This is a genomic window from Alkalicoccobacillus murimartini (genome assembly GCF_030813245.1).
Lineage (GTDB): Bacteria > Bacillota > Bacilli > Bacillales > Bacillaceae_D > Alkalicoccobacillus > Alkalicoccobacillus murimartini.
On record NZ_JAUSUA010000001.1, the window covers coordinates 57,672 to 115,342 of the forward strand.

The 57,671-nt window shown below is 39.3% G+C and carries 59 protein-coding genes (2 of these 59 cut by a window edge); 41 read left to right on the forward strand and 18 right to left on the reverse strand.

Going from position 1 to position 57,671, the window contains the following annotated elements; translation table 11 throughout:
• Both J2S05_RS00340 and J2S05_RS00345 read left to right on the forward strand, forming a co-directional pair.
• Positions 1 to 507, forward strand: partial view of a fumarylacetoacetate hydrolase family protein gene (locus tag J2S05_RS00340; protein ID WP_306981022.1) — the 3' portion only. It extends 114 nt beyond the left edge of the window; 507 of the gene's 621 nt are visible here — the last part of the coding sequence; its start codon lies beyond the left edge, outside the window; it ends in the stop codon at positions 505 to 507.
• Positions 508 to 527: 20 nt separating this feature from the next.
• Positions 528 to 1,256: a glycerophosphodiester phosphodiesterase family protein gene (locus J2S05_RS00345; RefSeq protein ID WP_306978846.1), complete on the forward strand. Its 729-nt coding sequence runs from the start codon at positions 528 to 530 to the stop codon at positions 1,254 to 1,256.
• On the opposite strand, the gene glgP is transcribed toward J2S05_RS00345, so the two are convergent.
• Genes glgP through J2S05_RS00360 form a run of 3 tightly spaced genes read right to left on the reverse strand, consistent with a single transcriptional unit; the run spans position 1,245 to position 6,242 of the window.
• Complete coding sequence (glgP, locus tag J2S05_RS00350; protein WP_306978848.1) at positions 1,245 to 3,626, reverse strand: glycogen/starch/alpha-glucan family phosphorylase; 2,382 nt, start codon at positions 3,624 to 3,626, stop codon at positions 1,245 to 1,247. The genes J2S05_RS00345 and glgP overlap by 12 nt on opposite strands.
• On the reverse strand, positions 3,553 to 5,073 hold the full coding sequence (locus tag J2S05_RS00355) for a glycogen synthase (RefSeq protein ID WP_306978849.1): 1,521 nt from the start codon (positions 5,071 to 5,073) through the stop codon (positions 3,553 to 3,555). Before J2S05_RS00355 ends, glgP begins: the two co-directional genes overlap by 74 nt.
• Positions 5,074 to 5,087: 14 nt before the next feature.
• On the reverse strand, positions 5,088 to 6,242 hold the full coding sequence (locus J2S05_RS00360; protein WP_306978850.1) for a sugar phosphate nucleotidyltransferase: 1,155 nt from the start codon (positions 6,240 to 6,242) through the stop codon (positions 5,088 to 5,090).
• A 239-nt stretch (positions 6,243 to 6,481) separates the two neighbouring features.
• Here J2S05_RS00360 and J2S05_RS00365 point away from each other — a divergent pair, with 239 nt between their 5' ends.
• The 11 genes from J2S05_RS00365 (at position 6,482) to J2S05_RS00415 (ending at position 20,722) form a co-directional block, all read left to right on the forward strand.
• A complete protein-coding gene (locus J2S05_RS00365) occupies positions 6,482 to 6,958 on the forward strand; it encodes a chemotaxis protein CheX (RefSeq protein WP_306978852.1) in 477 nt (158 codons plus the stop codon).
• A 139-nt stretch (positions 6,959 to 7,097) separates the two neighbouring features.
• Entirely contained in the window at positions 7,098 to 8,603 is a 1,506-nt protein-coding gene (locus J2S05_RS00370) for a bifunctional GNAT family N-acetyltransferase/carbon-nitrogen hydrolase family protein (RefSeq protein WP_306981024.1), read from the forward strand.
• A 41-nt stretch (positions 8,604 to 8,644) separates the two neighbouring features.
• Positions 8,645 to 9,154, forward strand: a complete 510-nt coding sequence (locus J2S05_RS00375; RefSeq protein WP_306978854.1) for a hypothetical protein — start codon at positions 8,645 to 8,647, stop codon at positions 9,152 to 9,154.
• Between the two features lie 113 nt (positions 9,155 to 9,267).
• Positions 9,268 to 10,902, forward strand: coding sequence for a glycerol-3-phosphate dehydrogenase/oxidase (locus J2S05_RS00380; RefSeq protein ID WP_306978855.1), 1,635 nt, complete (start codon positions 9,268 to 9,270; stop codon positions 10,900 to 10,902).
• A gap of 68 nt (positions 10,903 to 10,970) precedes the next feature.
• Positions 10,971 to 12,707, forward strand: a complete 1,737-nt coding sequence (locus J2S05_RS00385; RefSeq protein WP_306978857.1) for a phospho-sugar mutase — start codon at positions 10,971 to 10,973, stop codon at positions 12,705 to 12,707.
• An 18-nt stretch (positions 12,708 to 12,725) separates the two neighbouring features.
• The gene (galE, locus tag J2S05_RS00390) at positions 12,726 to 13,712 is read left to right on the forward strand and encodes a UDP-glucose 4-epimerase GalE (RefSeq protein WP_306978858.1); all 987 of its coding nucleotides are present in this window, start codon (positions 12,726 to 12,728) and stop codon (positions 13,710 to 13,712) included.
• Positions 13,713 to 13,830: 118 nt separating this feature from the next.
• Positions 13,831 to 15,243 (forward strand): SpoVR family protein, encoded by a 1,413-nt coding sequence (locus tag J2S05_RS00395; protein WP_370873587.1) that lies wholly within the window; start codon positions 13,831 to 13,833, stop codon positions 15,241 to 15,243.
• 256 nt (positions 15,244 to 15,499) lie between these two features.
• Positions 15,500 to 15,928, forward strand: a complete 429-nt coding sequence (locus tag J2S05_RS00400) for a hypothetical protein (RefSeq protein WP_306978862.1) — start codon at positions 15,500 to 15,502, stop codon at positions 15,926 to 15,928.
• Positions 15,929 to 16,160: 232 nt separating this feature from the next.
• Positions 16,161 to 17,909 carry an ABC transporter ATP-binding protein gene (locus J2S05_RS00405; protein WP_306978863.1) on the forward strand — a complete coding sequence of 583 codons (1,749 nt, stop codon included), beginning with the start codon at positions 16,161 to 16,163 and terminating at the stop codon, positions 17,907 to 17,909.
• Positions 17,910 to 17,922: 13 nt separating this feature from the next.
• Positions 17,923 to 19,734, forward strand: coding sequence for an ABC transporter ATP-binding protein (locus tag J2S05_RS00410; protein ID WP_306978865.1), 1,812 nt, complete (start codon positions 17,923 to 17,925; stop codon positions 19,732 to 19,734).
• A gap of 169 nt (positions 19,735 to 19,903) precedes the next feature.
• Positions 19,904 to 20,722 (forward strand): hypothetical protein, encoded by an 819-nt coding sequence (locus tag J2S05_RS00415; protein ID WP_306978868.1) that lies wholly within the window; start codon positions 19,904 to 19,906, stop codon positions 20,720 to 20,722.
• Between the two features lie 234 nt (positions 20,723 to 20,956).
• Here J2S05_RS00415 and J2S05_RS00420 read toward each other — a convergent pair whose 3' ends face one another.
• Entirely contained in the window at positions 20,957 to 21,643 is a 687-nt protein-coding gene (locus J2S05_RS00420) for a PspA/IM30 family protein (protein WP_306978870.1), read from the reverse strand.
• 208 nt (positions 21,644 to 21,851) lie between these two features.
• Here J2S05_RS00420 and J2S05_RS00425 point away from each other — a divergent pair, with 208 nt between their 5' ends.
• Positions 21,852 to 23,054 carry an aminotransferase-like domain-containing protein gene (locus J2S05_RS00425; protein ID WP_306978872.1) on the forward strand — a complete coding sequence of 401 codons (1,203 nt, stop codon included), beginning with the start codon at positions 21,852 to 21,854 and terminating at the stop codon, positions 23,052 to 23,054.
• A gap of 42 nt (positions 23,055 to 23,096) precedes the next feature.
• On the opposite strand, the gene htpX is transcribed toward J2S05_RS00425, so the two are convergent.
• Positions 23,097 to 23,984, reverse strand: a complete 888-nt coding sequence (htpX, locus tag J2S05_RS00430; RefSeq protein ID WP_306978873.1) for a zinc metalloprotease HtpX — start codon at positions 23,982 to 23,984, stop codon at positions 23,097 to 23,099.
• Between the two features lie 17 nt (positions 23,985 to 24,001).
• Positions 24,002 to 24,559, reverse strand: coding sequence for a LemA family protein (locus J2S05_RS00435; protein WP_306978874.1), 558 nt, complete (start codon positions 24,557 to 24,559; stop codon positions 24,002 to 24,004).
• Between the two features lie 206 nt (positions 24,560 to 24,765).
• Between J2S05_RS00435 and J2S05_RS00440 the strand changes: the two genes are divergently transcribed.
• Positions 24,766 to 24,963, forward strand: a complete 198-nt coding sequence (locus J2S05_RS00440; protein ID WP_306978875.1) for an alpha/beta-type small acid-soluble spore protein — start codon at positions 24,766 to 24,768, stop codon at positions 24,961 to 24,963.
• Positions 24,964 to 25,048: 85 nt separating this feature from the next.
• On the opposite strand, the gene J2S05_RS00445 is transcribed toward J2S05_RS00440, so the two are convergent.
• The 3 genes from J2S05_RS00445 to J2S05_RS00455 form a co-directional block, all read right to left on the reverse strand.
• The gene (locus J2S05_RS00445) at positions 25,049 to 26,146 is read right to left on the reverse strand and encodes an ABC transporter ATP-binding protein (protein ID WP_306978877.1); all 1,098 of its coding nucleotides are present in this window, start codon (positions 26,144 to 26,146) and stop codon (positions 25,049 to 25,051) included.
• Positions 26,147 to 26,259: 113 nt separating this feature from the next.
• Positions 26,260 to 27,150 (reverse strand): helix-turn-helix domain-containing protein, encoded by an 891-nt coding sequence (locus J2S05_RS00450; protein ID WP_306978879.1) that lies wholly within the window; start codon positions 27,148 to 27,150, stop codon positions 26,260 to 26,262.
• Between the two features lie 68 nt (positions 27,151 to 27,218).
• The gene (locus J2S05_RS00455; protein ID WP_306978880.1) at positions 27,219 to 27,401 is read right to left on the reverse strand and encodes a hypothetical protein; all 183 of its coding nucleotides are present in this window, start codon (positions 27,399 to 27,401) and stop codon (positions 27,219 to 27,221) included.
• 154 nt (positions 27,402 to 27,555) lie between these two features.
• Between J2S05_RS00455 and J2S05_RS00460 the strand changes: the two genes are divergently transcribed.
• The 4 genes from J2S05_RS00460 (at position 27,556) to J2S05_RS00475 (ending at position 30,638) form a co-directional block, all read left to right on the forward strand.
• Positions 27,556 to 28,701 carry a DUF445 domain-containing protein gene (locus tag J2S05_RS00460; protein WP_306978882.1) on the forward strand — a complete coding sequence of 382 codons (1,146 nt, stop codon included), beginning with the start codon at positions 27,556 to 27,558 and terminating at the stop codon, positions 28,699 to 28,701.
• A gap of 89 nt (positions 28,702 to 28,790) precedes the next feature.
• Positions 28,791 to 29,150 (forward strand): YlbF family regulator, encoded by a 360-nt coding sequence (locus tag J2S05_RS00465; RefSeq protein WP_306978885.1) that lies wholly within the window; start codon positions 28,791 to 28,793, stop codon positions 29,148 to 29,150.
• Positions 29,151 to 29,338: 188 nt separating this feature from the next.
• Positions 29,339 to 30,199, forward strand: coding sequence for an HAD family hydrolase (locus tag J2S05_RS00470; RefSeq protein ID WP_306978888.1), 861 nt, complete (start codon positions 29,339 to 29,341; stop codon positions 30,197 to 30,199).
• A 76-nt stretch (positions 30,200 to 30,275) separates the two neighbouring features.
• Complete coding sequence (locus J2S05_RS00475) at positions 30,276 to 30,638, forward strand: hypothetical protein (RefSeq protein WP_306978891.1); 363 nt, start codon at positions 30,276 to 30,278, stop codon at positions 30,636 to 30,638.
• 570 nt (positions 30,639 to 31,208) lie between these two features.
• Here J2S05_RS00475 and J2S05_RS00480 read toward each other — a convergent pair.
• A complete protein-coding gene (locus tag J2S05_RS00480) occupies positions 31,209 to 32,165 on the reverse strand; it encodes a nuclease-related domain-containing protein (protein ID WP_306978893.1) in 957 nt (318 codons plus the stop codon).
• A 198-nt stretch (positions 32,166 to 32,363) separates the two neighbouring features.
• Here J2S05_RS00480 and J2S05_RS00485 point away from each other — a divergent pair, with 198 nt between their 5' ends.
• From J2S05_RS00485 to J2S05_RS00500, 4 genes are all read left to right on the forward strand, one after another.
• On the forward strand, positions 32,364 to 33,047 hold the full coding sequence (locus J2S05_RS00485; RefSeq protein ID WP_306978894.1) for a response regulator transcription factor: 684 nt from the start codon (positions 32,364 to 32,366) through the stop codon (positions 33,045 to 33,047).
• A complete protein-coding gene (locus J2S05_RS00490; protein ID WP_306978896.1) occupies positions 33,044 to 34,432 on the forward strand; it encodes a sensor histidine kinase in 1,389 nt (462 codons plus the stop codon). The genes J2S05_RS00485 and J2S05_RS00490 overlap by 4 nt, the downstream gene beginning before the upstream one ends.
• A gap of 123 nt (positions 34,433 to 34,555) precedes the next feature.
• Complete coding sequence (gene yhaM, locus J2S05_RS00495) at positions 34,556 to 35,515, forward strand: 3'-5' exoribonuclease YhaM (RefSeq protein ID WP_306978898.1); 960 nt, start codon at positions 34,556 to 34,558, stop codon at positions 35,513 to 35,515.
• Between the two features lie 67 nt (positions 35,516 to 35,582).
• A complete protein-coding gene (locus J2S05_RS00500) occupies positions 35,583 to 35,855 on the forward strand; it encodes a sporulation YhaL family protein (RefSeq protein ID WP_306978899.1) in 273 nt (90 codons plus the stop codon).
• A 34-nt stretch (positions 35,856 to 35,889) separates the two neighbouring features.
• On the opposite strand, the gene J2S05_RS00505 is transcribed toward J2S05_RS00500, so the two are convergent.
• On the reverse strand, positions 35,890 to 36,828 hold the full coding sequence (locus J2S05_RS00505) for a peptidylprolyl isomerase (RefSeq protein WP_306978901.1): 939 nt from the start codon (positions 36,826 to 36,828) through the stop codon (positions 35,890 to 35,892).
• Between the two features lie 260 nt (positions 36,829 to 37,088).
• On the opposite strand from J2S05_RS00505, the gene J2S05_RS00510 reads away from it, so the two are divergent.
• Positions 37,089 to 37,175: a YjcZ family sporulation protein gene (locus tag J2S05_RS00510; RefSeq protein ID WP_306981026.1), complete on the forward strand. Its 87-nt coding sequence runs from the start codon at positions 37,089 to 37,091 to the stop codon at positions 37,173 to 37,175.
• Between the two features lie 37 nt (positions 37,176 to 37,212).
• On the opposite strand, the gene J2S05_RS00515 is transcribed toward J2S05_RS00510, so the two are convergent.
• On the reverse strand, positions 37,213 to 37,401 hold the full coding sequence (locus J2S05_RS00515; RefSeq protein ID WP_306978903.1) for a hypothetical protein: 189 nt from the start codon (positions 37,399 to 37,401) through the stop codon (positions 37,213 to 37,215).
• A gap of 168 nt (positions 37,402 to 37,569) precedes the next feature.
• Between J2S05_RS00515 and J2S05_RS00520 the strand changes: the two genes are divergently transcribed.
• The gene (locus tag J2S05_RS00520; RefSeq protein WP_306978904.1) at positions 37,570 to 38,157 is read left to right on the forward strand and encodes a YpmS family protein; all 588 of its coding nucleotides are present in this window, start codon (positions 37,570 to 37,572) and stop codon (positions 38,155 to 38,157) included.
• Positions 38,158 to 38,261: 104 nt separating this feature from the next.
• Here the strand turns inward: J2S05_RS00520 and J2S05_RS00525 are convergent, their stop codons facing one another.
• Together J2S05_RS00525 and J2S05_RS00530 are read right to left on the reverse strand one after the other, a co-directional pair.
• Positions 38,262 to 38,858, reverse strand: a complete 597-nt coding sequence (locus tag J2S05_RS00525; protein ID WP_306978905.1) for an HTH-type transcriptional regulator Hpr — start codon at positions 38,856 to 38,858, stop codon at positions 38,262 to 38,264.
• A 138-nt stretch (positions 38,859 to 38,996) separates the two neighbouring features.
• Positions 38,997 to 39,353, reverse strand: coding sequence for a YtxH domain-containing protein (locus J2S05_RS00530; RefSeq protein ID WP_306978907.1), 357 nt, complete (start codon positions 39,351 to 39,353; stop codon positions 38,997 to 38,999).
• A 72-nt stretch (positions 39,354 to 39,425) separates the two neighbouring features.
• On the opposite strand from J2S05_RS00530, the gene J2S05_RS00535 reads away from it, so the two are divergent.
• The gene (locus tag J2S05_RS00535) at positions 39,426 to 39,587 is read left to right on the forward strand and encodes a hypothetical protein (protein WP_306978910.1); all 162 of its coding nucleotides are present in this window, start codon (positions 39,426 to 39,428) and stop codon (positions 39,585 to 39,587) included.
• Here J2S05_RS00535 and serC read toward each other — a convergent pair.
• Entirely contained in the window at positions 39,584 to 40,669 is a 1,086-nt protein-coding gene (serC, locus tag J2S05_RS00540; protein WP_306978911.1) for a phosphoserine transaminase, read from the reverse strand. The genes J2S05_RS00535 and serC overlap by 4 nt on opposite strands.
• Before the next feature lie 105 nt (positions 40,670 to 40,774).
• Positions 40,775 to 41,209 (reverse strand): HIT family protein, encoded by a 435-nt coding sequence (locus tag J2S05_RS00545; RefSeq protein WP_306978913.1) that lies wholly within the window; start codon positions 41,207 to 41,209, stop codon positions 40,775 to 40,777.
• Between the two features lie 157 nt (positions 41,210 to 41,366).
• On the opposite strand from J2S05_RS00545, the gene J2S05_RS00550 reads away from it, so the two are divergent.
• The 4 genes from J2S05_RS00550 to J2S05_RS00565 all read left to right on the forward strand — a co-directional run bounded on the left by J2S05_RS00550 (position 41,367) and on the right by J2S05_RS00565 (position 44,666).
• Positions 41,367 to 41,813 (forward strand): PCYCGC motif-containing (lipo)protein, encoded by a 447-nt coding sequence (locus J2S05_RS00550; protein WP_306978915.1) that lies wholly within the window; start codon positions 41,367 to 41,369, stop codon positions 41,811 to 41,813.
• A 138-nt stretch (positions 41,814 to 41,951) separates the two neighbouring features.
• On the forward strand, positions 41,952 to 42,695 hold the full coding sequence (locus J2S05_RS00555) for an ABC transporter ATP-binding protein (protein ID WP_306978916.1): 744 nt from the start codon (positions 41,952 to 41,954) through the stop codon (positions 42,693 to 42,695).
• Positions 42,692 to 43,906: an ABC transporter permease gene (locus J2S05_RS00560; RefSeq protein WP_306978918.1), complete on the forward strand. Its 1,215-nt coding sequence runs from the start codon at positions 42,692 to 42,694 to the stop codon at positions 43,904 to 43,906. Before J2S05_RS00555 ends, J2S05_RS00560 begins: the two co-directional genes overlap by 4 nt.
• Before the next feature lie 13 nt (positions 43,907 to 43,919).
• A complete protein-coding gene (locus J2S05_RS00565) occupies positions 43,920 to 44,666 on the forward strand; it encodes an EcsC family protein (RefSeq protein WP_306978920.1) in 747 nt (248 codons plus the stop codon).
• A 377-nt stretch (positions 44,667 to 45,043) separates the two neighbouring features.
• Here the strand turns inward: J2S05_RS00565 and J2S05_RS00570 are convergent, their stop codons facing one another.
• Positions 45,044 to 45,760, reverse strand: a complete 717-nt coding sequence (locus J2S05_RS00570) for a cytochrome c biogenesis CcdA family protein (protein ID WP_306978922.1) — start codon at positions 45,758 to 45,760, stop codon at positions 45,044 to 45,046.
• A gap of 231 nt (positions 45,761 to 45,991) precedes the next feature.
• Here J2S05_RS00570 and J2S05_RS00575 point away from each other — a divergent pair, with 231 nt between their 5' ends.
• The 10 genes from J2S05_RS00575 (at position 45,992) to hemY (ending at position 56,319) form a co-directional block, all read left to right on the forward strand.
• Positions 45,992 to 46,384, forward strand: coding sequence for a LiaF transmembrane domain-containing protein (locus J2S05_RS00575; RefSeq protein WP_306978923.1), 393 nt, complete (start codon positions 45,992 to 45,994; stop codon positions 46,382 to 46,384).
• Between the two features lie 17 nt (positions 46,385 to 46,401).
• Positions 46,402 to 47,022, forward strand: a complete 621-nt coding sequence (locus J2S05_RS00580; RefSeq protein WP_306978925.1) for a PspA/IM30 family protein — start codon at positions 46,402 to 46,404, stop codon at positions 47,020 to 47,022.
• Positions 47,023 to 47,114: 92 nt separating this feature from the next.
• Positions 47,115 to 47,918 (forward strand): DUF4097 family beta strand repeat-containing protein, encoded by an 804-nt coding sequence (locus J2S05_RS00585; RefSeq protein ID WP_306978927.1) that lies wholly within the window; start codon positions 47,115 to 47,117, stop codon positions 47,916 to 47,918.
• A 29-nt stretch (positions 47,919 to 47,947) separates the two neighbouring features.
• Complete coding sequence (gene liaF / locus J2S05_RS00590) at positions 47,948 to 48,685, forward strand: cell wall-active antibiotics response protein LiaF (protein ID WP_306978929.1); 738 nt, start codon at positions 47,948 to 47,950, stop codon at positions 48,683 to 48,685.
• A complete protein-coding gene (locus tag J2S05_RS00595) occupies positions 48,682 to 49,740 on the forward strand; it encodes a sensor histidine kinase (RefSeq protein ID WP_306978931.1) in 1,059 nt (352 codons plus the stop codon). The genes liaF and J2S05_RS00595 overlap by 4 nt, the downstream gene beginning before the upstream one ends.
• The gene (locus J2S05_RS00600; RefSeq protein WP_306978933.1) at positions 49,733 to 50,365 is read left to right on the forward strand and encodes a response regulator; all 633 of its coding nucleotides are present in this window, start codon (positions 49,733 to 49,735) and stop codon (positions 50,363 to 50,365) included. Before J2S05_RS00595 ends, J2S05_RS00600 begins: the two co-directional genes overlap by 8 nt.
• 61 nt (positions 50,366 to 50,426) lie before the next feature.
• The gene (locus J2S05_RS00605; RefSeq protein WP_306978935.1) at positions 50,427 to 52,574 is read left to right on the forward strand and encodes a transglycosylase domain-containing protein; all 2,148 of its coding nucleotides are present in this window, start codon (positions 50,427 to 50,429) and stop codon (positions 52,572 to 52,574) included.
• A 333-nt stretch (positions 52,575 to 52,907) separates the two neighbouring features.
• Positions 52,908 to 53,963: a uroporphyrinogen decarboxylase gene (hemE, locus tag J2S05_RS00610; RefSeq protein ID WP_306978936.1), complete on the forward strand. Its 1,056-nt coding sequence runs from the start codon at positions 52,908 to 52,910 to the stop codon at positions 53,961 to 53,963.
• Positions 53,964 to 53,986: 23 nt separating this feature from the next.
• Positions 53,987 to 54,922, forward strand: a complete 936-nt coding sequence (hemH, locus tag J2S05_RS00615; protein WP_306978938.1) for a ferrochelatase — start codon at positions 53,987 to 53,989, stop codon at positions 54,920 to 54,922.
• A 2-nt stretch (positions 54,923 to 54,924) separates the two neighbouring features.
• Positions 54,925 to 56,319 carry a protoporphyrinogen oxidase gene (hemY, locus tag J2S05_RS00620; protein WP_306978940.1) on the forward strand — a complete coding sequence of 465 codons (1,395 nt, stop codon included), beginning with the start codon at positions 54,925 to 54,927 and terminating at the stop codon, positions 56,317 to 56,319.
• A gap of 51 nt (positions 56,320 to 56,370) precedes the next feature.
• Here hemY and J2S05_RS00625 read toward each other — a convergent pair whose 3' ends face one another.
• On the reverse strand, positions 56,371 to 56,514 hold the full coding sequence (locus J2S05_RS00625; protein WP_306978942.1) for a YrzI family small protein: 144 nt from the start codon (positions 56,512 to 56,514) through the stop codon (positions 56,371 to 56,373).
• 657 nt (positions 56,515 to 57,171) lie between these two features.
• Here J2S05_RS00625 and J2S05_RS00630 point away from each other — a divergent pair.
• Positions 57,172 to 57,671, forward strand: partial view of a Spo0B domain-containing protein gene (locus tag J2S05_RS00630; protein ID WP_306978943.1) — the 5' portion only. 43 nt of this gene lie beyond the right edge of the window; the window shows 500 of its 543 coding nt (coding positions 1-500); the start codon lies at positions 57,172 to 57,174; the stop codon falls past the right edge of the window.

Genomic DNA, 57,671 nt, shown 5'->3' on the forward strand with positions numbered 1-57,671 from the left:
TTAACTTTGGCAGACGGACAAACCCTCACTTATCCTAGTGGTCAAGGGGAAATCCATCATGAGCTTGAAATCGTCCTGAAGGTGGGAAAAAAGACTGATTCACAATCCGTGAATGATCGTGTGGTTGAGATGGCTCTAGGCATTGACTTAACATTGCGTGACTTGCAATCAGAGCTCAAAAAGAAAGGTCATCCTTGGGAAAGAGCTAAAGGATTTCGTCACTCTGCCATTTTGACTCCTTTTTGGAGCTTCCCTGGTATGGAAGCAATCGAACAGACTAGCTTCTCATTACAAAAAAATGGAGAAACCATTCAAGAAGGTACTAGTTCTGAAATGCTGTTTAACTTTCAGCGAGTAATAGATGAATGTGAACAGGCATTTGGATTATCTGAAGGCGATATTATCTATACGGGAACTCCTGAGGGTGTTGGACCTATTGCGCAGGATGATTTCTTTTCACTGTATTGGGGGAAAGAAGAAAAGGGACGTTTTTATGTTTCCTTTTAAACCGTAATTAAGGAGGTATCATGTCACATACTCAGATCTTTGCACATAGAGGATTTTCGGGGAAATATCCTGAGAATACGATGACAGCCTTTAAGCAAGCAGAAAAAGCAGGGGCAGATGGTATTGAGCTAGATGTTCAGCTTACTAAGGATGCTATCCCTGTCATTATTCATGACCGAACTGTGAATCGAGTGACAACGGGTAAGGGAAGAGTTAGTTCTTATACTTTACAAGAGATTCAACAGTTAAAGATGAAAGACAATGAACATGAGAAAATCCCAACATTTGAAGAGTTCTTGGCCTGGACAAAAAATCACTCTCAGCTTTTAAATGTTGAGTTGAAGACAGAGTTAACGGACCGTTCTCATATAAAAGAATTGATCTTGCCACTATTAAATAAATATGGAGTGGAAGAGCGTACCATATTATCTTCGTTTGATCATAAGGCTCTCTATTTGGCGAAACAAGAAAAACCGCATGTTGAAGCGGCTGCTCTCGTTCACCAAGCGATGGTTAACCCAGAAGATTATCTTCGTATGTTAGAAGTAGAGGGCATTCACTTTAAGTCTTCAAGTTTACTAATGCACGAAGCACAAGCATTGCAGGAAAATGGCTTCGCAATTCGTCCATATACTGTGAATACTGTAGATATGATGAGGCAGTTTTTTTCATGGGGATGTGAAGGGATCTTCACTGATTTTCCTGATTTGGCCTTAGACGTCCGCGATCGAAGGATATCAGGGTACTAAGCCCCATATGTCCGTCGCATATTCGGATATTGTTCGATCACTAGAGAAGTAACCGGAATGCGCAATATTAATAAGACATTTTTTTTGCCAGGTTTGTGAATCAAGAAATTGATTCTGAACCTGGTTTTGTACGTTAACGTAACTACCAAAATCCTTTAGTAGGAAGTATTCATCCCCTTTAAACAACAACGAATAATAGATATCCTGAAAGGCAACGGTGTCACCTGTAATGGATCCATCTACTAACCTTTGTAAAACCTTCTGCAATCGTAGGTCTTGATTATAAATTTCCCTTGGTGAATACTGCCCGTTTCTTTCATATGCTAATACTTCTTCTGCCCGAATTCCAAATTCAAAAAAGTGTTCTGTAGTGATTAATTCAGTCATCTCTATGTTTGCTCCATCCATTGTTCCGATGGTAAGAGCGCCATTCATCATCATTTTCATGTTTCCAGTTCCTGATGCTTCTTTTGAGGCGGTTGAAATTTGTTCACTAATATCAGCAGCTGGTATAATCCATTCAGCTTGTGACACATTGTAATTAGGTAGAAATAGAACATTGAGTTTGCCCTTTGCGAGTGGATCTTGATTGATTTGCTCAGCTACTGAGGAAATCAAAGAGATGATTCGTTTCGCATACAGGTAACCAGGTGCTGCTTTTGCTCCAAAGATAAACGTTCGAGGGACCTTGATTGCTTCTGGCTTTTCATGGCATACATCCCAAAGGTACAAGATATGCAGAAGGTTTAGTAGCTGTCGCTTGTATCCGTGAAGTCGTTTAATCTGAACATCAAATAAGGATTCAACGAAAATATCATGACCAGTTTCAGCTTTGATTTTGTCTACAAGTCTTATTTTATTAGCATGTTTGATAGCTGAGAGTTGTAAGAGAACGTCAGGATCATTTGTAAATTTGAGCAAATCCTTTAATGCTTGAGGGTCAGTTTTCCATTGGTCGCCAATTAACTCTGAGATAAAACGTGCAAGAAGTGGATTGGCATTCATCAACCATTGCCTATGGCTAATACCGTTTGTTTTGTTTGTAAATCGATTAGGAAAATGAGTAGAAAACGATTTCATTAATTGATTTTTTAAGATAGAAGAGTGAAGCTTTGCCACACCGTTTACTGTATGACTTCCAACAACAGCAAGGCGGGCCATATGAATATTCTCCTGATAGATAATCGAAAGGTCCGCGAACGACTCCCAATCCTCTAACCCCTTATATTCTACTTCTAGACAAAAGCGACGATTTATTTCTTCGATAATTAAAAAGATTCGAGGTAGTTGTTCTTTTACTAAAAATACAGGCCATTTTTCTAACGCTTCATCTAGTAACGTATGATTGGTATATGAGATTACTGAGGTTGTTAGGTTCCACGCCTCTTCCCAACCTAACTTATAATTATCAACTAATACTCTCATTAATTCAGGGATAATTAATGCAGGGTGAGTGTCATTAATTTGAATAGAGAGTTTATCTGGTAAATCAAAGATCTGATGGTCATCAGACTTAAAAAAAGAAGTCAAAATTCGTTGTAGGCCTGCGGAAACTAGAAAATACTGTTGTCTAAGCCGTAGCACTTTCCCTTCATAATGGGAATCATCGGGATAAAGAAATTCTGTAATTTCTTCAGCTTTTCGTTTTACTTTTGCATAGGCTTCAAATTCAACGGGTTGTTGCCCAGGTATTGACTCCGCTTGCCAAACCGTTAAGTAATTAACGCGCTGATTATGATAACCCAAAATTGGAATCTGGTAAGGAATGGCTTTAATCCGTTCAGGACCAATTACATCAAATGTGAGACGGTTGTCTTTGTAGCCAGAAACCAACCGACCACCAAATTGGATTGTGACGGCTTCTTCTGAATAGATCTCTTCCCATGGGTACCCATCTTCGCCAATCCACTTATCTGGCAATTCGACTTGTTTACTGTTTGAGATTTTTTGTTCAAATAGCCCATATTGATAGCGAAGTCCCATACCATGACCTGCAAAGTCGAGGGCAGCGAGGGAGTCCAAGAAACAAGAAGCTAATCGTCCTAACCCCCCATTACCAAGAGCTGCATCTAACTCGCTTTGGAAGATTAGGTCAGGATTATAGTGGTGGGCTCTCAAAATTTCTTTGCAAGACTCAAGTAGATCAAGATTCAGAAGGTTCGTTTCAATAAAACGCCCTGGAAGAAATTCCATAGAAAAATAGTAGACTTGCTTTTGGCTCGTATCAGGTTTTGCATCACGTGTGTGCGGCAACAGCTGATCTTTTATAAGAGAGGTGAGTAAGACGAGGACCTCATCATGCTGAAGAGGCCCTGCATGAAGTAATTTCTTTGACAATGTTTCTTTGAACACCTTCTGATTGATCAGCACGTTGATTCCACACTCCTTTTCGTTCGCGAAGCCCATCATAAATGATGTGATAGAGTTTAGCAGAGTTTTTCCAACTAAGTTCAGTGGCTGCACCATTAGTCAGCAATTTGTTCCATTGGGTCTTGTTGTGGAAAATAGAAATCGCTCGTATGATCGTTAATCTGAGGTCACCTGATGACATCGTGTGAAACGTGAACCCATTACCTGTTCCTGTATGTGGATGGAAGGGTTGAATGGTATCCTTTAATCCTCCTGTTGCTCTAACCACGGGAACACAACCATAACGAAGAGAAATCAACTGACTTAATCCACACGGTTCAAATAAAGATGGCATAAGCAGCATGTCTGCTCCAGCATATATTCGTCTCGCTTTGGCTTCGTCAAATCCATGAAAAAAAGATAATTTTTTTGGGAAACGATGTTCCAGAGAGAATAATGCTTGTTCTAACTCATGTGAGCCACTCCCTAGCACAATGACTTGAATACGCTCATGATCAAGGAGTTTATTTAATGTTTCTATTAGTAAGGCAATACCTTTCTCAGGTACGAGTCTTGATACCACGGCAAATAATGGTGTCGAGATCGACATGGATAGGCCTGCTTCTACTTGAAGGCTTCGTTTGTTAATATCCGATGCTAGGGACCTGCTACTGTATGGGGCAATTAGCTCCTTATCTTGAGCAGGGTTGTAATCAATTAAATCAATTCCGTTCACGATCCCAGTTAAGTCTGCAGAGCGTTGCCTAAGTAAGCTATCGAGCTTATAACCAAACTCAGGCTGTTGAATTTCATTTGAATAAGACGGGCTAACTGTAGTAATGCGATCTGCTTCAGCAATACCTGCTTTTAGATAGTTTACGTGATCGTCCATCTCTATAATCGGGTAAGCCTGATCATCAAAGTGCAGCAGTTCTTTAAACACAGAAGGAGGGAACTGTCCTTGATACGCTAGATTATGAATAGTTACAACTGTTTTGATTTGACTGTCCCATGATTTTGCACGTATATAGGCAGGAATAAGACTGGTCTGCCAGTCGTGACAGTGAATAATCGAAGGCTTTTGTTTCATGTGTTGAACCCACTCTAAAATGGCATGGCAAAAAAAAGCATATCGTTCACCGTCATCATGATCACCATAAAGAGAAGGTCGATTAAAATAATAATCGTTTTCTAGAAATAAATAACGAACCTTCTGATGCGTTAATTCATATACTTGGCAGGTTTGCTGACGCCATTTTACCCAGACAGAAAGAGAGTGAATCCAGTTCAGCTGCTGAATCCATTCTTCTGAAAGGTTTCTATGCTTAGGCAGAATCACGGTAACGGCTCCCTCTGGCATATCTAAAGCCTGTGGTAAAGAACCGATTACATCTGCCAATCCTCCTGTTTTAAAAAAAGGGGTACATTCTGTGGCAACGTGGATGATATCTGTTTGTTTGTCAGGCATGTAACATGCTCCTTTTAAACAAAATTTCTTTTGTTAGATTCAAGTGTGAGTTGGTTTGTCGCGGCTGTTCGTTTGCTTTTGAAGCGTATACTGGAGAGCTCATGTTGAATATCAGCTTGTGTGATCAGCATAATGTCATCGTCTGAGCCGAACGAGAAGTTATCTGGAACATATGTGTTCTCCGCAACAATTACTTTGTGTAAGGTTACATTCTTTCCTATATACGAACCGGGTAGAATAACTGATTGTTTGATAACAGATCCTTCCGAGATGGTTGCAGATGGAGAGACGACAGATTGACATACCTTTTGATGCAGTGGGACAGAGCTTGATTGAACGGAAAAAGCTAATCCGTGTGGAGGGTCAGATGCAAACAGTGGCCACTTCTGATTTTCTTCAAAAGGTGTATACGTATTAGCTAGGTCCATTTGCGTTTGCCAATAAGATTGTATAGTCCCAACATCACGCCAATAATGCTCGTATGGAAAGGCGAATAATTTTTCTTGGTGTTTAAGCATAGTGGGCAAAATATCTTTGCCGAAATCATGCGCAGAGCTGGAATCATCAGCATCAGCAAGCAAGTGTTTCTTTAATGTCTGCCATTTAAATAAGTAAATGCCCATTGAGGCGTTATTGCTTGTAGGATTAACAGGTTTCTCTTGAAACTCAAGAATGGCATCATGTGGATTAACATGAAGGATCCCGTAACGACTAGCCTCCTTAAAGGGAACTTGTATGGATGCAACAGTTACGTCAGCATCTTTTTCGAGATGAAATGCCATCATTTTTTCATAGTCCATCTGATAGATATGGTCACCTGAAAGAACTAGCACATGACTTGGTTGAAATGATTCTGCGTATTCTAAGTTCTTGTAAACAGCATCTGCCGTTCCTGAGTATAAAGAATCAGTCGAAGGAAGCAGGTCGATGTTCATTCCCCAAGAATCATTGTTTTGCAAATGGCTGTGGAGGGTTTCGGGCTTATACTGCGTCAAAACTCCGACATGTTGAATGCCTGAACGAGAGCAATTACTTAGTGTAAAATCAATAATTCGAAACTTTCCACCAAACGAAACAGCTGGTTTGGCCTCTTCTTTTGTTAGGGCTCCTAATCTGGTACCTGCACCTCCTGCTAAAACCAAAGCTAAACAATTCATCACAGAGTTCACGTAATTCCCCCTTCTTTCTAGGACGATGTTAGAAGTTAGTCGATATGTATTGATACGTATGAGAGTGTAAGCGTTTTCTATTCCTTCTTCAGAAAGGTTTTTAAAAAAAATCCGATATCAAACGGAGTTTCTCTTTATTATTCATCAAGTACAGTCGATATATAGGTAACTAGAGAAATAGAATAATGTCGAATGATGACGAATGAATTTAGAAATTAAGAGCAGGGGGATAATATAATATGGACGCTAGATATGTAAATGCAATTGTGAGAGCAACAAAAGGTATATTAACGAATCACCTGGGAGCAGAAGTGAATTTTCTTCTACCAAAGTTAGGAGAAGGCAGTGTAACAAGTAATGATATCTCGGTTATCCTAGGCGTGAAGGGTGAGCTAGCTGGGCAAATTATTTGTAGCTTTGATAAAAATACAGCTAAAAATATTGTAAGCACAATGATGGGTGGCATGCCTATTGAAGAATTAGATGAGATGGGTTGGAGCGCTGTTCGGGAATTCGGTAATTGGATTGCAGGTTCCACCGCAACGGAATTATCATTGGAGAACTGTATCATCGATGTCACACCACCTGTTACAAATGAAGGTCTTTCTATTTTTCACTCTTCAGAGAAGTACTTGACGTTATCGCTAGAAAGTTCACTTGGCCTTGTTCAGATTCATTTATCTTTTCAAGCTGTTGAAGAGAAGATCCGTTCTTAATTGAACGGATTTTTTTCATTTAGATGAAAATACTATTCAAACGATCTAAAAAGAGGTACACTACCTATCGTAATCGGTGAATGAATGAAAGGAGTGAACGAGATTGAAAGAGATTGATGTTTCCAAGTTTGAAAAGAAGATGATTATTCGAAACATTGAAGCAAGAGACTTCGATGATATTATAGAAATGTCTAAAGTTTGTTTTAAAAATATGGAGCCTTGGCAGCTTGATCAGCTACGTAGCCATATTGAGATCTTTCCTGAGGGACAATTTTGTGTAGAGTATGACGGAGAGATTATTGGGTCTTGTTCAAGCTTAATTATTAACTTTGATGAATATGACGATCAACATACATGGGATGAAATTACGGATAAAGGATATATCACGAATCATGACTCTGAAGGGTATAACCTGTATGGGATTGAAGTAATGGTTCACCCAAGCTTTAGAAGAATGAAAATTGGACGCAGATTGTATGAAGCACGTAAGGATTTAGCAAGAGAGCTAAACTTGAAGAGTATTATTATTGGAGGACGCATTCCGAACTATTCAAAACATGCGAGTGAATTAACACCAAGACAGTATGTAGAAGAAGTGACGATGCATAATCTTTATGATCCTGTGTTGACGTTCCAAGTTGTTAATGGCTTTACATTAAAGCGAGTGAACTCTAACTACCTAGATGATGATAAGGCATCCATGCGATATGCAACGTTAATGGAATGGAACAATATTGATTATCGTCCAACGATACCAAAGCGTAAGTTTAAGACGTCCTTCCCAGTTAGAATTACGACCATTCAATATGAGATGAAGAAAATATCCTCCTTTGAAGACTTTGCGGTGCAATGTGAATACTACACGGATGTAGCGGCAGGGTTTAATTCAGACTTTGCCATCTTCCCTGAAATTTTCACACTTCAGCTCTTATCTTTTCTACCAGAGAAAAGTCCAAGTAGAGCCATTAGAAGGCTGACAGAGTTCACTGAGGATTATATTGAGCTGTTCACGACTCTTGCTGTACGATATAACATCAATATTGTGGGTGGATCTCATTTTGTTGAAGAAGAAGGAAAAATCTTTAATATTGCGTATTTGTTCCGTCGTGATGGAACCATTGAGAAGCAATATAAAATACATGTAACACCAAACGAGCGTCTTTTCTGGGGAATCTCAGGTGGAGATGAAGTAAAGGTATTTGATACAGACTGTGGCAAAATTGCGATTCAAGTTTGTTATGATATTGAGTTTCCTGAACTTGCACGTATTGCTGTGGATAAAGGAGCCAATATTATTTTCACTCCTTTCTGTACAGATGACCGTCAAGGCTATCTACGAGTTAGATATTGTTCTCAGGCAAGAGCGATTGAGAATCAGGTGTACACCGTTATCTCAGGAACAGTAGGTAATCTTCCTGACGTTGAGAACATGGACATCCAGTACGCACAATCAGGAATCTTTAGTCCTTCCGACTTCACGTTCCCTCGAGATGGCATTGTTGGGGAATGTAATCCTAATATTGAAACGGTGGTAGTAGGGGATGTTGATTTAGAGATCCTACGTAGACATAGACGCTCTGGTAGCGTGAACCAGCTGCGTGACCGTCGTCATGATGTTTATCACATTTCGTATAAACAACCTTAATAACTCATTAGAAGAAGTACCTTTCATAGGTGCTTCTTTTTTTGTTGTTTGTATCCCATGTTGAGTGGCCAAACTATAACAAAAAGGAAGTAGAGGAGAATACGATGCTTGAGAAAAAGCAAAATCATGAATATATCCAAGTATGCGTTCTTTTTGGTTTACTGATTTTCATTACGTTCCTAGGATGGATTGGTCCTTTCTTAGAATCGAGTCAGGAAGACTGGCAGATTCATGAGGTGCATGTAGCAGAAGGATACCGCCCCTATCTAACAGAGAATGTACAGGTATTTATAGAAAATTCAGAAGGAATCCCTGTACTGGATGGAAATGTATCACTTGAAGCTCGTCATGTGCAGTCGGGTACGTCTATTAAAAAGTGGATGCATCATTTGGATGAGGGGTTATATGAGGCAGAATGTTTGTTCACAGAATCAGGAACATGGCAGGTCAATGTGAAGGTGAGAAGCAACCGTCATAGCCAAACGTTTCGTTATACGTTAACCGTTCAACAAGGTGCTTCAACTATAGATCCTAAAGATCTAAGAAAATAGAATGAAAAGCAAGATTGATGTATACTAAAATAAAAGAAAAGAGAGTGAAACAATTAGCTTGTGCAGAACGTATAGTATAGCTGTGAAGGATGTAGGAGGGGGAATGGAACCCAATGAGTAGAACGTTTTCAGGGGAGAGCAGAAACGATCAAATTGAGGCATTAAAGCAGCCGGGTCTTGAGGTTTTGATCATTGGGGGAGGCGTGACAGGTGCAGGTATTGCCTTAGACGCTCAAGTACGAGGATTCAAAACAGGCATCATTGATCAACATGATTTCTCAAGCGGTTCTTCAAGTCGCACAAACAAGCTTATTCAAGGGGGAGTAAGTGATCTTAAGCATATGGATGTGAAGACATTTGCGGAGTTAGGTAGAGAGAGATCTATTATTCTAGATAATGCACCACATCTCGTTGCACCACTGACTATGCTTTTGCCCGTATATAAAAAAGGGGCTTTTGGTCGAATTCAGGCTTCATTAAGTCTTCGCGTGTATGATCGTTTGGTTGAACTCAACAAAAAAGATAGAAGACATATGTTAAATAAGCGTCAGGCTCAAAAACAGGAACCTCTCTTAAAAACGGATAACCTTAAGAGTGCTGGGCTTTACAATGAGTTTCAAACGAATGATGCCAGATTAACGATAGAAGTATTAAAGGTAGCTTCAGCAAGGGGAGCTAGAACGGCAAGCTATCTTAAGGCTGAGTCTTTTCTTTATGAACAAGGGAAAGTTGCTGGTGTAATGGCAGTAGATCAAATAACCGGTGAAGCACATAAGATTTATGCTAAGTATATTGTGAACGCATCAGGTGCTTTGATTGACGATTTGCGTGAGCAAGATCGTTCTTTGGAAGGACAGCGCCAGCCATATTTGGAGAAGATACATATAGTACTCGATCGACAATCTCTACCTATACAGCAAGGGATTTACTTTGAAAATGAAGATGGGCACATGCTATATGCCATTCCATTTGGTGAGAAGATTTATGTTGGTCCTAAAGAAGTTGATTCAACAAATCCTTCAAATCAATATACGCATGAAGCTGATTACCTACTGAATGCCTTAAATCAGATTTTTCCTTCTGTACAGCTGTTAAGAGAACATATTGAGTCGGTTTGGCTTGATCATGAACCTCCTCAAACCTATAAACGTTATAGTAAAACGGATGAGGTGATTATTTCTACCTCTGGTTTAAGGTCTGTTCATTCTAATCAGATGGCAGGATATCGTCTTTTGGCTGAACGAGTGGTGGATTCAATTGAAAAGGAAAACGGACAATCTATCGGTAGTCAAACCGATTCAATTACCTTATCTGGGGGTCAAGTTGGAGGAGTCGATCGATTTGATACGTTTTTAAAAACAAAGGCTGCTGAAGGAGAGTCGTTAGGAATTGCTTATGATGAGGCCTATGCTCTTTCTATTTTATATGGATCAAATATAACGAATATTTGGTCTAGGGTACGAACAAGCAGACGTCGTGCTTCTGAGTCTGGTTTACCACCTATTTTGTTTGCTCAGCTAACCTATGCGATTGATGAAGAAATGGTCATATCCCCACTTGATTTCTTAGTTCGCAGAACACATGCGTTATATTTTAATCGAAAACTAATGGAAAAATGGATGGATCCAGTTTTTCGATACATGCAAGAACGGTTTCAGTGGGACGAGCAGGAAAGCTTACTCTGGCAAAATCAAATGGATCATGAACTCAAAACGACTAGCTTAGTTTATCCAGAAAACGAACACTAGCAGGAGCAGGAAAAACATAGTAAACTAGAGTATATTGTGAAATTGTTGATGAATTAGGAGGAGATCTTTTGGATTGGAAACAAAGCTATGAGAAATGGTCTAACTTTAGTGCATTAGAGCTAGATGTGAAAGAGGAGCTTCAGGCCCTTAGTGGGGATGAAACGTCACTTGAAGACTGTTTCTATAAAAATCTTGAATTTGGAACAGGGGGTATGCGCGGAGAAATTGGCCCGGGACCTAACCGAATGAATACATATACCGTTCGTCGTGCAGCAAAAGGGCTGGCGGATTACTTAACCCAAGAAGGAGAAGAGGCAAAAAAACGTGGTGTTGTCATTGCGTATGATTCACGTCATAAGTCTCCACAATTTGCGCGTGAAGCAGCATTAACATTAGGACAACACGGAGTTACTGCCTATGTCTTTAATGACCTTCGTCCGACACCTGAGCTTTCTTTTGCCGTACGTCACCTGAATGCATACGCAGGCATTGTGATTACAGCTAGTCATAACCCTCCTGAATACAATGGTTTTAAAGTGTATGGTCCAGACGGCGGACAACTACCACCAGGACCAGCAGATGAATTGGTTAGCTACGTGGATGCGATCCAAAATGAATTATTGATTGAAGTTGGCGATGAAATAGAACTAAAAAGCGAACTTATGTATCAAGTCGTGCCACAAGATGTAGATGACGCTTATAATGAACAGCTTCAAACCATTCTTGTGCAGCCAGATCTTGTGCGTGATCAAGGTCCTACAGTTAAAATTGTCTTTACTCCTTTGCACGGGACAGCGAACATTCCAGTGCGTCGTGTGTTAGAAGACTCCGGATTTACGAATATAACTGTGGTTCCTGAGCAGGAACTTCCAGATCCGAACTTCTCAACGGTTACATCTCCGAATCCAGAAGAGCATGCAGCCTTTGAATTAGCCATCAAATACGGCGAAGAAGAAGAGGCAGATATTCTTTTAGCAACAGATCCTGATGCTGATCGTGTAGGTCTTGCTGTTAAAAACGATAAGGGCCAATATGAAGTATTAACAGGAAACCAAACTGGAGCCTTATTGCTCGATTATTTATTGAGCCAACACAAGGCGAATGGAACATTGCCTGCAAATGGAATGGTCTTAAAAACAATTGTAACCTCTGAAATTGGGGCGAAGATTGCAGAGCATTATGGTTTATCTTCACTTGATACGTTAACAGGCTTTAAATTTATCGGTGAGAAAATTAAAGAGTACGAAGAATCCGGTGAGCATACCTTCTTATTTGGCTATGAAGAGAGCTATGGCTATTTAATTGGTGATTTTGTTCGTGATAAAGATGCTGTGCAAGCTTGTCTTCTTGCAGCTGAACTGGCTCTTTATTACAAGACTCGACAAATGACTGTATATGAAGGACTTCAAGAAGTATTTAGTACGTACGGATTCTACCGTGAAGGACTTGAATCACTAACGTTAAAAGGAAAAGCAGGAGCGGAGAAGATAAACAGTATCTTGGCTTCATTTAGATTAGATCCTCCGAGCCATATGAATGACGTGAACATTGTTTCGGTAGAAGATTACCAGTCAAGTGAAAGAACAGTATTGGAATCAAACGTGAAAGAAGCGATCACATTACCGACCTCTAATGTACTTAAATATAAGCTGGCAGATGGTTCGTGGTTTTGTATTCGTCCTTCAGGAACTGAGCCTAAGGTCAAATTCTATTTTGGTGTGACAGCTGACAGTGAAGAACTAAGCAAAGAAAAGTTAGCATCACTTCGAACGTCCGTAATGAATTATGTGAATCAATTTATCTAAGAAAGTAGGAGAACTAAAATGGCTATTTTAGTAACAGGTGGCGCTGGATATATTGGCAGTCATACCGTGCTTCATTTATTGGATAAAGGCGAAGACGTCGTTGTATTAGACAATCTATCAAAAGGGCATCGTGACGCTCTTCAAGGGGCTGTTTTATATGAAGGAGATCTTCTAGATGGCGACTTTTTAGACAAATTGTTTACGGAGCAAAACATTGATTCAGTCATTCATTTTGCTGCCGATTCATTAGTTGGAGAAAGTGTCAAAGAGCCGCTTAAATATTATCATAATAATGTGATCGGAACTCATTCGCTTCTGACAAAAATGGTGGAACACAACGTTCTAAACATCGTGTTCTCATCTACTGCTGCAACCTATGGTGAACCAGAGCAAGTGCCAATTGTTGAATCACTTCCAACGGCACCTACAAATCCTTATGGAGAAACAAAGCTTGCTATTGAAAAGATGTTGAAGTGGTCAGACCAAGCGTATGGACTTAAGTCCGTGTGCCTTCGTTACTTTAATGCAGCTGGAGCAGATCCAAAGGGACGCATTGGAGAAGATCATGATCCAGAATCTCATTTGATACCTATTGTGTTGCAAACGGCTTTAGGACAAAGAGATCAAGTTCAAGTGTTTGGTGATGATTATCAAACCGAGGATGGGTCGTGTATCCGTGATTACGTACACGTCATGGACTTAGCAGATGCGCATTTCTTAGCTGTACAAAAGCTTAAACAAGACGGCATTAGCAATATCTATAATCTAGGAATAGGGCAAGGTTTCTCTGTTAAGCAAGTAATTGATGTATGTCGTGAAGTAACAGGGCACGACATTCCAGCAGTTATTGCACCTCGTCGTGCAGGAGACCCAGCTGTATTAATTGCTTCACCAGAAAAAGCAAAATCAGACCTTACCTGGGAGCCACAATTCACTCAATTAAAAGATATCGTTACACACGCTTGGAGCTGGCATTCAGCTCATCCATCCGGTTACAAAAAATAAATAATGTAGTAGCTAGCACGATCAGAGAAAATCTGATCGTGTTTTTTTTATTTTGCTCATAAATCCTCTATGTGTACTCATATAATTAGAAAAGCTAAAGATGAGGGGGAGGACACTCTTGGCAGAGGATTGGAACGACTTAAAACGAGCCATCGCAGAAATCACGGAAATTGCAACAGGATTCGGATTGGATTTTTATGAAATGCGTTATGAAATCTGTCCGGCAGAAATTATATATACGATTGGGGCATATGGCATGCCGACCCGCTATAGTCATTGGTCATTTGGAAAGCAATTTCACAAAAGTAAATTGCAATATGACTTAGGCCTTAGCAAAATTTATGAGTTGGTTATCAATTCGGACCCATGTTATGCCTTTCTTTTAGATAGTAACTCGTTGATTCAGAATAAATTAATCGTTGCTCACGTGCTGGCTCATTGTGATTTCTTCAAAAATAATGTCCGCTTCTCTAACACTAGACGAGACATGGTTGAAAGTATGAGTGCAACCTCTGAACGAATTGCTCATTACGAGCATCTACATGGGAAGGAAGAGGTCGAAAGATTTTTAGATGCTGTACTGGCCATACAGGAGCATATCGATCCAAGTTTACTTCGGCCTAAGTTATCATGGACACTTGATGAAAAAGAAGCGAAACTTCGCAAGCGTAAGGGAGAGTACGATGATCTATGGGCGTTGGATGGTAAGAGTGAACCAAACGCTGATGCCTTCCCAAGAAAAAAGACAGCCTTTCCACCGCAACCAGAAAAGGATATTCTATTATTTATTGAAGAATACAGCCGTGAGCTGGAGGATTGGCAACGAGATATCTTAACGATGATGAGGGAAGAAATGCTCTATTTCTGGCCTCAGTTAGAAACAAAAATAATGAATGAAGGCTGGGCTTCCTATTGGCATGCGCGTATTCTGCGCGAGATGGATTTAACAACAGATGAGACGATTGAATTTGCCAAATTAAATGCCGGTGTGGTTCAACCTTCAAAAACATCAATAAACCCTTATTATCTGGGATTAAAGATTTTTGAAAATATTGAGCAAGAATATGACAACCCTACTGAGGAAATGCAGAGACGCCAAGGAATTAAACCAGGCAGCGGGCGTGAAAAAATGTATGAAGTGCGTGAAATTGAATCGGACATCTCTTTTATTCGAAATTATTTAACTAAAGATTTGGTCATGCGTGAGGATATGTATTTATTCCAGAAACAAGGAAGCGAATATAAAGTCATTGATAAACAATGGGAAGGCGTACGAGATCAGCTGGCCTCGTCGAGAGTCAATGGCGGATTCCCATACTTAAGTGTGACGGATGGAGATTATTTAAAAAATGGTGAGCTATACATTACTCATAGCTTTGAAGAAACAGAGCTTGATGTAACGTATCTAGAAAAGGTTATGCCTTACCTTAATCAATTATGGGGTAGACCTGTTCATATAGAATCAAAGGTAAATGATAAAGCCATTTGTTTTTTTTATGATGGGAAAAAAATGCATAGAAAATATATTTAATCTTGCATTTGAGCCCACTGAAAAAGAATTGATATGTAGTTAGGATTTCTCATACAAGCATAAAAAAACGTCTCTTCGTCATTTGTTTGATCCGAACAGTAGCGGGTGTTTCTCCTGGAGCGGCTCACGTGAGCTTATCTCTAGATGACTATTTCTGTGACCCACCCTTTTATAAAGGCGGGTCTTTTTTTTCGTTTGTACAACCATAATTATCTGGACATACTACGTGTATCTACTCATAAAGGAGATAACAAGTATGTGGCGTTTTGTGTATGGCCTTACGATTTTGCTAATCCTTACAAGTTGTCAAGGAGAGGGACCATCTAATCAAAATCAAATGCAATCAAGTCCTTCACCTGCAAAGGTACAATCTATACCTGAGACAGAAGATCTAGTTCAAGAGCTAACTTTGCAAGTTGTCTATGACAATGGAGAGGAAGTGAGAGTTCATTATGTGCAAGGGGATCAAGAGCAGTGGGTGTATCATAATGACTTACTTTCATCGCCAGAAATTCATGAGGACCAGCTTTCAAGTAAGATTGAACAACTGACAATTGACAAGTCAACACTCACTGAAGAAGCCATTCAACAAATGAGATATGTATTTGAATTTAATGGTGTTTATGATGTGCTTGATCTCACTATTACGTATGTAGATGGGACAACAAACGAGTATAATGGATAGTTGTTAGGACATGACGACCTTAGGAGGTCGTTTTTGTATTTCAAAGAAAACTGCATAATTTGAATGCAGTAAACATAGAATGAAAGCGCTATTTTAAAAAAGTCAGAAATATAAAAAAATCAGTGAAAAAGAATTGACTGTTCGGAGGGATCAAGGTAATATTAACCTTGCTATTTTATTCTTCGTGGCTCTAAATAATTTGGAGAGCGATTGATCAGAGGTGGGTGATTACATGGATACGTTTAAAAGGCTTGCGAGATTTTATCTGCCAGATAAGGCGATGTTTATCTGGTCGTTAATATCATTAGCTGTAGTAACAGGACTTACGGTGTTATACCCTATTATTCTGCAATATACCATCGACACAGCAGTGATTGGTGGTCAGTATGAACTAATTCCTTTTCTGGCGCTTGGCTTTATTGGCATCATGATGCTTAAAGGAGGAGCCGTATATATTCATCAATATTTAGGAGATATGTTTGGTGTAAAAGCCGTGTATCGACTTCGCAACTCTTTGTACGAGAAACTTCAATTCCTTCCCTTCCGCTATTATGATAACGCGAAAACAGGAGATTTGATGTCGCGTTTAACCGCTGATGTTGAAGCATTTCGATTCTTCTTATCCTTTGGCTGTGCTCAGCTTGTCAACCTAGTGCTGTTAATTGGTTTTAGTATGGCAGTTATGTTTTTCTACTCCATTCCTTTAGCCCTTGCCACAATGGCGATGATCCCCTTGCTTGTATTGGTGGTTATTCGGTTTGACAAGCGTGTTCACCCTGCTTTTAGAGGAATTCGTAAATCTTTAGCTCAATTGAATACAAAGGTACAAGAAAATGTTAGTGGAATGCAAACCGTTAAGGCTCTCTCGCAAGAAGATGAGGAAATCGCTCGTTTCTCGGGGAAAAATGAAGATTATCGCAGTAAGCATCTTCATGTAGCTAAAATATGGGGAACATACTTTCCTTTGATGGAGCTTGTAGGTAATTTATCAGCAGTTATTCTCCTTGCTTTTGGAGGATATCTAACGATTAATGGATCTCTGACTCCAGGAGAATTGGTCGCCTTTTTTAGCTTAGTTGCTTACATTACTGGTCCAATTATGGGGTTAGGTTTTATCATCAATACGTTCTCACAATCAAAAGCTTCTGGTGAGCGATTGCTCGAGGTACTTGATGAAGAAGAACGACCAGATGGATCAGCAGTTGAGCAGACAAAACGTCTTGTAGGTGAAGTAAGCTTTCAAAACGTTACCTCTCAATATGATTCTAAAAACAAACCTGCTGTCAAAAACATTACGTTTGAAGCAGGTCAGGGAAAAACAATTGGATTAGTTGGAGCGACTGGCTCAGGGAAATCAACGTTAATTCAGCTTATGCTTCGTTTTTATGAACGACAATCTGGTGACATTTTGATCGATGGCAGACCACTTGAACAGTATACATTAAAAGAATTACGCAGAAATATTGGGGTGGTTCTGCAACAGACATTTCTTTTCTCGTCTACCATTCGTGATAATTTATCATACGGGAACCCAGATGCATCAATGGAGGAGATCATAGACGCTGCCAAACGAGCAGACGCACACGAGTTTATTGAAGCTCTTCCAAATGGTTATGAGACAGTTCTAGGTGAACGTGGGCTTGGTTTATCCGGTGGACAGAAGCAACGAATTGCAATTGCCCGTGCCATCATTATGGATCCAAGTATCCTCATTCTTGATGATGCAACAAGTGCTGTAGATATGCAGACTGAAGTAAAGATTCAGAAAGCATTTAAAGAAGTGATGAGAGGCCGCACTACATTTATCATTGCTCATCGTATTTCATCGGTGAAGCATTCAGATGAGATTTTAGTATTAGATGATGGTGAAGTGACAGAACGTGGCACGCATGAAGAATTACTTCGTGAAAAAGATGGAATCTATCGAAGGATTTATGATATTCAAAACCAAGACCAACAACATGTGTTGCAACGGGCATAAGGAGGGATAAATAATGGAACAGACTAGAAAAAAATCACGATTTCATTATCCAGTAGAGCAAATCATCGAAAAACCATTTAACTGGATGCAGATGACTAGGCTATTTGGATATATGAAGCCTTATGCCAAAACGTTGCTTCCAAAAACAATTCTTGCGATGTTAATTTCCACACTTGTAAGATTGGCTATTCCTATTTTTATTGGAGTGTACGCACTAGACTATGGAATATCGAGCAATGATGTATCGTTTATGTTTATGCTGGCAGCCATTGTGTTTGGGATGTATATCTTGTCTTACATCTCAAACTATTTTCGAATACGCTGGATGAACGAACTGGGGCAGCATATTATTTATGATATTCGTTCGGATTTATTTAAACATATTCAGAGATTATCTCATCGTTTTTTTGATAAACGATCAGCAGGTTCAATATTAGTTCGAGTTATTAATGACATAAACTCCTTACAGGATCTATTCACCAATGGTGTTGTTAATTTATTGATGGATTTGGTCATGCTAGTAGGGATCGTCATTATTCTCTTTAGCTTAAGTCCTCAATTGGCACTTGCAATATTAATTGTTCTGCCAATTATGTTCTTTATCTCTACTAAACTTCGTAGGAAGATTCGCCGTGCATGGCAAGTAGTGCGGATCAGACAGTCACGATTGAACTCACATTTGAATGAGAGCATCCAGGGGATTCGTGTGACACAAGCTTACGCGCAGGAAAAAGAAAACATGAACTTCTTTGATTCAGTGAACACCGATAACTACGAAAGTTGGAGACAGGCATCACGGATGAATGCGATGTTTAGACCATTTGTAGAAATGGCGAGTGCACTTGGTGGAGCTATCTTAATTTGGTATGGTGCGCATCTAATTCAAGGAAATGACCCGAATATTACGATTGGTGTTTTTGTTTCCTTTGCCTTTTATCTAGGCATGTTCTGGGAACCGATATCTCGATTAGGGCAAGTATACAATCAATTACTCGTGGGAATGGCCTCTTCAGAGCGTATCTTTGAATTCCTTGATGAGAAACCATCAGTACCTGAGAAATCAGATGCAAAAACGTTAACAGATGTAAAAGGTAAGCTTGTTTTTGAACATGTGGAGTTTGCCTATGATTCATCAAGAAAAGCTTTGAATGATATTAACCTAACGTTTGAAGCTGGAAAAACGATCGCACTTGTAGGACATACTGGCTCTGGTAAATCAACCATCGTAAATTTAATGAGTCGATTCTATGATCCAACTAAAGGTAGAGTTTTACTTGATGGGCATGATTTGCGAGACCTTAAGCTAAATGAACTCAGGACTAATGTTAGTTATGTGCTTCAAGATACATTTATCTTTGCTGGAACCATCATGGAGAACATTCGGTTCGGGAATGTTCGTGCAACGGATGAGCAAGTAATAGAAGCTTCTAAGGCAATTGGTGCAGATAGTTTTATTACAAAGTTAGAAAAAGGCTATCATACAGAAGTTGAGGAGCAAGGAAATGTCTTATCTGTTGGTGAAAGACAGCTGCTTTCCTTTGCCCGTGCTTTGCTAGCAGATCCACGTATTTTAATTCTTGATGAAGCAACAGCAAGTATAGACACCGAAACAGAGCTTATCATTCAAGATGGTCTTAAACGACTTCTGCATAATCGTACGGCTATCATGATCGCTCACCGCTTATCAACGATCCGTGACTCAGATCAAATTATTGTTCTCGAACAAGGAAACGTTTTAGAGCAAGGAACACATCAGCAGTTAATTGAGTCAAAAGGAAAGTATTACGAATTAGTCAGATCGCAGTATGCAGCTAACGAAAAGTAACACGTTCTATTAACGCGCTTCATTTATTGAAGCGTGTTTTTTATTGTGAAACGTAAATGACACTGGAACGTATAAGTATAGTACAATAAGAAAAGCTTGCTATAATAAAAAAGAACATTCATTTTAAATACTGGATTTTGTTATAGATAAAAGGAAGGGTTGATCTACTATGCTAGTCACATTTTTACAAATCGCAGTAACATTAGTTATTGCTGGACTTATTGTTTTTATCGTAAAAAACACCCTTCAGAAAAAAAGAAATCAGCATTTAGAAGAAGAAGTAGAGGAAGTTTCAAAAAAGCATGACCAGTTGTTAGCGGCTGTGTTACAGCCTTATCATGATTCATCGGATCGGATCAAACTAACACGGGGAAAAACGCGAGAACGCTACGAAGAGATAAGTGAAGGGTTTCTATCTATTTTACATGCTGCCAAGGAAGCGCAACAGAATTTGGATGGACTACGTGTCACAAGAGCTTCGTACGGTTCAATTTTAGCCGTATTGCCTCGAGCAACAGCTCAATTAGACGATGAATTTGAGAAGCTGAATCAATTTAAGAAAGAACTTGAAGAGTTAGAAGGAGAAGATCAAAAGGTATCTTCCATTCAAAGTGACGAGAAGAAACATATCCAGAAAATAGAATCAGACATCGTTTCTTTGCAGGAGAAAACAGGGTATCCGCTAACGAATATAACCCAGAAGTCGAAGTATCTAAAAAAACAGTTTGAAGAAATAACAGAACAAATAGGACAGCTAGATTTTGTGTCAGGCATGGAAGAGCTTGAACGTCTCAAAGAGGCAAGACAGGATACAGTACAACGGTTAACAAAGCTTAAAGAGCTTATTCGTCAGAGTGACCTAGTATTGTTAGAGTCAAGCAATCCAGCCACAGAGGATTCCGAACGATTTCTAGCCGCTTTGAAAGCTGGGGAAGTAGATCGAGCAGATCACTATTATAAAAAACTGAGCCAGTACAATTGGAACTAAAAAAACAAGATAAAAGTATGAAAAGGCGAACAAATCAAATTACAGGTCAGCTAAAACCAGCGTAGGACATACATGGAGACTCACCAGCCACCCATGGAAAGAGGAATGTATGTCCGGAGTGATAGCTACTCTCTTATATGATCGGACAAAAAAACCGAAACCTTATGCTCAAACGAGCATAAGGTTTCGGTTTTTATCATAGATAAAGCAATTTTGTCCCAACCTATATCGTAATTATTCAGCTGAAGATGTTTTTTTAGCGTTCATTTTTGCTTTTAGTGCTTCAAGCTCTGAATCAACTGAGCTTTTGTTTGTAAGGGCAGCTAAGTCATCATCTAATGTTTTGTTCATAGATCTAAGCTCTTCAGAAGATTCTGCTTCAGCTTCACTACGCATCACTTTTTCTTCCATTCGATCAAAGCCACTTTTTGCACCTGAATCCATTCCAGAAAGAGAACGATTCACTTTTGCACGAGCTTGAGCACTTTCATTACGGGCTTTAAGTGAATCCTTTTTCATTGTCATCTCACGAAGCTCATCCTTCATTTCACGAAGTTTAACTTTTAATTCTTCGGAAAGCTTAGCTGCTTCGGAATGTGAGACCTGTAGGCTACTTGCATGAGACTCTTGTTTATTTTTTTCTTCAAGAACTCGACGGGCAAGATCCTCGTCACCAGATTCCAAGGCGATCATAGCTTGCTCTTCGCGCTTGCTCACTGCCTCCAACGATTCATCCAATTGTTTCTTTAGTAACTTTTCACTTGCAATTTGTTTAGCAACGGAAGCCTCCACCTCAGAAATATCGTGTTTCATATCTGCGATGAATTGATCCAACATCTTGCTTGGGTCCTCGGCTTTATTTAATAGAGAATTTAATTCAGATGAAACAATCGTGCGTACGCGTGAAAAGAAACGAAACATATAATCTCCTCCTAATTAGGTTCAATATCATAAGTTTATCACAGCTTTAATTGTCTGCGACAGCTTGTTATCTTTATCTACGTATTAAAAAGAAAATTGTTTCATTTTTATAATGAAAATAACTAAAGATTGACTTTACTGATAAATCAGATAAAATGAATACTATTATAAAAGATTAGACAGAGAGAGCATATAGAGGTGTTGAGGGATGAGATACGCATTTTCAAAAAGAGTAAGACACTTACAGTCATCAGCAGTAAGAGATATTCTAAAGGTGGTTGGAAACGGAGATGTGATTTCATTTGCTGGTGGATTACCAGCTGATGATTTGTTCCCAGTAGAAGCCATTGAGCAGGCATTCTCAAGAGCCTTTGCAACAGGAACAAAAGCACTACAATATATTGAGACAGAAGGGTATAGACCTTTACGTGAGCTTGTAGTTGAACGAATGACTAGGAAGGAGATATCAGGCTTTACGCCAGATGATGTGCTCTTAACAACAGGTTCACAACAGGCGATTGATTTATTTTCAAGGGTCATGTTTAGTCCAGGTGATATTGTGTTAACAGAGGATCCAACCTACTTGGCCGCACTGCAGGTATTTCAATCATATGAAGCTGATATTGTGGCAGTGGACTCTGATGACGAAGGGATGATTCTAGAGGATTTGGAGGCTAAGCTTCGTACATTGCGACCTAAATGTATCTATGTTGTTCCAACATTCTCCAACCCAGCAGGAAAAGTTTGGTCATTAGAACGTCGTAAGATGCTTGTGCGTATGGCTCATAAGTATAACTGCTTAATTTTAGAGGATGATCCCTATGGTGATATACAATTTAATTCGAATGAGACGTATACACCAATGGCTGCTTTGGATGATGGTACACGGGTCATGTATACAAGTACATTTTCTAAGACAGCCGTGCCAGCGTTACGTACAGGGTGGATTGTAGGTCCTTATCAAGTCATTCGAATGATGGCACAGGCTAAGCAAGCAAATGATCTGCATTCAAATTCTTTATCACAACAAGCTATTTATCAGCTTTGTACTCACTTTGATTTTGATGGACATATTAAAGGAGTCACTGACTTATATCGAAGAAGACGAAACGTAATGATGGACTGCTTGCGTGAATCAAATCTCCCGAATGTTCAATTTGTTGAACCTAAAGGCGGGATGTTTCTCTGGATTGAATTGGATGAACGAATCAATACAACTTCCATGCTGACAGAAGCTGTGAAAAAAGGAGTAGCTTATGTACCTGGTGCACCTTTTTATGCAGGTGTTCCTAAGCATAATACGATGCGTCTTAATTTCACTCACGCTACAGATGAAGAGATAAAACGAGGGATGAAATTAATCGCCGACGTGTTTTCAAATACAGATGATATGGTTAAAACCGTTATCTAATAAAAAAGCTGACCCTAGTTCGTTAGGGTCAGCTTTTTACATTTACATTGATTCTAATCGTTTAATTCGCTCACCAGGCTGCGGATGAGTAGAAAATAAACCAGCTGCTTTTTTCTTCAACGGGTCCGCAAAATAAAGGGATGCGGAAGTTTCGGATGCTTCTTTGACTGGTACATTCGAGTTCGTAATTTTCTTGAGCGCATTAGCTAACGCATAAGGATTTCTAGTTAACTCTGCGGCTGTTGCATCTGCAAGGAACTCACGATTCCTTGATATAGCGAGCCTAATGAGTGTGGCAATAAAAGGAGATAATAGGATAAGAACAAGCGATAAGATTAAAATAATTCCGTTTTGCTTATTGTTACTGTTCCCTCTACCTCTTGTACCATATCTCATACTTCTTGCACCGATATCACTTAAGATAGCGATAGCAGAGACAAGAGCTACAGCAATGGTAGCCAACCTTACGTCATAATTGCGAACGTGTGCAATTTCATGGGCAAGCACACCCTCTAATTCTTCTCTGTTTAATTGATCCAAGAGACCAGTTGTAACGGCTACAGCTGCCTTTTTAGGAGAGGTTCCGGTTGCAAAAGCATTGGGACTCGCATCACGAATAATAAATATACGCGGTTGTGGAATCTGAGCAACCATTGAAAGGCTGTCCACTGTATTCCACAAGTAGGCATGATCATCAGAGCTTCGAATTTCTTGCGCGTGATTCATTTTCATGACAACATTTGTACTGCTCATAAGCATGATGAGTGTATATCCACCACCGAACAATACAGCTAAAATGATGCCACTTATATAATCTCCAATAAACATATAGGTAATAGCCGCGCCAACAGCAAGTATAAAGAGAATAAATCCAGCGACGATATATACAGTCTGGCGTTTGTTACGGCTAATCTGTTGGTATAAGTGCATAGATTCTCCTCATTTCACTATTTATCAAAATCAACTCGTACAGTTTGCCGTTCTTCTGCTGATGCTTCTAAATAGCTATGCTTACGGAAGTTATGCACCGATGCAATAAGGTTGCTCGGAAATGACTCGACTTTATTGTTATACTGCATCACGGATTTGTTATAAAGCTGTTTGGAATAAGCCACTTTATTTTCAGTGGAAACAAGGTCTTCATGTAGTTTGTTAAAGCTTTCGTTAGCTTTAAGGTCAGGATACGCTTCAGTAAGAGAGAAGAATTGTCTAAGTGCACCACTTAGCTGGTTATCAGCCTGAACCTGTTCTTCCCTACTTAAATCAGGAGAGGTAATTTGATTACGTTTTTCTACAATGTCAGATAGAGTGGACTTTTCATACTCCATATATTTCTTTGCTGTACTAACTAAGTTCGGAATCATATCAAAGCGGCGTTTTAACTGCACGTCAATTTGAGACCAAGCTTCTTCTTTCCATCCTCTTAATTTCACAAGCCCGTTGTACATAACGATCCAAAAAACCCCAACAATTAAAATGATACCTCCAGCAATCAAAAATCCCATCCAAATCATCCTTTCATCTGAGCACAATAGTTTATGTACGTGCTAAATATGTATTTGGTTTCATTTAAATGTAAGTGTAGCATGAGTTCTAACCCCGTGTATAAGAAAATCATTCATTAAAAATATAACTAACTATTACCAATTTATCTGATACATAGTTATTCATAAAAAAACCTACACTATGATTAGTTAAGGGGGTGAAAGACATGGCAAACAGTTCAAATCAACTTGTAGTACCAGGCGTACAACAAGCATTAGATCAAATGAAATATGAGATTGCTTCTGAATTTGGAGTAACTCTTGGACCAGACTCAACTGCTCGCGCTAACGGTTCAGTTGGAGGAGAAATCACGAAACGTTTAGTACAAGCTGCTGAGCAACAACTTGGTGGATACCAAAAATAATAATGACTTTAAGGGAATGGCGTAATCGCCATTCCCTTTCTTTTATCAAAAAAAAACCGTCCCGAATACGGAACGGTTGAGAAGATTAACGAATACGTTGCTCATTATCTGCATCGAAGAAATGACATTTGTTTAAATCAAGTGAAAGATCAAGTGACTCACCAGAAGTAATGTCTGTACGTGAATCAACACGTGCAACTAATTCTTGGCCATTGACACTAGAGTAAAGGACTGTCTCAGCACCTGTAAGCTCAGCTACGTCGATCACTGCTTTTAATTTCGTGTCTGGTGAAGATTGAATGAACAATAGCTCATCATGTACATCTTCAGGACGCACACCTAGAATGATATCTTTATCAGCATATCCTTTGTCGCGTAGTGTTTTTAATTTGCCTTCAGGAACCTTAAGTGAAACATCACCAATAATGAAGTTATCTCCATCAAGACGACCAGACAAGAAGTTCATAGAAGGAGATCCGATAAATCCGCCAACAAATACGTTTTCAGGGTTATCATATACTTCTTTTGGAGACCCTACTTGTTGGATGAAACCATCCTTCATAATAACAATTCGTGTCGCCATGGTCATTGCTTCTGTTTGATCATGCGTTACATAAATAGTCGTTGTTTGAAGACGCTTATGAAGTTTAGTGATCTCAGCTCTCATCTGTACACGAAGTTTAGCGTCCAAGTTAGAGAGTGGCTCATCCATTAAGAATACTTGTGGATCCCGAACAATAGCACGTCCAAGAGCAACCCGTTGACGCTGTCCACCAGACATTGCTTTCGGTTTACGATCAAGCATTTCTGTTAGTCCAAGAATTTGTGCAGCATTTTTAACACGCTTATCAATTTCATCTTTTTTGAACTTACGAAGTTTCAGTCCAAAAGCCATGTTATCGTATACGTTCATATGTGGATATAAGGCATAGTTTTGGAATACCATCGCGATATCACGATCTTTAGGAGCGATGTCATTCATACGTTTTTCACCGATGTGAAGATCTCCTTTTGAGATATCTTCAAGTCCAGCAATCATACGAAGTGTTGTAGATTTCCCGCAACCAGACGGTCCTACAAATACAATAAATTCTTTATCTTCTATAGATAAGTTAAAATCAGATACGGCTGTTACGTCACCATCATAAATTTTATAGATACTTTCTAAGCTAATGTCTGCCATTTTGTATCCCTCCAAGTAAGTAAGTATAAATGAATTGTAAGCCTTTTCATTTAGATGAACTATAGGGAAGGTGCACAAAGATCTGGACAATTTCTAGGCAAGGTGCACAGTCACTATGATTTATCTTGGAGTAGTAGGATAAAATGCATAAATGCTGCATGCTGGAACTGTTTAATATCAATTCCCGTTCGTTCAATAAACTTATCAATCCGATATTGTAGACTATTTCGATGCATATGTAGACTTTTGGCAGCGGATGACAAGTTCAGATGGTGATGTAAATAAGCAGATATACTTTTGATCATATCGTGATCAGATAATACATCATCTGTTAAAACGTTTGAACTAATATAAGCACGCTCTGATGTAGGGATAAATTGAGTAAGGTAGTAGGGCACTGCTTCATGCTCTTTGAAAATATGTTGGGCATTCACGTGTGGTAGGGCGGCTTTAAAACAAGCTTGTTCCCATTTAAATCTAGATCTTGCCTCGTTTATATTGACAGTCGATCCAATAAGTAAGGAAAGATCAATATAAAAATCCGTCGCAATTGCTTGGACAAAGCTTCTGAAGCCATTTACTTCATCTTGTCCTGTATCAATAACTACTCCGTGTAATGAATCCATCCATAATATTGAATGTAAGTTCACAAGCTGATTCTGCCAGACCTCATGAAAGTCAGCGTATGTATCCACACTTTCTCCGAGGGAGAAATGAATAAATCGAACAGGCTCCGTTGTAGGCACTTCTAAGTGTTTAGTCGACTCTAAAAAGAGCCAATCTTTCCAGCGCTTCTCAGATACTGTAATCGCTTCAGGAAACGGTTTCCATGCTGGTAAGAGCAGCGTTAGTAACTGCTGCTCTCGCGAGGTAAGTTGATCTTTATAGAAGCCAATTGGTTTGGATTGCTCATCCTGTAACCAAAGAACATTAGTCTGGTGGTACTCATTTGAATTTGTTGTAACGGCTTGTCCAAATTGCCGTTTTAGTGATTGCGTTATCATGTTGGTAGCGCTCCTCACGGCTTTTAGAATATATCTAGTATATCCTTTCCAGAAACGTTAGAAAAGAGCTATTCATGTTTTGCTGGTGGATCCTCTTGTTCGAGTGGACGGCTTTCTTCAATACGACCAGCATGATGTCCAGCTATCTTTCCACCACCAAGTCCTTCGTTAATCATGCGGTCAACATCCATAAAGTATTTTTCTTTTCCTTGATCAGATTCTGTTTTAGTTTTAGCTTGTGAGCGTTTCATCCTGTACCTCCTTTCTGTCTTTATCTTCATAGTATCCCTGATGTTATTTTTTGATATTCAGTTGAGCACAAACACAAGTATTTTCCTAAGCGGTAAAAATCGATTATACTAGGTAAGTCAAACTTTTCTTGGCCTACAGAAGGAGTGTTTAGCAGTGGACCCATGGTTGTTAGTTGTTTTTATGGTCGTGGTTGGAGCGGCTCTTGGTGGTCTAACCAACGCACTAGCGATTCGAATGTTATTTAAGCCATATCGAGCTTATTATATAGGAAGCTGGCGGTTACCTTTTACACCTGGTTTAATTCCAAAGCGCCATAAAGAAATTGCAGTCCAGCTTGGTAATATGGTTGGTACGTATTTACTAACAGCAGAAGGACTTGAGAAGCAGATCAAACAATCAAGTTTTGCTTCAGGTGTAACGTCTTGGATGGAAGAGGAAGTCAAAAAAGTAATGCAAAGTGAGCAAACACTAAATGATTTTGTAGAAGAGAACTTTGGTATCTCAAATCTACAGCAATCTTTGCATCATCGTACGAACTCAATCATCAAATCAGGAATTGAACGATTTATAGAAGCAAATGAACACAAAACAGTAGGAGAGATTCTTCCGTTGCCACTGTCTGAACGTATCGAAACTTATATCCCTGACCTTTCGCAAGGAGTATTGGATAAGGCTGTTGAGTATTTTGAAAGCGCAGAAGGAAAAGAGAAGCTTAGTGGAATGATTGAAGAATTTCTTGATCATAAGGGTAAATTAGGTAGTATGATTCAGATGTTTATGGGGAATGAACGGTTGGTAGACAAGGTACAGCCTGAGATTCTTCGATTTTTAAGAAATGATCGTACGAACCAATTGTTAAGTGAATTGATTGAAAAAGAGTGGGTGAAAGGCAAGGACATGCCTTTTCACCAAATTAAGCGATTCATTAATCAGGAGAAGGTGACCCACTTTCTCAGCCAGTTGGTCAAAGACAAGGCACCTGTGTTAAGGTCAATGGATGCACCACTTACTAGTTGGGTACAGTCATATGAGGATCGAATGTTTACAACTTGGATTCCAAATGCCGTTCAATTCATTGTAGAAGTTGCGGCGAAGCGAATTGGGAGACTATTAGAGGCTTTCCATATTGAACAGATTATTAGTGAACAGGTTCAATCGTTCTCCATTAAACATTTAGAGGACTTAGTGATGTCTGTTGCTGCAAAAGAGCTAAAGCTCATCACCTATCTGGGTGCATTAATCGGAGGAATTGTTGGTTTGTTTCAAGGTTTTTTTGTCTTACTGATTAATGGTTTTTAAGTTTTTTGTAAGGATTACAGGGGACTTTTCGTGAATTCTGTATCAGAACATGTTATAGTCGTGTAGACAATTAAGAGGGGGAATTTAACGTGGCACAACTTCAAGACAAAGCACAAGAACTTAAGCAAGCATTAGCAGAAAGTGAAGAGTTCAAATCACTTCAATCGCTTCATTCACAAATCGAGGAAGATGAAATTGCCAAAAAAATGTTGGACAACTTCCGTCAACTGCAACTAGAGCTTCAACAAAAGCAAATGCAAGGCATTCAAATCTCTGAAGAAGAAGCTCAAAAAGCTCAGCAACAATTTGAGCTAGTACAGCAACATGAACTAATCTCTAAGCTTATGGAATCTGAGCAACAGCTTAGCGTAATTATTGGAGATATCAACAAAATCATCACAGAACCACTAGAAGAAATCTATGGTAACCCTGAGCAAGAAGAAAACTAATAAAACAAACGAAAACCTTCTGAGTTGATCTCAGAAGGTTTTTTTTGTGAGCTTTTTGACTAAGAAGAAAGGGGAAACTCATAAATTCATGTTCTGAGCCGAAACGGACATACATAAGCTTAAATCAGTACCGACGAGCCTCCTGAGTGACATCTAGGGAGAATACAACATGAGGGGAAGAAGTGCGGATGACTTATAGATTTTTGGCCGTAAATATTGATGGTGCGTTGCTTCGCTCAAATTCAAAGTTAAGTAAATCAACCCGTCAATCGATGGACTACCTGACAAAAAAAGGAGTGGAAATTGCTCTAATTACCTCAAGACCTTATCTATCTGCACAAAAGATTGCAAAAAGCCTTAAGCTTGATGGATATTTGATTGCTCATGATGGCGCCTATATCAGCGAAGTGAAAAAGAAAAAGCTGATGTCCGTTGCATTACAAGAGGAAACCATTATGGAAGTCATGGAGTTATTAGAACGATACCGCTGCCGTATCCATTTAATGTATGAGACTCATGCTGTTACAAGTAAGGAAAAGCAAAAAAACCACTTAATTGCCAAAATGACACTTGGCACATCCGACCAACTCTATTATCCATTAACTTATGTTGATTCTTTATATAATTATGCGATGGAAGAGGGGCAAGGCCCACTCACCCTGCAAATCCAATTTGAATCATCGATACAGCGGAAGCAGGCATTAGACCTTTTAAATCAACAAATAGAAGATGTGCGGATTAAGCGAATAGGAAAAGATCGGCTTTCCATTGTGGCAGCAGAAGTTTCAAAAGCAAAAGCCCTGCAATGGCTCTGCCAGCGAAAAGGTATCTTAAATGATGAACTTATTACTGTGGGTGCATTTGAGGAAGATATAGAAATGATGCAAATGGCCGGGTTAGGTGTAGCAATGGGGAATGCTCCTAAGCCACTAAAAGACAAGGCGGATTGGATCACGCGATCTGTGGATGAAGATGGAGTATCGTATATGATTCATGAAGTCTTTAGGAAACAACTGCGCATTAATCTTGATCGACACAGTCTCAGATAAGAGACTGTGTTTTTTTGGGCTAATCATCACCAATTGGGCTTAGGTGAATAGACTAAGAAAAAAGGAGGCGATCTTAATGGATCAGCAAGCTGCCTATAACGAGCAGATGAAATCTATGTGCGAGCAATATATTAACCAAGCGATAAAAATGCATGCAAATGGTGTAGATTATGAAGGAGTCATTGAAACAGTTGATGATGATCATGTATACGTCATGGTTCCTGTTGACGAACAAGGACAATTCATGAGTATGTATGAAGTCATGGCTGGCATGAACCAAGAGCAAGAACAAATGATGACATCCGGACAGAGTCGCTACGGCTACCCGTACCAACCATATTATCCTGGATACTACCCATATTATCCGCGTCCACGCCCCTATGGATGGAGACGACTTATTTTTCCATTAGCAGCATTAACAGCACTAGCCATACTGTAAAGAGGAACCAGCCTGATGGAAGGCTGGTTTTTTTCGTGGAGCTGGAATTAATAAAGAGAGGTGGCAATCAGTAAAGAGGAGCTGGAATTAGTAAAGAGAGGTGGCAATCAGTAAAGAGGAGCTGGAATTAGTAAAGAGAGGTGGCAATCAGTAAAGAGGAGCTGGAATCAGTAAAGAGAGATGGGAATCAGTAAAGAGAGGCGGAAATCAGTAAAGAGAGATAGGAATCAGTAAAGAGTGACTGAAAACAGTAAAGAGAAGTGGGAATCAGTAAAGAGAGGCAAGAATCAGTAAAGAGGAGGTGGAATCAGTAAGGAGACGCTGGAATTAGTAAAGAGAGGTGGCAATCAGTAAAGAGGAGCTGGAATCAGTTAAGAGAGATGGGAATCAGTAAAGAGAGGCGGAAATCAGTAAAGAGAGATAGGAATCAGTAAAGAGTGACTGAAAACAGTAAAGAGAAGTGGGAATCAGTAAAGAGGAGGTGGAATCAGTAAAGAGACGCTGGAATCATTAAAGAGAAGCGGAAATCAGCATAGGGTAGTGGATATCAGTAAAGTAATCTCATCCTATTCAATGATCCATTTCAAAAGGAATAGGAATGTGATATGTTCTTCCTTTGTTTTTACCAGTAGTCCGTACGTTTAAGTTTTTCAATAAGTAGTGGGCTATGGTTGTGGTGGGCAGGTTGAGGAAATCGCGTGCTTGGTGATTTTTGATTGTCGGTTGAAAAAGCAAGGCATAGTCCTGGAGGGTTGGGATGTGAGCATACTTAGAAGTAAAGGAGCAATTTTCACATGTCCACTTCCTAATGCGCCGTGGTCGAGTCATTGTAAGCTTGTTACATTGTATACAGTGCACGCCGCTCTGTATTGAAGTTGAATCAAGTCCAAATAGTTTCAACTGATTCGATGATGCTGGCAGATGTGAGTGGGATAATAAAGAAGCGACTTGCTCTATTTGTTTTTGAGACAAATATTCACGTTTCGTTTTCTTCAGAAAAGTATCCATTTCTAAAGGAATTGCCTCTGCATGTATAACCCTTGAAGGTGCGTAACGTAGGAGTGTGAGTGGTGAGCTATAAACGACATAAGTGCTAATTGGTAGTGAGGGCCATCCATTCTGAACAAGAAATGAATCCAATTGATTCTGTTGGCGTGAGGTTTGAATAAGGGGATTGGGAATTCGCTCTTCCTTCTCGTGAAGGATCCGCAGCACCTGATGTGAATCTTTATCAAACTGAATGACACCTTGATAATTTTTAACTTCAAGGATGATCATTCCTTGCTTACATAATAGAAGGGTGTCTATTTGAACATATCCATACGGTTTAGCTGGGAGCCTCAGATCGTGCAGGATCAAAAAATGAGTAAGTTGATCTAAATAATAATCAATCGAGCACTCTCCTTTGAATCCTATTTGCCTTTTACTCATGGCAGATCTCATTTCATCAGTTACATACTTACTTCGTCGCATAATCGCCTCTAATCCCAACAGCTGTATAGGCGCAGCTCGTTTTTTTAGAATCAATTCAACATTCCTCCTTTGATTCTATCCTTCTACATATTTCACATAGTTCCTTCTTAATTTGCATGTTTCATGTAAATGTTGTGAATAATTACGTAAAAGATGAACTAAACTCGCGATAGATGTGCGAATCGGTTAAAATAGGTATATATAGCTATTATTTTAATACGTTTACTTGTTGTTTAAAAAGGAGGACTCAATATGGAACCATATTTAGTTTATTTAGTAGAAGATGAAGATAATTTATCAGCTGTGCTTAAGGCATATTTAGAAAAAGAGAATTGGAATGTAAAGGTGTTTAATGATGGAAATGATGCTCTAGAAGCCATTGAGGACAAGCCTCATTTATGGATTCTTGATATTATGCTTCCTGGAACAGATGGCTACCAACTGTTAAAGGCCATTAAAGAAACAGAGGATCGTCCTGTTATCTTTATTTCTGCTCGAGACCAAGATCTAGATCGGGTATTAGGCTTAGAGATGGGTAGCGATGATTATTTGTCTAAACCTTTCTTGCCACAAGAATTAATTATTCGTGCCAAGAAAATACTTAATCGAATTTATGGTACATCTAATCAAGAACAGAAAAAGATTGAATTAAACCAGTATCTGATTGATCCGATTGGTCGTACGGTGACTGATACATTAACAACTGGAGAAGAAGTTGTTGATCTGACAACTAAAGAGATGGATTTGATCCTACTATTGACAGGTGATATTGGGAAAGCCTTCTCTCGCGAAAAAATTATTGAGTTTGTCTGGGGAGAGAACTATTTCGGTTCAGAAAGAGCCGTTGATGATGTCGTTAGACGCGTACGTAAAAAGATGAATCGGATTCATCTTGAGACACTTTACGGTTATGGGTACAGGATCCTCTCCTCATGATCAAAGTAAATCTAACACAGCGGATCTGGCTTGCATTTATTTCACTTATCCTGCTGGTTGGACTCTCTATCACGATCGTCTATCCCTTATCCATTAGGGGCACATTAACAGAAGAAACCTATCGCATGATTGAACAAACTCAAGCCACTAATATGGTTTCAGATTTTAATCCTCCTGCTAATCAATATGAATTTATTGATGCGCAGAATCAATCAAGAGCGGTAAGTCATTTTGTTTACCCTGAAGAATTAAGCATGGAATACGGATCAAATCCGCCTAGTGATATCTATGCGGAGATGGTTTCAAATGCAATTAATCAGGAAGGCCAGAGGGGAAGATATGAGATTCAATTTGGTGATCAAACCATCTTCTATGTTGTGTCACAAGTGTCTAATAGAGAAAATGATACAGGCTACCTGATCTCTTACATGTTTGATGCTTATCGGAATTCGATGGTAGACAGGCTATGGGAAAGGTTGCTTTACTTATTAATGCTGACCAGTGTACTTGCACTGTTACCAGCAATATGGTTAAAGTATTACTTACAGCAGCCCCTTACGATTTTGGGGAATCACCTGGATCAAATTGCGAATCGTGATTGGCAGGAACCTTTGCAGCTAGAAGGGGACGAGGACTTCGAGAGGTTGTCCACCCAATTTGAGCGAATGAGACGAAACTTAAACAGTTATGATCGTGCACAAAAGACGTTTATTCAGCATACGTCTCATGAGTTAAAAACACCTATTATGGTGATAAAAAGTTATGCACAGTCTGTTAAGGATGGCATTATGCCTAAGGAAAATCTGGAACAGACGATGGATGTTATAACAGAAGAAGCAAATCGCATGGAACGCCGAGTGATTGAGATGCTCTATTTTACCAAATTAGAACAAATGAAAAAGGATCAATTAAATCGTAGTAAATTTGTGTTTGGTAGTTTAGCCTATCAAATCGAAGAGCGGTTTCGTTATCAAAGGGAAGACGTAAAGATTCATGTTTTATCTCCAGAAGTTGAGGTTAATGGGGATTTGGATCAGCTTGAAGTCATGCTTGAGAATCTGGTAGAGAACGCATTGCGTTATGCACAAGACGCCATCTGGATTTCTGCGGAGTCAACAACCGATCATGTAAAGATTATGGTTGAAAATAATGGCGATGCGATAGAAGACGAAGAAATAGATGAATTGTTCAAACCATTTTATAAAGGTAACAAAGGAAAATTTGGTCTCGGTTTAGCTATTGTGAAACAAATTGCCGAGTTACATCATGGCTCACCAAGAGTTGATAACACAGATCATGGTGTGAAGTTTACAGTGACTTTACCAAAGCAAGATGATGTGAGTCTTGAAGAGCAAAGCTCAAAGACTAAAAGGAAAAAAAAGTAAAATGCAAGAACACGGGTTCAGGGTGCATATTATGCTACCCTGTCCTTTTTTCTTGTTTTCCTTATAACCAAGGAAGCTTGATATGGTATACTGAGCTTGATGACTAGTTAAAGAGGTGACAGGATGAGCAAAGGAATTCGTAATTATCAGGTCGGAGAAAAAGTGGAAAGTTATTTTCTAATTAAATCCGCAACAAAAAGCATTGCAAGCAACAGCAAGCCTTTTTTAACATTAATCTTAAGTGATAAAACCGGGGATATTGAAACTAAGCTCTGGGGCGCCTCTCCTGAAGATGAAGCCTCCTTTGCGAGTAGGTCATTAATTTATGTGCAGGGTGATCTTATTGATTATCGTGGACGAAATCAGTTAAAGATTTCAAGTATTCGTCCGGCAACAGCTTTAGATAATGTCAAAATAGGTGATTTTGTCCGTTCGGCTCCTATTTCTGCGGAAGATATGCTTGAAGAGATTACACAATACATTTTTGAAATGAAGAATCCTAATATACAGCGTATTACACGACATCTATTAAAGAAACATCAGCAGGAGTTTTTAGAGTCACCTGCAGCGACTCGTAACCACCATGAGTTTGTTTCAGGATTAGCTTTTCATGTTGTTTCTATGTTAAGACTTGCGAAAAGCTTGTCTGAATTGTATCCAACTCTCGATACGGATCTTTTGTATTCAGGTGTTATCTTGCATGACCTTGGTAAGGTAAGAGAGCTATCAGGACCTATTGATACAAGTTATACAATTGAAGGGAAATTACTTGGCCATATCTCCATCATCTCAAATGAAATTGATGCAGCTGCAAGAGAGCTCAAGATCGAGGGAGAAGAAGTAACGGTATTACAGCACCTAGTGCTCAGTCATCATGGAAAAGGTGAGTGGGGCAGTCCAAAGGTTCCAGTGATCCGCGAGGCTGAAGTATTGCACCTCATTGATAATGTAGATGCGAAGATTAACATGATGGATCGTGCGTTAGATCGCGTATTACCTGGTGCATTCTCTGAACGTGTGATGCCACTTGAAAATCGCAGCTTCTATAAACCTGCTTTTCATGAACCTCCAATTGAGATGTAATGCTTGTTCTACTTTGCTTGCTCGTAACATAGGATAAAGCAAGTAGACAAGCGGGAGGAGAAGTAGGATGAGCGATCAGTTGAAACAGAGGTTAGCTATTGTTTTTTTGGCTGTTTTAGTCCTTATTTTTATCACTACTCAGACAAGTCTTTTGGCTATTTTGGCTAAAGATCCATGGTGGGTTTATGTTGTAATGCTAGGGGTAATCGTCAGTGGCTACCTCAGTATTAAGTATCTTCTTGAGGATCGTAGGCAGGAACAAGCATGGATTGAGCAGGAAGGTCATGTGTTTATGGAACGATTGGAAGAGGCCAAATTAAAAAAAGAAAGCAAGTCATAAAAAAAAGGATGCAGATGCATCCTTTTTTTGTTTCTTATCCTTGAGCTTCTTCTTCCTCTTCTGAACCTTCTTCTACTTGTTCATATGGAGCAAGTAAGTCTTCGTAACGAGAATCTTCGAAATTAATATCAGCATCACTTAATAATTCACTAAATACTTGATTCGGGTCTTTTGATTGCTGACCAATTAAGATTTCTTCGATCTCATCTGCGAAATCTTCATAGGAATCAAGGCGGTCCATTACTTGGATGATATGGAATCCGTGTGTAGATTCAATTGGTTCGCTAATTTCATCTATATCCAATGAAAAAGCAGCTTCTTCAAATTCAGGGACCATTTCTCCTTCACCAAAAAGAGGTAGCTCTCCGCCATTTGCAGCAGAACCTGGATCAGTAGAATTTTCTTCTGCTAGTTCAGCAAAGTCAGCGCCGTCTTCAAGCTGAGCCTCAAGATCCTCTGCAGTCTCGATGTCTTCAACTAAAATATGACGAGCTTGAACTTGTGTACCAAATGAATCTTGATTCTCTTCATAGAAGGCTTCTTTATCTTCTTCTGTTACTTCTACACCTTCAGCACTTAATTTAGTAATAACAAGCTGTGGCTTAATATAATCATCAATCAATTCATCTCTAGAATCAACTTCAATTTGACCTTGTGTTTGAGCTGTTATGGTATTAAAAAGATCTTCATCTTCTTCAACGCCAAAGTTAGTTTTTAATTCTTCTATTTCTGCTTCAAGCTCTTCATCAGTAATACCAATATCATCCGCTTTTTCTTTTAAAAGCTGAAGCTGGATCATGGAAAGTAAATTTTGATCTCCTGCTTGATCTTTTAATGATTCAACAAATTCTGCTTCTGTAATGTCTGTACCATTAATTGTTACTACTGCATCATCAGGGGCCGTTTCATTATTGCAAGCTGTAAAAACAGTTAAACAAGCTAACCCTGCAAACGCTACGAACATTTTTTTCATTGTGTACACTCCTCAACGTTGTTGTTCCTTGAAATAATCTGGCCAGCCTGTCCAAAACAGCATTAACCAGTAACACAAACCTTACTATACCATATATCAGCATTGGATAGAAAGTAATTCCAATAAAAGTACATTGGGCAAAAAAGGCTAGTGCCCAGTACGCATTAGATAAGTTTGCATAGTATACATTAACGAAGCGCATGAAAACATTCATTTTGAATGCGAGTGCTGCTTCCTAAAGAATAAAGGAGGCGTAATCTATGAGTTCTGGATACAACAGTGGGTTTGCGTTAATTGTAGTATTGTTCATTCTTTTAGTAATCATTGGGGCTTCTTGGTCTTACTAAGACATAGAAAAGGTGAGGGGGATTCCCCCTCACCTTTTTAAGTGAAAAACAGTTTTACATATGTAGATGTCAGGAGAATCGTTAGACATATATTTGTAACGCGAAACACTTTCGCCTGTTTTTCGGTTGGAACTTCTCTTCTTGCACAGAACGCGTCTGCCATTGAATTAATGGTGTAAAGAATAAAGAGCGCAAACATTCCAAGAATCATAATAGAGAAGAGCATAATTCTGCCTCCTGTTAACCATGTATTAACTTAAACTTTATCAAACTCTATAAGAAAAAGATAGAAAAACGATTGAAATTATTCCTGTACCCTCAATTTAACGTTAATAAGCAAATCTTTACATCAGGTCTGCATCCACTTTATGATTATGTAGAGAGGGTGATTTGTATGAGGTATCAGAAAAATAAGTGGAAGATTGCATTTTTTGCATTAGTCGCTATTTGTATCATTGCATGTATTTCTTTATTTGTTCTAGTTCGAACCTTCTTACCTGAAGCTGAGGAATCTCATTACACGTCTGAGCAGCCCACAAATGAGCAAGGATTGCTACAGATTCGGTCTGATCGAGATCAAATGAACCAGCTGATTACTGAAGCGTCAGACCAGCTTGACGAAGAGACGCCATTTACGCTGGAACTTCTTAGTGATCATGCGGAGTTTAGATCAACCTTTGACGTGTTAGGTCAATCCGTTCCCATTACTGTTGAATTTGAGCCAATGGTGGCCAATAACGGTGATCTTCTCTTAGAAGCAGATTCGTTTTCATTTGGATTGTTTAACATTCCATCAGAACAGGCAATGCAACTTATGAAAAATGTAACAGAACTTCCTGATTGGATTGTCGTTCACCCATCAGAATCTTTAATTGAAGTAAAAGTTACAGATGCAAAGTTTAATGATCGGTACTCATTTAGGGTCCAAACATTTGATTTAGCAAACGACTTAATTGAAGTTGAGATGTTTGTTAACGAATAATGTAAAAAGGACAAGACAGGCTAAAAACGACCAAAACAAAGAACGGTCCATTGAAGGATCGTTCTTTGTTTTGGTTTGTTCATATAATGTTAAGAAGAGAATCTTTAAGAGGTTTTTGGAACCTCTTCTGGTATTACATTTTTTTCTTCTTTGATTGACAAGTACCCATTTTCATCATCAAGACAATCCTCAAATTTGAGTAGTGAGGTTTCAAAGCGATCAACAAAATCACTACCATACACATGGCGAACGATACTGATTAACTCAGAGAATTCCGGGAACTTGCCATACAACTCACGAATGGGTAGCGCGCCACCATACACACTATATGTATGTTCATCATAACTCTGAAAGGTTTCTAGCAGCAAACTACGCCCTTCATCGGTTAGATTAATATACGTATTACGTTTATCGTTCGCTTTCTTGCAGAACGATAGAAAACCCCGTGATTCCAATTTTTTTGAAAAGTTAAAGGCAGTGGAGACGTGCATGACTCCGAAATTTGCAATATCTGTTATTGATGCACCATCTAATTGATAGGCAATCCAAAGGATATGGTGCTCATTCAGGTTTAGGTCAAACGGTTTAATCCATGCTTGCCAGTCTTTTTCAACTGATTTCCATAAGGCTTTACTCAATTGAGCAAGTCGATGACTAAACATGACCGATTGCTTTAAGGAGTGCGGCGTCTGATGTTCCATGTAAATCTCCTCCGTCCATAATCCATCCAACAAAACACTTCAAAATCGCTAGAACATTATTATTTTTGAATACTTTTATTATGACAAGAAATGGCTAAGAAATAAAGTACTAATTTTCGGAATATACGAAAATCTATCTTAATCTTTCTTAGTTAACTTTTGGAGCTCTTCTACATTTTTTTGAACTCCTTCAATTTCCGTCTTAATTCGCTCGATAGATGGGGCAGTATCTTCTTGCCATTGATCAAATGACGTTTTTAATTCAGCCCCAGCTGTTTTTAGAATGTCTCCACCCAATTTGAAGGTTTCTAGGGCTTGCTCTTTAATTTCAATACCTTCTCTTGATAGTTGCTTGGTTGATTGTTTAAAAGATTGAATCGAGTTTTGGCAGCCAATTCTTAAATCCTTGCCCGATGAAGGGGCAGTAAGCAAAACAGCAACGCCTGAAATAACTGTCCCTGTTAGAAGTCCAATTCCAATTGATTTAAAATTCATTGTACGTCTCTCCTTTAAAAATAGTCTGTATAGCTTATCCATTGCATAAGCATAATGAAAGAGGTGTTTGAAATGATGGATGGAATCATTATGCTATTGTTATCTGCAAGTCTTATAGCTTTTTATTGTATTGTACAGGTAGAGCATGTCCGCAAACATCGCCGTGTACTTATTATTCATGTTGTCGCAGTTGTTGTATGTTTGAGTTGTGCAGGGTGGTTAATGATTCGTTAGTTCGCTTTTTGAAATTCAATCATTAGATCACGCAAAGCAATACAAGCTTCAAGTGGAACAGCATTATAGATAGAGGCACGACAGCCACCGATTGAGCGATGTCCATTAAGTCCCACAAAACCACGTTCTTTAGCTAGTGATAAAAATCTCTTACTTAATTCTTCATTTGGCAACGTAAACGTGATGTTCATGGTAGAACGGCTAGAAGGTTCGGCATGACCATTATAAAAACCATTACTTTGGTCAATGGTTTCATAAATAACCTTTGCTTTCTCCTCATTTGCTTGCTCAAGCTTATCCATTCCGCCAATTGATTCAACCCATTCTAGAACTTTTCCTAATAGGTAAATCCCAAAAGTAGGTGGAGTATTATACAAGGAATCATTTTCAGAGAATGTACTGTATCGTAGCATAGTAGGTACATGCTTTGTGTTAGCCGATTCAATAATCTCTTTTTTGGCGATCACAACGGTTACACCAGATGGACCTAAATTCTTTTGAGCTCCTGCATAAATGATGCCGAATTTATTCACGTCTAGGTTTCTCGACAGAATATCACTGGACATGTCTGCAACCAATGGAGCCTGACTAATATCCGGGAATGTATTCCACTGTGTACCGTAGATCGTATTGTTTGAAGTGATGTGAACATACGCATCCTTGTCAGAAAAAACGGCATTACTGAGATCGGGAATGGACGTGTAGTTAGTTTCTTTTGAAGAAGCCAAAACGTTAGTCTGACCAAGTAATGATCCTTCTTTCAGGGCTTTTTCAGACCAAGAACCGGTTAACACATATTGTCCAACCTTATCCGAAGATAATAAATTGTATGGAAGCATAGCGAACTGGAGGCTTGCCCCACCTTGTACAAATAGAATGTCATGACTATCAGGAATGGCAAGTAACTTTTTAAGTAGCTGTTTTGCCTGTTGATGAACCGCATCATAATCTGAACTACGATGGCTAAGCTCCATAACAGACATTCCTGTATGATTAAAGTTAAGCAATTCCTTTTGGGCTGCTTCAAGCGCAGGTTTTGGCAGTGCCGCAGGTCCTGCATTAAAATTATATACTGAACTCATTTGTTGCTCTCCCCTTTATCACTTTAGTGCATGTCATTATCTTATTTCTATCCTAACATACAATTTCACTTTATCTTCTTTTTTTAAGTTAGCTAATTGCAAAAGTTACTTCTGATCAGAGAGAGTGGAAACGAGTTTTACTCGCATTTGCTCGAGATCTTCTTGAGAATACTCTGATCCATGCTCTTCCCATTTTGCTTGGAAGCCATCCGTGGCATCATATCTTGGTAGAAGGTGAACGTGATAGTGAAAAACGGTTTGACCAGCTGCTTCGCCATTGTTGTTCACAAGGTTTAAGCCTACAGGTGAGAAGGTGTCTTTTAGTGCATTCGCTACTTTTTGAACTGTTTGATACACATGTGAAACATCCGTTGCAGGCAAATCAAACAGATTCTCGTGATGGTTCTTGGGTACAACTAAAGCATGTCCTTTAGTTACTTGACTAATATCAAAGAAAGCAAATGTGTGCTCATCCTCATATATTTTTTTTGATGGAATATCCCCGGCGATAATGCTACAGAATATACATGATGACGTCATAATCGTTCATCCTCTCTTGTACTATAAATTTGATCTTGTCAATTAGCTTACTCTTTGAAGGGGCGTTTTTCAATGAGAATTCGCGAGATTGTCAGAAGTGAAAAGGGTGCTCTGTGATATACTTTGGTAGAATCGGACGTTGAAATGGAGTGTTCACATGAAGTGGTTTGTCATAATAGGAGTAGCTCTACTAAGTATACTTGCGGGTTGTCAAAGTCAGCCAGAAAATAGCTCCGATAGCACGGATGTACTTGAAGAAACAGCATCACCGGAAAATCTGCCAAGTTTTTTAGAATATTATCCAGATAACATTGGGAATTTTTATAAAGGCATTAATGATTTTCAAGATATGCTTGAACAATTGCCAAGCTATGATATAAATGGTGAACCTGGAGAATTAGATAACTTGTATCAATCATTTATTTTTGAACATACAGATGAAGGGTCCGTTATTTGGAATGATCATGGAGCACGTTGTAACGCTTGTATCGACTCAGCAGCCTACAGTATTGAGGCATGGCAAAATGGCACATCAATCGAAGAAATTCGAGAAGCTATTGTTACTCAATACGGTGAAGGAAATCAAGCGGAATCATCGAATTGATTAAGTAAATGGTATGGGATGTAAAGGAGTAAGGGGAGTACCTATTGTGGTACTTCCTTTTTTACAAAGTAAAAAAGCTACGACTGGTTTTTCAATAGGCAGATTTGATAAGATACCTATATAAGGAGTGGATTGATCATGACAGAGCTTTTAAAGATCTCTGGTTTAACCGGTGGATACCATCCGAAAAAACCAGTCCTACACGATGTGAATTTTTCTGTTAATAAGCAGGAGATTGTAGGCCTAATCGGTTTAAACGGTGCAGGGAAAAGTACAACAATTAAGCATATTCTCGGCTTACTTCAACCACAAAAAGGTGAAATAACCATTGATGGAATAGAATTTAAACAAGATGCAAATCAATATCGTCGTTCCTATGCTTACATACCAGAAACCCCGGTTTTATATGATGAATTAACACTTTGGGAGCATCTCGAGTTAACAAGTGTTGCGTATGGACTTGATCCAAAGCTTTTTGAAGAGCGTGCGGAAAAATTGCTTAAAGAATTTAAAATGATAAAGATGAAGAAATGGTATCCTAGTCATTTCTCTAAAGGTATGCGTCAAAAAGTAATGATCATGAGCGCATTCTTAATTGAACCGCCAGTGTACATAGTCGATGAGCCGATCGTTGGTCTAGATCCATTAGGCATTCAATCCTTTCTTAACTTTATTTCAGATATGAAAAAAAGAGGGTCTGCTGTGCTCATGTCAACACATATTTTGGCTACAGCCGAGCGTTACTGCGACCGATTTGTCATTCTTCATCATGGCCGAAAGGTACTTGAAGGTACACTTACGGAGATGCAACAACATATTGGTCAACCCAATGCAACGCTAGATGACATTTATATTGAAATGACCAAGGATGAAGTCATATGAAAGCACAGCAATTGTGGCAAGAGAGAGTTCAGACTTATTGGAGCGAAGCAGGTCGCTACTTAAAGTTAATTGGTAACAGCGGATTTCTTTTTACTGTGTACTTTTTATTTATTGTTGGTAGTTACTATTATCAACAGATTTTAGAGCAACTGCCTGAGCAATTTCCTACTGTTGAGTTATTTACCGTTGTATTTCTTTTTATTATCACTCGCAGTCGTGTGCGTACGTTTGTAAAGGAAGCGGACATGGTGTTTTTACTACCTTTTGAAGCAAAGATGGGAGACTACTTTCGCTCAGCTATAAGATATTCTTTCTTTATACAGGTAGGAATTATTGCATTAGCTTTGCTATTGTTAGGGCCATTATTTGTCTTGCGGATTGGAACAGGCACTGTATTCTGGTCTACGCTTGCCGTTCTAGTTATTGCAAAACTGTGGAATTTGCTCTCAAGCTGGGAAGAACAACGCTTGCAAAGTAAACAGGAAAGGGCATCACATTTATTATTACGCACGCTTGTAAATGTTGTGTTGTTATACTTACTATTTTCTCAGGCGGGTATCATGTTTGTAGGTATCATGCTTCTTTTAATGTTTGCTCTATATTTTTTATACTGGAAGAAGCTTGGTCAAACGTATTCTCTAAAGTGGAATCACTTAATCCAAGTAGAAGAAAGTATGGTCATGTTCTTTTATAGAATTGCGAATGCTTTTACGGATGTGCCTCAGCTACGTAATCAGGTTCGTGAACGAACGTACTTAAGCTGGATCATTCCAATTCTTACTGGAAAACATCAATCGGTCTACTCTTATTTAATGAGTCGATCCTTTATTCGCGCTAATGACTACCTTGGTATTTATGTGCGTTTGGTTCTAGTTGGCGCATTTATTCTCTATATTTTACCTACAGGGTGGATACAAGTCGCTGTTCTGCTTGTTTTTATGCACATGATCATGATGCAAATCTCAACCATTTGGTACCATTATGATATGAATATGTGGGTTGATATTTACCCAGATGAGCCAGAGGGGCAAAAAAAAGCATTAACCTTGCTTAGTTTAAAGCTTCTTATGTTTGCAGCTGTTCTTCAATCGATTGTTCTTTTTGTTTTTGGAGATGCAGTGATTGCAAGTGTAGGGTTAGCAGCAGGACTAGTTTTTGCCTACTTAGGTAGCTCAACATTTATTCACCGTCGCAAGAAACAGGCCGTCTAAAATGAAATAAGGGGTGATCGTAATCGTTTCCTTATATGAACAAGAAGCAAAAGAGGAGATGTTAAGGTGGAAACGCAAACTCGGCAAAAGTCCATCTATGACTGGACGCTATGCGAAAAAATGGCAGAAGAAAATGAACACATATATACCGGAAAAGGTTCATTCTGTTATTACAGGTAGCGTGCGACATATGGTCCAGGCTACACTAACTGGATCTGAGTACATCTCTAAAAAAGAGTTAGACCTAACGACAACCTTTCAGGAAAGAGAGGAAGACGCTAAAGAACTCTTTCGTGCGTATAAGAATACAGCCATTGCTGAGGGTGTTGGAACAGGGGCTGGCGGTATTCTGCTCGGTATGGCGGACTTTCCTTTATTATTAAGTATAAAGATGAAGTACTTATTTGATACAGCAATTGCTTATGGCTATGATTGTCGTGAATTTCAGGAAAGGTTATTCTTACTAACTGTCTTTCAACTCGCTTTTTCAGAGGGTGAAGAACGAGTGAAACTATTAGAGAGAGTGGAGAATTGGGAAGACTATGCAAAGCAGCTGCCCAAAGATCCTGATGACCCCCTTACAATGGATTGGAAAGCATTCCAGTTGAGTTATCGTGACTTTATTGATTTGCCAAAGTTGTTACAACTGATCCCTGGCTTTGGGGCAATTGTTGGAGCAGCTGTTAACAGCCACTTTCTTGACCTATTAAAGACAACGGCGATGAACAGCTATCGAATGCGCATGATCAAAACAAGCTAGGGTAGTTGAACCTAAAAAAGGGGCTAGGACAGACCTGTTTTAGCAATCTAAAAACCCGAAACATTATGTTGTTTAATTTACATAATGTTTCGGGTTTTTGTCATTTAAAAATAAGAAAGTGGGGCTACCGCTCCGGACATACACTCCGCTTTCCATGGGCGGCTGGTGAGCCTCCTTGTGCTACCGCACTGCGAAGTCTCGCCCTGGCCTTTACTCCCATAGGAGTCTACATGTATGTCCTCCACTTGTTTCAGCTCATTTGTAATGGATTGAATTACTGACAAAATGAGCGAATTTTATCTTTAGCTATGCACTATTCAAATTGTTCGTCGATTCATGTCATTAGTATGGTTCTATCCCAGCCCTTTTTTGTTTAATTAAAAACTAAAGAAAGGAATAAACTGTGCGAAGTAGGCAGATAAGACACGGAAATACCCCGTAAAGAGCATGATTCCTAAGACGATCATCAGGACACCACTAACTCTTTGAATGGTCGGTAACCACTTGTTCATAACCTTAAGCTTCGAAAGAGATTTTGACCAGAAAAACGCTACGAGCAAGAATGGAACACCGAGACCTGCTGAGTAAATAAAGAGTAAAAGAATGCCAGAACCCATGGTATCCCCGTTACTTGCAATGATTAGAATTGATCCGAGCACCAAACCAATACAAGGCATCCAGCCAGCACCGAATAAAAAACCAATGAGCATCGAGTTTGAAAAGCTAGCGGATTTTCGTGGTTTAATCGGTAGTTTTTTTTCTGTAAGTAAAGATCGTAAAGAAATAATGCCAGCCATTTGTAAGCCAAACAGTACGATGAAAATTCCGCCTAATTGTTCGATCAATTGACGATTGTTCGAAAAGATTTGTCCTAGAAACGACGAAGATGCGCCCATTAATACAAAAATCAATGTAAACCCAAGGATAAAGCCTAAGCTTCTTGTTAAAATTAAACGCCGGTCAGCTTGAACCTGTCCTTCGGAAATAGTAGACCCTGTTAATTGAGCTAAGTAGGCAGGAACTAATGGAAAGATACATGGAGACAGAAATGAAACCATGCCAGCGAAAAACGCCAACCATATTGAAACCTCCATATGAATCACTCCTCACAATAAAGCACGTTACTTTTATTCTATGTAAAACATGCTCTTCTAGTATAACGAACTTTACTCTCCTTAACCATGACAAAATGAAGGCGGATTCAATCAATGGGTCTTAGAACAATATCATCCTGTAGACGGAGATGAAACCGTGCTGCAGCTCGGTGTAAAGAATGCTCGACTCTCCTACAATAAAGGTAACGAAAGGAAAGGAGGAGAAACGTAATGAAAACCCGTAAGAATTCTGGTTTAGGTATTGTGTTAATCATTATTGGTAGTTTCATCTTGCTCGGAATGATTGGTGTACATCTTGGAGGACTTGTTCCCTTTGCGCTTGGTCTAGGTCTCATATATTGGGGCTATAAAAAATATCAGCAAAAAGGTGGTTTGTCTGCCGGCAGTATGATCCTATTTATTTTTGGGGGACTGATCACGCTTAGTGGCGTGGGAGCTTTGATTCCCTTTTTTATAGGCTGCTTACTTTTATTTTTTGGTTATCAGTATATGAAGGGTGATCAGGATGATACTGATTCTGATTTACATGTAACGCCGAATACAGTTACACCAAAGCGACGTTCATTAGATGAAGAGTTTTCAAATATTATTAATAAATCATAATAGAGGAGGATGTTAAGATGAGTATTACTACACGTGTTCAACGTTTGGTCAAAGCTTCAATTCATGAAGGGTTAGAACGTATGGAGGACCCACTAGCTTTAGTAAAGCAAGATATTCGTGACACAAAAGAATCAATCAAGAAGAAAAAGGCGGATATTTCTAAGCAAGAGAACATGAACCATGTGTTTGAACGTTCCATTGAGATGGCAGGAAAGTTAGCTCAAAAGCGACAAGATCAAGCGACTGTTGCCATTGAAAAGGAAGAAGAGGATTTTGCACGAAGAGCATTATTAGAGAAAAAACAAGCACTAAAAGAACAAGACAGGTACCGTGAATTAATTGAGCAAAACAAGGATTTGATCCTGCAATTAAAAGAAGAGGCTCAAGAACTTGAGCAATCCTTGGTATACAAAGCTGAGCAACAGCAAGAGCTCGAATATCAAAAGGAAGCTGCTCGAGCAGGAGCAGAGCTTGAAAAGATGTATACACGAACAAACCGTATCTCTAAGCAGTCGTTTGAAGAAACAGAAGTGTTCGACAAGTGGAAGCAGGCAGCGGTGGAAATTGAAAATGAAGATTTAAAAGCAGAGATTGAGGAAGAGTTAGCGCAACTAAAGGCATCTCGTAAGTCAGAATAGTCATCTGGAGGAGCGAGGGAGCCCTCGCTTTTCTATCTTGTGCAATAGTAGGAAACCATTTATAGTGACTAATAGACAAAGGCGGTGAGCATATGAGAAAACTACTGGGGTTCGCCATGATGGGTGTAGGTGTTATACTGTTAATTGTGATTGCTTCTACGTTTTTCTTTTCAAGCAATGCACAGTCAAGTGTATCTGAAGTAACAGAGAATATAGATGGAATCAATGAATTGATGTTAGAGAGTAAAGCAGTTAATTGGACGATTATCCCTGTTAGCGACAAAGACCTTCGAATCAGTGTTTCTGGTGATGAAGTAAATGATATTTTTAAAGTGAACAGACAGGGGCGTTCTCTCGAAATATTGACGGAACAAAAGAATTTTCGATGGTTCCCTTCATTCTTTGGGAAAATGGTTGATCGAGAAGCTATCGTTTATCTGCCAGAGGAATATACAGAGGACCTTATCATTTCTACCGTATCAGGTGAGGTAACACTTGATGGAGACTTAACGTTTCAAGATGTAGATGTAGATATGGTGTCTGGAAGTTTCTCAAATACGGGACTTTTACAAACCGACTCCATTCGGTTTGATTCTGTGTCAGGTAATGTGGATACCTCTGGATTAATCAGTCAGGATGTTCATGCGGATTCTGTATCCGGTGATGTGCACTTGGGATATGCAGAAGGACATGGAGATATTGATGTAGATACCGTATCAGGAGAAGTAAGTATCGTATCCTCAGACTTAAATGCAACGTATGAATTCGATACGTTGAGTGGTGCTATAACCGATCAAGGAACAAGGTTAAAAGCAAGAGAATACAGTAGCTCTGTTGGAGAAGGACAGTATCAAATCACTATATCCACACTTTCTGGTGATATAGTCGTTGAATAAATAGACATCTAAGATAAGGGGGGAAGATCGTGCGGAGAACGATAATTGGGAGTATTTTTACTGCAGTTGGTTTAATCATTTTATTTAATACACTTGCCTTTTTCTCCAACTCCTTTGTGGCGCCATTGATCTTCCTTGCCTTAGGGGTATTTTTCGTTAAAAAACAAAAGAGAAAATGGGGCAGGTTATGTTTCTTTCTTGCTACTGTGATCTTTTTTGCTCAAGTATTTAATATTGATATATTTACATTATTCTTTGCCTTATTGTTGTTATATGCGGGCTGGAAAATGGTCCGTTCTGATAAAAAACCAAAACAAAAAAAACAAAGAAAACAAGTTGTGCGGCAGAATGAACAGGTGCAAGAAGATAAACCAGTTCAACAATCCGGAGATAGCCATACATTGGTTAAACGAAGTTTGCTTGGAGAGGTTCGCTATACCCATTCACCATTCGAATTAACAGACATGACGATCTGGAATGGCATAGGTGATGTTCGAATCGATCTATCAAAAGCTATTATCTCTGAGGGTGAAACGTTACTTATTGTGCAAAACGTGATTGGTGATATCCATATTTATGTGCCTGAAGATTTAGGATATGCCATTCAATCGTATGTCGTTGTTGGAGACAGTTCTATTCTTCATTCCAAACATGGCGGATTCAATCAAAGTGTGCTCATGCGTTCAAGCAACTATGAAAACAGTATAAGGAAAGTGAAGCTTGTTCTCTCTTGTGCAGTAGGATCTGTGAAGGTACGTGAGATATGAAGAAGCGATTTTCTAGTTTTCTATGGCAGTTTGTGAAGCATGGTTTGACTCACTCTCTATTAGTGACAATTCTTGTTATCCTAATCGTTACGAACGAAGAGAACCGCGGATTCTTTGTTTTATTGGATCGTCAAATAGTAGGGGTTCCTATTCTGTTATGGATAGTAGTCCTTATTTTGGTTTCTGGTTTTGTGAGTGGTTTGCTTCAAGCAGATCCCTTAAAACGCAGAATGGAATCGCTTTTGCATGGTGCTGCCTTGTATGAGCGTGGAACCTTTTCACACCGGATTCGTATAGAAGGGGAGGACGAACTCTCAGAACTTGTGACACGTATGAATTCGATGGCTGGACATATGGAAGAAAAGGTCGCCTCTCTTCAGCGATTATCTACACGCAATGCCAATATGCAAGACACGGTTAAGCGGGCTGCTGTCACAGAAGAGAGACAACGCTTAGCTCGTGAATTACATGATGCCGTCAGTCAACAACTGTTTGCGATTTCGATGATGATGGCTGCGATTAAAGAGGGCGCAGCATCAAATCGTGAAATTAATATGACTCAGTTAAAGAGTGTTGAAAAAATGGCGAACCTAGCTCAGTCAGAAATGAGAAGCTTGCTGCTGCACCTTAGGCCAACCCAACTTAAGGGGAGAAGTCTGAAAGAAGGTCTTGATCAACTGTTCCTGGAAATGCAGGACAAACAAAACTTACAGGTTGTCCACGACATTGAAGCAGATTTGAAGCTACCTCAAGGTTTTGAAGATCAGCTTTTTCGGATGGTTCAAGAGGCTTTCTCTAACATTCTTAGACATGCTGAGGCAACAAAAGTGGAGTGCTTCTTAAAAACAGGTAAAACGGAATGGAAGCTGACAATCATTGATAATGGTGTTGGGTTCGATTCATCAGAAATAAGCCAGGGATCCTACGGACTGCAAACAATGAGGGAACGAATGAATGAAATCGGTGGTATACTCCAAGTAAAATCAGCTAAAGGCAAAGGCACGCAGATCGAAGCTAAAGTTCCATTAGCATGGAGGGAAGACTCAGATGATTAATGTCCTTTTAATAGATGATCACGAAATGGTTCGGATGGGTGTCAGTGCATTTCTTTCAACACAAGCGGACATTCATGTTGTTGGAGAGGCGAGTGATGGTGAAAGTGGAGCTAAGCTTGCACTTGAACATGACGTCGATGTAATCCTTATGGATTTGGTTATGGATAATATGAATGGCATTGAAGCCACAAAAATGATTATGGCAAAAAAACCTGAAAGTAAGATCATTGTTCTAACTAGTTTTATAGATGATGACATGGTGTATCCAGTCATTGAAGCGGGTGCTTTTAGTTATCTATTAAAGACTTCATCTGCCTCAGAAATTGCCAAGGCTATACGCTCGGCAGCAAAAGGTGAACCAGTTGTAGAATCTAAGGTTGCAACGAAAATGATGAACAAAATGAGATCAGATCAGGTCAAATTACTTCATGAAGAATTAACAGCTAGAGAGCTTGATGTGCTTCTATTAATTGGAGATGGAAAGACCAATTCTGAAATTGGTGAGTCCTTATACATTGGTATAAAAACAGTCAAAACACATGTTAGTAATATTTTACACAAGTTGGATTTAGACGATCGAACTCAATTAGCTATCTATGCTCATCGTCATGGACTTGTAGAGTAAGTGAATATGTAAGAAAAGGAAATTTGGGTATACTAAGTTCATCATCAGAGGGGGGATCACAGTGCTAAAAAAAATACTAACATATCTGATCGTAGCTGGTTCTGCCCTCTTAACCGGTTTACTTGTATATGCCATTGTCATTTTGGCCGGAAACTATGTTATTGATAATGAAAAGCTTGTGATGAATAATTCAAGCTCATTAGTGGATGAATCTGGAGAACTAATCACACGAGTTTATATAGAGAATCGACAACCTGTTTCAATTGACACGATACCTGACCATGTACAAGAAGCTTTTGTGGCTGTAGAGGATCATCGATTCTATGAACATTCGGGGATCGATTTCCGCTCCATTAGTCGAGCGATGTATCGAAATATATTGGCAGGAGGTAAGGCTGAGGGCGGTAGTACCATCACCCAACAGCTAACCAAAAATGTCTTTCTAACAAATGAAAAGTCATGGCTTCGAAAAATAAAAGAAGTCTTTATCTCGATAAATTTAGAGCGTCGATACAGTAAAGATGAAATACTAGAAATGTACTTAAATCAAATTTATTTTGGCCACGGTGCCTACGGACTACAGACAGCGTCAAATCTTTATTTTAATAAAGATGTTAGTGAGCTAACAGTGGATGAAGGGGCCTTGCTTGCAGGACTACCCAAAGCACCAAATAACTATTCACCAATTAATGATCCAGATAGAAGTAAGGAACGACGTGATTTAATTCTTAGTTTGATGGAGAATCAAGGGTTTATTAGTGCTGAAGATAGTGTTCGTTTACAAGGGAAAACCATTGCACTAGATTTACAAAACCCAGTAAAAGACGAGGCTCTTTATACGTATATTGATATGGTGATGGATGAAGCAGAAGACCGCTATCAACTCTCTCAGGAGGAGTTAATGACAGGTGGCTATCGTATTGTCGTGCCAATGGACAGGTCTTTGCAAAAATCAACCTACGAGAAATTGCAAAATGATGTGTATTATCCAGAAGGTAATGAGGATGCTCAAGCCAGTGTCATGATGATGGATAGTGAATCAGGTGGTGTGCTTGCGGTTCAAGGGGGCAGAGATTATGTGCGTCTGGGATTGAATCGGGTGAATGTCAAACGTCAGCCAGGTTCTACGTTTAAACCAATCGCTGTATACGCACCAGCTCTCGAGTCAGGTGCTTGGAATCCATATTCAATGCTTCGTGACCAGAAGTTAGCGTACAATGACTTTGCTCCGGAAAACTACAATGACAAGTATGAAGGTGAACTGTCAATGTATGATGCATTGGTTCAATCTGCGAATGCTCCAGCTGTATGGTTGATGAATGAAGTAGGTATTAACCGTTCGTTAGATATGATCGGAAAATTCGGTTTTAAAATTACAGATCATAGATTAGCTATTGCACTAGGAGGGCTTAGAGAAGGGGTCACTCCTTACGAATTAACGAAGGCGTATCGTGCATTTAATGAAGAAGGTCGAGTCATTGAGCCTTATTTTATAAAAGAACTATATGATCATAATGGCGAAAAAATTGGCGAAGCTAGCCCTGTTCAGACAGAAGTCATTTCTAAGCAAAATGCTTGGAATATGACAAGAATGCTTGAATCAGTAGTGACAGATGGCACGGGAACGGCTGGTACGGCACAAACACCTATCGCAGGAAAAACGGGTTCAACCTCCAATGAACTTGTGGATGGAGCAACAATGGACGCATGGTTTGTTGGATACACTCCCTCAGTCGTTGGAGCGGTATGGATGGGTTATGATTCGACGACGGAAGATCAATATTTAAAAGAAGGTAGCTCTTTTCCAACTGTTTTATTTAAAAGCATTGTTAACGATCTACCAAGCGAACGATTAAACGTTGCGTTTGAAAAGCCAGACGATGTAGAAGATCTCTCGCCGCCTATCCCTCTAATCGCAGTTGAAGATTTGAAAGCATCAATGAGAGTAGGAGGCAAAGGACTTTTAAGTATTGACTTAGAGTGGACACCTTCAGAAGATGAACGTGTAAGATACAACGTGTATGAGGTTCATAATGGAGAGCGTGAGCAAATCGCTGCAAACGTTGAAGGCGGCACCTATACCTTATCAAGGCTTAATCCATTCTCATCTAAAACATACGAAGTCGTCCCATACGACAATAACGTTGGATCTGAAGGAGAAGCATCAAACATAGCCGAGGCAGATTTCAGCTTAGGATTTTCATTTTAAAACCGGTGGCATGCGCACCGGTTTTTTTGTGTTATCAGTAAAGAGGAGCGGAAATCAATAAACATAACAGAAACCAGACCCAAAACCGAAGAGATCACCAACGATTCTTAGTAAAATGCAAACATCACCGCATCTACGCCCGCAAAATGTGTAGCGTTTTCATCAAATTTATGACAGTTGCGCTATGTGTGTATACAATCGGGAATCAGGTTATTATAGTGATAGGTAGATAGAGGATTCGCATAGAATGCTTTTCTTATTAAAATAAAGTAAACTATATAGTGGATTAGAAATGGTTCGGGTTCAAGAAGTTAAGAAGGGTGGACAAACGCTATGGGAGAAAAGCAATGGAATGATACATTTTTAAAGGCGTGTAAAGGAGAAGCGCACGATCATGTACCAGTCTGGTATATGAGGCAAGCGGGAAGGTCGCAGCCGGAATATCGAAAAATTAAAGAAAACAACTCATTATTCGAGATTACTCATCAGCCTGAGCTATGTGCCTATGTTACTAAACTGCCGGTTGATCAATACAATAATGATGCGGCGATTTTGTATAAAGATATTATGACGCCACTACCTGCAATTGGTGTAGATGTTGAAATTAAGTCGGGTATAGGTCCTGTTATACATAATCCAATCCAATCAAAAGTTGATGTAGAGCGACTTGGTATGATTGAACCGGAAAAAGATGTTGATTATGTTCTGGATACAATCAAATTACTTAGAACACAACTTGAAGTACCATTAATTAGTTTTGGAGGCGCGCCATTTACACTTGCTAGTTATATGATTGAAGGCGGGCCATCAAAGAATTATCACAAAACAAAGGCATTTATGTTCTCGAACCCTGAAGCGTGGTTTATGCTGATGGATAAGCTTGGAGATGTGACCATTGCTTATGTCAAAGCGCAAATTAAAGCTGGTGCTCAAGCCATTCAGCTGTTTGATTCGTGGGTCGGCGCATTAAGTCGACAGGACTATGTGACTTTCATTAAACCTGTAATGGAGCGAGTATTCGCTGAGCTTCGTCCTGAAGGTGTACCTCTTATTATGCACGGAGTGGGTGCTAGTCATTTAGCTCAAGAGTGGAATAGTTTGCCGATTGATGTGGTTGGTCTGGATTGGAGACTTTCGGTTGCTGAAGCAAGAGAGCTAGGAGTAAACAAAACAGTGCAGGGCAATCTAGATCCAGCATTACTATTGGCACCTTGGTCAGTGATTGAGGAGAAAGCTAAAGCCATTTTAGATGAGGGGATGAAATCAAACCATTTCATCTTTAATCTTGGGCATGGCGTATTCCCTGAAGTAGATCCAGCAGTATTACGAAGATTAACAGCTTTTGTTCATGAATATTCATCTGCTTATAAGCAAACACATACATCATAAGTTGTTCGAAGGAGATCATTGTTATGGCTAAGAAAAAACTTGGAATACTCGTTATGGCATATGGAACACCACGCTCAAAAGATGAGGTTGAACCTTATTACACACATATACGTCGTGGTAGAAAGCCCAGTGAAGAAGCACTTAAGGATTTAATGGATCGATATGAGGCGATAGGCGGCTTAAGTCCTCTCGCTGTTATTACGGAACAACAAGCACAAGGTTTAGAACATATTTTAAATGAAACATTAGACGATTATGAGGTAAAAGCCTATCTTGGACTGAAGCATATTAGCCCATTTATTGAGGATGCGGTTGCGGAGATGGTTCAAGATGGAGTAGAGGAAGCAGTCAGTCTTGTTCTTGCTCCGCATTTCTCGACGTTTAGTGTGAAATCCTATAATGGACGTGCTCTGGCTGAGGCTGAACGATTGGGCGGATTAACGATTCATTGTGTTGAAAGCTGGTACAAGGAGCCAGGATTTTTAGATTATTGGACAAACCAAATTAAAGAAACGATGAAAGAAGTATCAAACCCTGCAGAGACATGTGTAATTTTCTCGGCTCACAGTCTTCCTGAAAAAATTATAGCTGCAGGCGATCCTTATCCTGATCAATTAAAAGAAACAGCAGATATACTCGCGGAAAAAGCAGGAGTAACTCATTACGAAATTGGCTGGCAAAGTGAAGGGAATACGCCCGATCCTTGGTTGGGACCAGATGTCCAAGACCTGACACGCACACTTTATCATGAAAAAGGGTACAAAGCCTTTATGTATTGTCCTGTTGGATTCGTAGCGGATCACTTGGAAGTACTTTTTGATAATGACTATGAGTGTAAAGTCGTAACAGACGAGCTTGGTGTTGATTATTTCCGACCAGCTATGCCAAATGATAACCCAGAATTCCTTGCAAGTCTTGCAAATGTTGTTCGGAAAAAGTTGTTTGAAGGAAGGGACTAATTGTGAAAAAAAAGGTTGCCATCATAGGCGGTGGAATCACCGGATTAGCTGCTGCTTTTGAGTTTGAGAAGTCAAACCAACGTGGAGAATCCACCATTGATTATCAGGTCATTGAAGCTTCCAGTCGCTTGGGCGGCAAGATTCGCACGTTTAGAAAAGACGGATTCATCATTGAGGCAGGACCCGATTCTTATTTGAAAAGAAAAGAGAGCATGACTCAATTGATACAAGAAGTTGGACTTGCAGACGACCTGACGACAAATGATACGGGCCAATCGTATATCCTAAAAGGAACATCGTTATATCCGATTCCAGCAGGAGCAGTAATGGGCGTACCTACAGAGTTTACGCCCTTTGCTACAACGGGTTTATTTAGTCCACTTGGAAAGATTCGTGCGTTAGGTGACTTTTTTATCCCAGCAAGCATCAAACCTGATGAAGATATCTCTTTAGGCCATTTTTTTAGAAGACGTTTAGGTAATGAAGTCGTAGATCATCTAATTGAGCCACTGTTGTCAGGCATTTATGGTGGGGATATGGATAAGCTTAGCTTAAAAGCTACATTCCCTCACTTTCAGCAGATGGAAGAAACTCATCGTAGTTTAATAAAGGGGATTAAGCATAGTAGACCGAAACCTCAAAAACAGCATGGTAAGCCTGTAAAAAAAGAAGGTATGTTTCAAACATTAAAAGGTGGACTGGAATCATTAGTTGAGGCAGTAGCGGATCAATTACATCCGCAAAGTGTTCGATTGAATGAAGATGTGAAAGAGATCACAAAGGTCGAGGGTAAATTTATTCTTCAGTTTGCAAATTCAACAGAGGAAGCATTTGATGACGTAATTGTCACAACACCACCACCTATAACGGCGCAGATATTAGGTCAGTATGATTATTTCGATTACTTTAAGAAAATGGAGATGACATCTGTCGCAACAGTCGCTATGGCTTTTCCGAAAGAAGCTGTGAAACAAACAGAGGAAGGCACTGGCTTTGTTGTCTCTAGAAAAAGTGGATATACAATTACCGCATGCACCTGGACCAGTAAAAAATGGCGTCATACAACACCTGATGATAAAGTGATTCTTCGTTGTTATGTTGGCCGCCCTGGTCATACTGACATCGTCAAAAGATCAGATGAAGACATTATTAAAACAGTGCTATCTGATCTCTCAAATGTTATTGAGATTAAAGGAGAACCTGATTTTTATTATGTTAGTCGTTGGTCTAATCCACAATATCAAGTAGGACACACCTTTAAACTTGAAAAAATGAGAGAAGAAATCGCCACTCATTTGCCAGGTTTACATCTAGCTGGAGCCGGTCTTGAAGGAGTAGGGTTACCTGATTGTATTAATCAAGGGAAAGCAGCAGCTGAAGCTGTTCTAAAGACCTAAGTGTAAGGAAAAGCGCAAGGATCATTCCACGATCCTTGCGCTTTATTTTGATTAGCGTGTATACGTAAGATATTTTGTTCGGGTTTGTTCTAGCTCTTCAACAAATTGCTGTTGTCTAGCTAAACGTGTAAGCTCGGCTTGTGAGTAAGAGCGTTTCTTTATAACAATTGTAAAAAATACAAAATGAACAATCATGTTTGGTTCCTCCTGTCTGTGTTGTTCTTTCCTTCAGGTAAGGCCCTTCACCTTTTTGTACCAATCTAAAACGAGTGAGCTTTTAATTACGTTAATCACATTACATTCCTCCTATTCAAATTTTTGTTAGTAAAAAAGTACGCAAAAAAGCCGCAGTAAGTTCTGCGGCTTTTTTAAATATAAAAAATCGCAGGGAGCTTCATCCCTGCGACTATATCGCTCTCTTGCAAAGAGAGACGTACGATTTCAGTAGTCGGATATTCAACGAAGAATATGGGCATGAGCATGATCCGTATGAAGTTGTGTTGATTTCATAGTGAGTAAATCCATTGATAATTTCATCATCTTGCTCAGCTCCCTTCTTGAATATTTTTAATACAATTCAAATTATAGCTAAATCATGGAAATTTGTAAAGGTTTTTTGTGAATTTTTTGCGACGTTTTTTATCTATTCTTGACAAGCTAGGATAATCGTTATTTGGAAATAATATTCGAATGTAAAGAAGATGCATGATGATTCCTAGTAAGTTTCCTGTTTGCGCAAGGTAATCTGTGATAAAATGGAGTGTACGCTTAAAACAAATTGGTTGCAGCTCTGTCAAGTTGTAAGTGGACAACTCTGTTCATCCTGCTAGTTCCTATACAAGGAGAGTTAGAATGAGCAGACAAGATGAGGTCCTACTGGCACTTAAGCATACAAGACACGATTGGCTGAATATTATACAATTAATAAAAGGCAATCTAGCCCTTGGTCACCACAAGCGAATTGAAGACATTATTCAACAGATTACTCAACAAGCAATGATGGAAAGCAAACTGTTTAATATAAAAGTACCTGAGCTGACACTTTTTTTGATTGGTTATAATTGGACCAGTCAAAAAGTAGAGATGAATTATGAAGTGAGGGGGGAGGAATTTTCTCTAGATCCATGGGGAGTTCCACTCTTAACGTTCGTTCAATCCGTTACGGACAAGTTATCCCAATCGTCTTCTTTTACTTCTGAAAACAGTTTAATGGTTACCTTTGATTTTTTGGAGGAATCCTGTGTATTGACTTGCAGATATGTAGGAAAAACAGAGCTGAAAGAAGCCGATTGGCAAGGCATCATGAAGCAAGTATCGGATGCTGGTATGAAATGTACAAGGCTGCAACAGAC

What these genes read in the sequence shown, in the direction of transcription:
- J2S05_RS00570 (WP_306978922.1), bottom strand. Translation starts at nt 45,760, where the DNA reads ATGGAGGTTTCAATATGGTTGGCGTTTTTCGCTGGCATGGTTTCATTT.
- J2S05_RS00440 (WP_306978875.1), top strand. Translation starts at nt 24,766, where the DNA reads ATGGCAAACAGTTCAAATCAACTTGTAGTACCAGGCGTACAACAAGCA.
- J2S05_RS00455 (WP_306978880.1), bottom strand. Translation starts at nt 27,401, where the DNA reads ATGAAACGCTCACAAGCTAAAACTAAAACAGAATCTGATCAAGGAAAA.
- J2S05_RS00545 (WP_306978913.1), bottom strand. Translation starts at nt 41,209, where the DNA reads ATGACGTCATCATGTATATTCTGTAGCATTATCGCCGGGGATATTCCA.
- J2S05_RS00485 (WP_306978894.1), top strand. Translation starts at nt 32,364, where the DNA reads ATGGAACCATATTTAGTTTATTTAGTAGAAGATGAAGATAATTTATCA.
- J2S05_RS00550 (WP_306978915.1), top strand. Translation starts at nt 41,367, where the DNA reads ATGAAGTGGTTTGTCATAATAGGAGTAGCTCTACTAAGTATACTTGCG.
- htpX (WP_306978873.1), bottom strand. Translation starts at nt 23,984, where the DNA reads ATGCACTTATACCAACAGATTAGCCGTAACAAACGCCAGACTGTATAT.
- J2S05_RS00425 (WP_306978872.1), top strand. Translation starts at nt 21,852, where the DNA reads ATGAGATACGCATTTTCAAAAAGAGTAAGACACTTACAGTCATCAGCA.
- J2S05_RS00475 (WP_306978891.1), top strand. Translation starts at nt 30,276, where the DNA reads ATGGATCAGCAAGCTGCCTATAACGAGCAGATGAAATCTATGTGCGAG.
- hemH (WP_306978938.1), top strand. Translation starts at nt 53,987, where the DNA reads ATGGCTAAGAAAAAACTTGGAATACTCGTTATGGCATATGGAACACCA.
- yhaM (WP_306978898.1), top strand. Translation starts at nt 34,556, where the DNA reads ATGAGCAAAGGAATTCGTAATTATCAGGTCGGAGAAAAAGTGGAAAGT.
- hemE (WP_306978936.1), top strand. Translation starts at nt 52,908, where the DNA reads ATGGGAGAAAAGCAATGGAATGATACATTTTTAAAGGCGTGTAAAGGA.
- J2S05_RS00450 (WP_306978879.1), bottom strand. Translation starts at nt 27,150, where the DNA reads ATGATAACGCAATCACTAAAACGGCAATTTGGACAAGCCGTTACAACA.
- J2S05_RS00445 (WP_306978877.1), bottom strand. Translation starts at nt 26,146, where the DNA reads ATGGCAGACATTAGCTTAGAAAGTATCTATAAAATTTATGATGGTGAC.
- J2S05_RS00530 (WP_306978907.1), bottom strand. Translation starts at nt 39,353, where the DNA reads ATGAATTTTAAATCAATTGGAATTGGACTTCTAACAGGGACAGTTATT.
- serC (WP_306978911.1), bottom strand. Translation starts at nt 40,669, where the DNA reads ATGAGTTCAGTATATAATTTTAATGCAGGACCTGCGGCACTGCCAAAA.
- J2S05_RS00410 (WP_306978865.1), top strand. Translation starts at nt 17,923, where the DNA reads ATGGAACAGACTAGAAAAAAATCACGATTTCATTATCCAGTAGAGCAA.
- J2S05_RS00380 (WP_306978855.1), top strand. Translation starts at nt 9,268, where the DNA reads ATGAGTAGAACGTTTTCAGGGGAGAGCAGAAACGATCAAATTGAGGCA.
- J2S05_RS00585 (WP_306978927.1), top strand. Translation starts at nt 47,115, where the DNA reads ATGAGAAAACTACTGGGGTTCGCCATGATGGGTGTAGGTGTTATACTG.
- J2S05_RS00555 (WP_306978916.1), top strand. Translation starts at nt 41,952, where the DNA reads ATGACAGAGCTTTTAAAGATCTCTGGTTTAACCGGTGGATACCATCCG.
- J2S05_RS00500 (WP_306978899.1), top strand. Translation starts at nt 35,583, where the DNA reads ATGAGCGATCAGTTGAAACAGAGGTTAGCTATTGTTTTTTTGGCTGTT.
- J2S05_RS00415 (WP_306978868.1), top strand. Translation starts at nt 19,904, where the DNA reads ATGCTAGTCACATTTTTACAAATCGCAGTAACATTAGTTATTGCTGGA.
- J2S05_RS00365 (WP_306978852.1), top strand. Translation starts at nt 6,482, where the DNA reads ATGGACGCTAGATATGTAAATGCAATTGTGAGAGCAACAAAAGGTATA.
- J2S05_RS00420 (WP_306978870.1), bottom strand. Translation starts at nt 21,643, where the DNA reads ATGTTTCGTTTCTTTTCACGCGTACGCACGATTGTTTCATCTGAATTA.
- J2S05_RS00435 (WP_306978874.1), bottom strand. Translation starts at nt 24,559, where the DNA reads ATGGGATTTTTGATTGCTGGAGGTATCATTTTAATTGTTGGGGTTTTT.
- galE (WP_306978858.1), top strand. Translation starts at nt 12,726, where the DNA reads ATGGCTATTTTAGTAACAGGTGGCGCTGGATATATTGGCAGTCATACC.
- J2S05_RS00575 (WP_306978923.1), top strand. Translation starts at nt 45,992, where the DNA reads ATGAAAACCCGTAAGAATTCTGGTTTAGGTATTGTGTTAATCATTATT.
- J2S05_RS00400 (WP_306978862.1), top strand. Translation starts at nt 15,500, where the DNA reads ATGTGGCGTTTTGTGTATGGCCTTACGATTTTGCTAATCCTTACAAGT.
- J2S05_RS00520 (WP_306978904.1), top strand. Translation starts at nt 37,570, where the DNA reads ATGAGGTATCAGAAAAATAAGTGGAAGATTGCATTTTTTGCATTAGTC.
- J2S05_RS00525 (WP_306978905.1), bottom strand. Translation starts at nt 38,858, where the DNA reads ATGGAACATCAGACGCCGCACTCCTTAAAGCAATCGGTCATGTTTAGT.
- J2S05_RS00370 (WP_306981024.1), top strand. Translation starts at nt 7,098, where the DNA reads ATGATTATTCGAAACATTGAAGCAAGAGACTTCGATGATATTATAGAA.
- J2S05_RS00405 (WP_306978863.1), top strand. Translation starts at nt 16,161, where the DNA reads ATGGATACGTTTAAAAGGCTTGCGAGATTTTATCTGCCAGATAAGGCG.
- J2S05_RS00560 (WP_306978918.1), top strand. Translation starts at nt 42,692, where the DNA reads ATGAAAGCACAGCAATTGTGGCAAGAGAGAGTTCAGACTTATTGGAGC.
- J2S05_RS00505 (WP_306978901.1), bottom strand. Translation starts at nt 36,828, where the DNA reads ATGAAAAAAATGTTCGTAGCGTTTGCAGGGTTAGCTTGTTTAACTGTT.
- J2S05_RS00355 (WP_306978849.1), bottom strand. Translation starts at nt 5,073, where the DNA reads ATGCCTGACAAACAAACAGATATCATCCACGTTGCCACAGAATGTACC.
- J2S05_RS00515 (WP_306978903.1), bottom strand. Translation starts at nt 37,401, where the DNA reads ATGCTCTTCTCTATTATGATTCTTGGAATGTTTGCGCTCTTTATTCTT.
- J2S05_RS00625 (WP_306978942.1), bottom strand. Translation starts at nt 56,514, where the DNA reads ATGATTGTTCATTTTGTATTTTTTACAATTGTTATAAAGAAACGCTCT.
- J2S05_RS00510 (WP_306981026.1), top strand. Translation starts at nt 37,089, where the DNA reads ATGAGTTCTGGATACAACAGTGGGTTTGCGTTAATTGTAGTATTGTTC.
- J2S05_RS00470 (WP_306978888.1), top strand. Translation starts at nt 29,339, where the DNA reads ATGACTTATAGATTTTTGGCCGTAAATATTGATGGTGCGTTGCTTCGC.
- J2S05_RS00600 (WP_306978933.1), top strand. Translation starts at nt 49,733, where the DNA reads ATGATTAATGTCCTTTTAATAGATGATCACGAAATGGTTCGGATGGGT.
- J2S05_RS00345 (WP_306978846.1), top strand. Translation starts at nt 528, where the DNA reads ATGTCACATACTCAGATCTTTGCACATAGAGGATTTTCGGGGAAATAT.
- J2S05_RS00580 (WP_306978925.1), top strand. Translation starts at nt 46,402, where the DNA reads ATGAGTATTACTACACGTGTTCAACGTTTGGTCAAAGCTTCAATTCAT.
- J2S05_RS00490 (WP_306978896.1), top strand. Translation starts at nt 33,044, where the DNA reads ATGATCAAAGTAAATCTAACACAGCGGATCTGGCTTGCATTTATTTCA.
- J2S05_RS00595 (WP_306978931.1), top strand. Translation starts at nt 48,682, where the DNA reads ATGAAGAAGCGATTTTCTAGTTTTCTATGGCAGTTTGTGAAGCATGGT.
- J2S05_RS00535 (WP_306978910.1), top strand. Translation starts at nt 39,426, where the DNA reads ATGATGGATGGAATCATTATGCTATTGTTATCTGCAAGTCTTATAGCT.